The organism is Okeania sp. SIO1H4 (genome assembly GCF_010672695.1).
GTDB lineage: Bacteria > Cyanobacteriota > Cyanobacteriia > Cyanobacteriales > Microcoleaceae > Okeania > Okeania hirsuta.
Genome location: NZ_JAAHGB010000052.1, coordinates 1 through 51,890, shown reverse-complemented (window position 1 = coordinate 51,890; position 51,890 = coordinate 1). Strand labels below are relative to the sequence as shown.

Annotated in this window: 47 protein-coding genes, 6 tRNA genes and 3 pseudogenes; 37 read left to right on the top strand and 19 right to left on the bottom strand. The window is 35.6% G+C overall.

The genetic code is table 11. The features are described 5' to 3' along the window. On the bottom strand, window positions 1-207 hold a 207-nt coding region (locus F6K06_RS25075; protein ID WP_287243388.1), incomplete at its 3' end, for a transposase. A gap of 1,252 nt (window positions 208-1,459) precedes the next feature. Between F6K06_RS25075 and F6K06_RS25070 the strand changes: the two genes are divergently transcribed. From F6K06_RS25070 to F6K06_RS25060, 3 genes are all read left to right on the top strand, one after another. Then, a complete protein-coding gene (locus F6K06_RS25070; RefSeq protein ID WP_124147275.1) occupies window positions 1,460-1,687 on the top strand; it encodes a Calvin cycle protein CP12 in 228 nt (75 codons plus the stop codon). 199 nt (window positions 1,688-1,886) lie between these two features. Beyond that, the gene (locus tag F6K06_RS25065; protein WP_192901212.1) at window positions 1,887-2,507 is read left to right on the top strand and encodes a DUF3177 family protein; all 621 of its coding nucleotides are present in this window, start codon (window positions 1,887-1,889) and stop codon (window positions 2,505-2,507) included. A 339-nt stretch (window positions 2,508-2,846) separates the two neighbouring features. Then, window positions 2,847-3,143: a hypothetical protein gene (locus F6K06_RS25060; RefSeq protein ID WP_338043259.1), complete on the top strand. Its 297-nt coding sequence runs from the start codon at window positions 2,847-2,849 to the stop codon at window positions 3,141-3,143. Window positions 3,144-3,147: 4 nt separating this feature from the next. Here the strand turns inward: F6K06_RS25060 and atpC are convergent, their stop codons facing one another. Together atpC and atpD are read right to left on the bottom strand one after the other, a co-directional pair. Then, on the bottom strand, window positions 3,148-3,561 hold the full coding sequence (atpC, locus tag F6K06_RS25055) for an ATP synthase F1 subunit epsilon (RefSeq protein ID WP_124147276.1): 414 nt from the start codon (window positions 3,559-3,561) through the stop codon (window positions 3,148-3,150). A gap of 137 nt (window positions 3,562-3,698) precedes the next feature. Continuing rightward, window positions 3,699-5,153, bottom strand: coding sequence for a F0F1 ATP synthase subunit beta (gene atpD, locus F6K06_RS25050; protein WP_124147277.1), 1,455 nt, complete (start codon window positions 5,151-5,153; stop codon window positions 3,699-3,701). A gap of 1,410 nt (window positions 5,154-6,563) precedes the next feature. Here atpD and F6K06_RS25045 point away from each other — a divergent pair. Further along, entirely contained in the window at window positions 6,564-6,713 is a 150-nt protein-coding gene (locus tag F6K06_RS25045; RefSeq protein WP_161564712.1) for a hypothetical protein, read from the top strand. Between the two features lie 422 nt (window positions 6,714-7,135). Here the strand turns inward: F6K06_RS25045 and minE are convergent, their stop codons facing one another. From minE to minC, 3 genes are all read right to left on the bottom strand, one after another. Beyond that, window positions 7,136-7,420: a cell division topological specificity factor MinE gene (minE, locus tag F6K06_RS25040; protein WP_124147278.1), complete on the bottom strand. Its 285-nt coding sequence runs from the start codon at window positions 7,418-7,420 to the stop codon at window positions 7,136-7,138. 56 nt (window positions 7,421-7,476) lie between these two features. Continuing rightward, on the bottom strand, window positions 7,477-8,283 hold the full coding sequence (gene minD / locus F6K06_RS25035) for a septum site-determining protein MinD (RefSeq protein ID WP_124147279.1): 807 nt from the start codon (window positions 8,281-8,283) through the stop codon (window positions 7,477-7,479). A gap of 478 nt (window positions 8,284-8,761) precedes the next feature. Next, a complete protein-coding gene (gene minC, locus F6K06_RS25030; protein ID WP_124147280.1) occupies window positions 8,762-9,544 on the bottom strand; it encodes a septum site-determining protein MinC in 783 nt (260 codons plus the stop codon). Between the two features lie 333 nt (window positions 9,545-9,877). Between minC and F6K06_RS25025 the strand changes: the two genes are divergently transcribed. From F6K06_RS25025 to F6K06_RS25000, 6 genes are all read left to right on the top strand, one after another. Further along, window positions 9,878-10,843, top strand: coding sequence for a GNAT family N-acetyltransferase (locus F6K06_RS25025; RefSeq protein WP_240039173.1), 966 nt, complete (start codon window positions 9,878-9,880; stop codon window positions 10,841-10,843). 415 nt (window positions 10,844-11,258) lie between these two features. After that, entirely contained in the window at window positions 11,259-11,546 is a 288-nt protein-coding gene (locus F6K06_RS25020; RefSeq protein ID WP_124147281.1) for an HNH endonuclease, read from the top strand. A gap of 138 nt (window positions 11,547-11,684) precedes the next feature. Next, window positions 11,685-11,760: transfer RNA gene (locus F6K06_RS25015), tRNA-Met, on the top strand. 484 nt (window positions 11,761-12,244) lie between these two features. Further along, a complete protein-coding gene (locus F6K06_RS25010) occupies window positions 12,245-12,700 on the top strand; it encodes an NADAR family protein (RefSeq protein ID WP_287243384.1) in 456 nt (151 codons plus the stop codon). Window positions 12,701-12,722: 22 nt separating this feature from the next. After that, window positions 12,723-12,793: transfer RNA gene (locus tag F6K06_RS25005), tRNA-Ala, on the top strand. A gap of 4 nt (window positions 12,794-12,797) precedes the next feature. Beyond that, window positions 12,798-12,893, top strand: a tRNA-His gene (locus tag F6K06_RS25000). A 40-nt stretch (window positions 12,894-12,933) separates the two neighbouring features. Here the strand turns inward: F6K06_RS25000 and F6K06_RS24995 are convergent. Together F6K06_RS24995 and F6K06_RS24990 are read right to left on the bottom strand one after the other, a co-directional pair. After that, window positions 12,934-13,416 (bottom strand): AAA family ATPase, encoded by a 483-nt coding sequence (locus F6K06_RS24995; protein ID WP_287243383.1) that lies wholly within the window; start codon window positions 13,414-13,416, stop codon window positions 12,934-12,936. Window positions 13,417-13,699: 283 nt separating this feature from the next. Further along, a complete protein-coding gene (locus F6K06_RS24990; RefSeq protein ID WP_124147284.1) occupies window positions 13,700-14,434 on the bottom strand; it encodes an SDR family NAD(P)-dependent oxidoreductase in 735 nt (244 codons plus the stop codon). A gap of 603 nt (window positions 14,435-15,037) precedes the next feature. Here F6K06_RS24990 and F6K06_RS24985 point away from each other — a divergent pair. The 10 genes from F6K06_RS24985 to F6K06_RS24940 all read left to right on the top strand — a co-directional run bounded on the left by F6K06_RS24985 (window position 15,038) and on the right by F6K06_RS24940 (window position 22,258). Then, window positions 15,038-15,238, top strand: coding sequence for a hypothetical protein (locus F6K06_RS24985; RefSeq protein WP_124147285.1), 201 nt, complete (start codon window positions 15,038-15,040; stop codon window positions 15,236-15,238). Between the two features lie 333 nt (window positions 15,239-15,571). Then, window positions 15,572-15,640: transfer RNA gene (locus F6K06_RS24980), tRNA-Leu, on the top strand. 373 nt (window positions 15,641-16,013) lie between these two features. After that, window positions 16,014-16,991 (top strand): GNAT family N-acetyltransferase, encoded by a 978-nt coding sequence (locus F6K06_RS24975; RefSeq protein WP_287243381.1) that lies wholly within the window; start codon window positions 16,014-16,016, stop codon window positions 16,989-16,991. A 283-nt stretch (window positions 16,992-17,274) separates the two neighbouring features. Then, window positions 17,275-17,332, top strand: a tRNA-Asn gene (locus F6K06_RS24970). A 136-nt stretch (window positions 17,333-17,468) separates the two neighbouring features. Then, window positions 17,469-17,544 (top strand) — tRNA-Met (locus tag F6K06_RS24965). Window positions 17,545-17,808: 264 nt separating this feature from the next. Further along, window positions 17,809-18,129 carry a ribosomal protein L7/L12 gene (locus tag F6K06_RS24960; protein WP_161564713.1) on the top strand — a complete coding sequence of 107 codons (321 nt, stop codon included), beginning with the start codon at window positions 17,809-17,811 and terminating at the stop codon, window positions 18,127-18,129. 133 nt (window positions 18,130-18,262) lie between these two features. Next, complete coding sequence (locus tag F6K06_RS24955) at window positions 18,263-18,571, top strand: hypothetical protein (RefSeq protein ID WP_240039174.1); 309 nt, start codon at window positions 18,263-18,265, stop codon at window positions 18,569-18,571. A gap of 835 nt (window positions 18,572-19,406) precedes the next feature. Next, window positions 19,407-20,882: a hypothetical protein gene (locus F6K06_RS24950; RefSeq protein WP_338043260.1), complete on the top strand. Its 1,476-nt coding sequence runs from the start codon at window positions 19,407-19,409 to the stop codon at window positions 20,880-20,882. A gap of 918 nt (window positions 20,883-21,800) precedes the next feature. Continuing rightward, a complete protein-coding gene (locus tag F6K06_RS24945) occupies window positions 21,801-21,935 on the top strand; it encodes a hypothetical protein (RefSeq protein WP_275670455.1) in 135 nt (44 codons plus the stop codon). An 11-nt stretch (window positions 21,936-21,946) separates the two neighbouring features. Further along, complete coding sequence (locus F6K06_RS24940) at window positions 21,947-22,258, top strand: hypothetical protein (RefSeq protein ID WP_124147289.1); 312 nt, start codon at window positions 21,947-21,949, stop codon at window positions 22,256-22,258. 365 nt (window positions 22,259-22,623) lie between these two features. On the opposite strand, the gene F6K06_RS24935 is transcribed toward F6K06_RS24940, so the two are convergent. Further along, the gene (locus F6K06_RS24935; RefSeq protein ID WP_124147290.1) at window positions 22,624-24,153 is read right to left on the bottom strand and encodes an AAA-like domain-containing protein; all 1,530 of its coding nucleotides are present in this window, start codon (window positions 24,151-24,153) and stop codon (window positions 22,624-22,626) included. Window positions 24,154-25,146: 993 nt separating this feature from the next. On the opposite strand from F6K06_RS24935, the gene F6K06_RS24930 reads away from it, so the two are divergent. Then, window positions 25,147-26,973, top strand: coding sequence for a serine/threonine-protein kinase (locus F6K06_RS24930; protein ID WP_124147291.1), 1,827 nt, complete (start codon window positions 25,147-25,149; stop codon window positions 26,971-26,973). A 231-nt stretch (window positions 26,974-27,204) separates the two neighbouring features. Here the strand turns inward: F6K06_RS24930 and F6K06_RS24925 are convergent, their stop codons facing one another. After that, a complete protein-coding gene (locus tag F6K06_RS24925) occupies window positions 27,205-29,241 on the bottom strand; it encodes a serine/threonine-protein kinase (RefSeq protein ID WP_287243379.1) in 2,037 nt (678 codons plus the stop codon). 1,497 nt (window positions 29,242-30,738) lie between these two features. Beyond that, complete coding sequence (locus tag F6K06_RS24920) at window positions 30,739-32,034, bottom strand: serine/threonine-protein kinase (protein ID WP_287243378.1); 1,296 nt, start codon at window positions 32,032-32,034, stop codon at window positions 30,739-30,741. A 1,108-nt stretch (window positions 32,035-33,142) separates the two neighbouring features. On the opposite strand from F6K06_RS24920, the gene F6K06_RS24915 reads away from it, so the two are divergent. After that, on the top strand, window positions 33,143-34,102 hold the full coding sequence (locus F6K06_RS24915; protein WP_124147294.1) for an alcohol dehydrogenase catalytic domain-containing protein: 960 nt from the start codon (window positions 33,143-33,145) through the stop codon (window positions 34,100-34,102). Between the two features lie 240 nt (window positions 34,103-34,342). Here the strand turns inward: F6K06_RS24915 and F6K06_RS24910 are convergent, their stop codons facing one another. Beyond that, a complete protein-coding gene (locus F6K06_RS24910; RefSeq protein ID WP_124147295.1) occupies window positions 34,343-34,645 on the bottom strand; it encodes a hypothetical protein in 303 nt (100 codons plus the stop codon). A 156-nt stretch (window positions 34,646-34,801) separates the two neighbouring features. Between F6K06_RS24910 and F6K06_RS24905 the strand changes: the two genes are divergently transcribed. The 5 genes and pseudogenes from F6K06_RS24905 (at window position 34,802) to F6K06_RS24885 (ending at window position 38,363) form a co-directional block, all read left to right on the top strand. Then, window positions 34,802-35,440, top strand: coding sequence for a peroxiredoxin (locus F6K06_RS24905; RefSeq protein WP_124147296.1), 639 nt, complete (start codon window positions 34,802-34,804; stop codon window positions 35,438-35,440). A gap of 347 nt (window positions 35,441-35,787) precedes the next feature. Further along, window positions 35,788-36,372 (top strand): Uma2 family endonuclease, encoded by a 585-nt coding sequence (locus F6K06_RS24900; RefSeq protein ID WP_287243376.1) that lies wholly within the window; start codon window positions 35,788-35,790, stop codon window positions 36,370-36,372. A 93-nt stretch (window positions 36,373-36,465) separates the two neighbouring features. Then, window positions 36,466-36,973, top strand: a pseudogene (locus tag F6K06_RS24895) (Uma2 family endonuclease). 34 nt (window positions 36,974-37,007) lie between these two features. Continuing rightward, window positions 37,008-37,988 carry a cysteine synthase A gene (locus F6K06_RS24890; RefSeq protein ID WP_124145848.1) on the top strand — a complete coding sequence of 327 codons (981 nt, stop codon included), beginning with the start codon at window positions 37,008-37,010 and terminating at the stop codon, window positions 37,986-37,988. Window positions 37,989-38,000: 12 nt separating this feature from the next. Beyond that, window positions 38,001-38,363: a ferredoxin gene (locus F6K06_RS24885; protein WP_124145847.1), complete on the top strand. Its 363-nt coding sequence runs from the start codon at window positions 38,001-38,003 to the stop codon at window positions 38,361-38,363. Window positions 38,364-38,675: 312 nt separating this feature from the next. Here the strand turns inward: F6K06_RS24885 and F6K06_RS24880 are convergent, their stop codons facing one another. Next, on the bottom strand, window positions 38,676-38,801 hold the full coding sequence (locus tag F6K06_RS24880; protein WP_287287900.1) for a hypothetical protein: 126 nt from the start codon (window positions 38,799-38,801) through the stop codon (window positions 38,676-38,678). A 692-nt stretch (window positions 38,802-39,493) separates the two neighbouring features. Between F6K06_RS24880 and F6K06_RS24875 the strand changes: the two genes are divergently transcribed. From F6K06_RS24875 to F6K06_RS24855, 5 genes are all read left to right on the top strand, one after another. Beyond that, window positions 39,494-40,024, top strand: a complete 531-nt coding sequence (locus tag F6K06_RS24875; protein WP_124145846.1) for a class I SAM-dependent methyltransferase — start codon at window positions 39,494-39,496, stop codon at window positions 40,022-40,024. Then, on the top strand, window positions 40,005-41,054 hold the full coding sequence (locus F6K06_RS24870) for a class I SAM-dependent methyltransferase (RefSeq protein ID WP_124145845.1): 1,050 nt from the start codon (window positions 40,005-40,007) through the stop codon (window positions 41,052-41,054). Before F6K06_RS24875 ends, F6K06_RS24870 begins: the two co-directional genes overlap by 20 nt. Window positions 41,055-41,131: 77 nt before the next feature. Then, a complete protein-coding gene (locus F6K06_RS24865) occupies window positions 41,132-42,094 on the top strand; it encodes a class I SAM-dependent methyltransferase (protein ID WP_287243374.1) in 963 nt (320 codons plus the stop codon). 695 nt (window positions 42,095-42,789) lie between these two features. Next, complete coding sequence (gor, locus tag F6K06_RS24860; protein ID WP_124145842.1) at window positions 42,790-44,133, top strand: glutathione-disulfide reductase; 1,344 nt, start codon at window positions 42,790-42,792, stop codon at window positions 44,131-44,133. A 217-nt stretch (window positions 44,134-44,350) separates the two neighbouring features. Then, window positions 44,351-44,587 carry a hypothetical protein gene (locus F6K06_RS24855; RefSeq protein ID WP_124145841.1) on the top strand — a complete coding sequence of 79 codons (237 nt, stop codon included), beginning with the start codon at window positions 44,351-44,353 and terminating at the stop codon, window positions 44,585-44,587. Window positions 44,588-44,648: 61 nt separating this feature from the next. On the opposite strand, the gene F6K06_RS24850 is transcribed toward F6K06_RS24855, so the two are convergent. After that, window positions 44,649-44,792, bottom strand: a complete 144-nt coding sequence (locus tag F6K06_RS24850) for a hypothetical protein (RefSeq protein ID WP_161564606.1) — start codon at window positions 44,790-44,792, stop codon at window positions 44,649-44,651. Between the two features lie 115 nt (window positions 44,793-44,907). Here F6K06_RS24850 and F6K06_RS24845 point away from each other — a divergent pair, with 115 nt between their 5' ends. From F6K06_RS24845 to F6K06_RS24835, 3 genes and pseudogenes are all read left to right on the top strand, one after another. After that, window positions 44,908-45,372, top strand: a complete 465-nt coding sequence (locus F6K06_RS24845) for a Spy/CpxP family protein refolding chaperone (RefSeq protein WP_124145840.1) — start codon at window positions 44,908-44,910, stop codon at window positions 45,370-45,372. A gap of 373 nt (window positions 45,373-45,745) precedes the next feature. After that, a pseudogene (locus tag F6K06_RS24840) lies at window positions 45,746-46,399 on the top strand (YqiA/YcfP family alpha/beta fold hydrolase). A gap of 89 nt (window positions 46,400-46,488) precedes the next feature. After that, on the top strand, window positions 46,489-47,193 hold the full coding sequence (locus F6K06_RS24835) for an ROK family protein (protein ID WP_124145838.1): 705 nt from the start codon (window positions 46,489-46,491) through the stop codon (window positions 47,191-47,193). Window positions 47,194-47,515: 322 nt separating this feature from the next. Here the strand turns inward: F6K06_RS24835 and F6K06_RS34250 are convergent, their stop codons facing one another. From F6K06_RS34250 to F6K06_RS24820, 3 genes are all read right to left on the bottom strand, one after another. Beyond that, entirely contained in the window at window positions 47,516-47,944 is a 429-nt protein-coding gene (locus F6K06_RS34250; RefSeq protein ID WP_338043212.1) for a hypothetical protein, read from the bottom strand. Further along, window positions 47,907-48,281 (bottom strand): hypothetical protein, encoded by a 375-nt coding sequence (locus tag F6K06_RS34245; RefSeq protein ID WP_338043211.1) that lies wholly within the window; start codon window positions 48,279-48,281, stop codon window positions 47,907-47,909. The genes F6K06_RS34250 and F6K06_RS34245 overlap by 38 nt, the downstream gene beginning before the upstream one ends. Window positions 48,282-49,079: 798 nt before the next feature. Further along, window positions 49,080-49,406, bottom strand: coding sequence for a DUF760 domain-containing protein (locus F6K06_RS24820; RefSeq protein ID WP_124145837.1), 327 nt, complete (start codon window positions 49,404-49,406; stop codon window positions 49,080-49,082). Window positions 49,407-49,900: 494 nt separating this feature from the next. Here F6K06_RS24820 and F6K06_RS24815 point away from each other — a divergent pair, with 494 nt between their 5' ends. Beyond that, entirely contained in the window at window positions 49,901-50,266 is a 366-nt protein-coding gene (locus F6K06_RS24815) for a translation initiation factor (RefSeq protein ID WP_124145836.1), read from the top strand. A 195-nt stretch (window positions 50,267-50,461) separates the two neighbouring features. Here F6K06_RS24815 and F6K06_RS24810 read toward each other — a convergent pair whose 3' ends face one another. Continuing rightward, the gene (locus F6K06_RS24810; protein WP_124154843.1) at window positions 50,462-50,641 is read right to left on the bottom strand and encodes a hypothetical protein; all 180 of its coding nucleotides are present in this window, start codon (window positions 50,639-50,641) and stop codon (window positions 50,462-50,464) included. A gap of 514 nt (window positions 50,642-51,155) precedes the next feature. Between F6K06_RS24810 and F6K06_RS24805 the strand changes: the two genes are divergently transcribed. Continuing rightward, window positions 51,156-51,347 (top strand): hypothetical protein, encoded by a 192-nt coding sequence (locus F6K06_RS24805; protein ID WP_124145835.1) that lies wholly within the window; start codon window positions 51,156-51,158, stop codon window positions 51,345-51,347. Window positions 51,348-51,705: 358 nt separating this feature from the next. Here the strand turns inward: F6K06_RS24805 and F6K06_RS24800 are convergent. After that, window positions 51,706-51,890 (bottom strand): annotated as a pseudogene (locus F6K06_RS24800) (hypothetical protein); the annotation flags it as partial.

The following is a 51,890-nucleotide window of genomic DNA, read 5'->3' as shown; positions in this document are numbered from 1 at the left end:
AGCTATTCTATTCTGCGCCTTTTTCCAGTTATTTGACCCCATTTCTTTTCTAGATACAATTCTATGCTTTCTGGCTAAATTAGATTGAGATTTTCTATAAAAATTCGGCACAGAAATAGTCTCACCAATATTAGTAGTAAAAAATTCTTTTAAGCCTAAATCAATACCTACAGCAGTCTTAATATTATCTGTAGGAATTAAACCCACCCCTTCAGTTCCCCTCCCTGGAGGGGTTAGGGGAGAGTGATCTTCTCAGCTTAAACTTATATAATAACTATCAGCTTTTTTGGTTATAGTTGCAGTTTTAATCACAAACCCATATGGTATAGGTCTATGAACTATCACAGGAATAGCACAAAACCTCGTAGTAATTATTTGCTTACTATCAAATTTAATTACTGATAAGCGGATGATTAACTCTACTGAAACAAAATGACCTTAACTTACCTGATTTTTTAAATCTTGGTCGTCCTCCATGTTTACCAGTTTTATCAGGTATTAACCAACGCTTCCAAGCTTGATCTAGTCTTTGTAAGTTAATTTGTTGAACTTCCTATGGAGATTTCCTTGTAGTCGGGAAATAAGTTTTTTGTCTGTAAGAGTGATGATTGCTCAAAAGAATAATCTGGCAACTCTTGAATCTCACCCATAGGACATGACACTATCGAACAACGGTTATTTGACACCTGGTTTGGTTCAACCAGTCCAAGGGTTGACCAAGAGCATAATTCCAATGCCTTTGTAATAGTTATAGCCAATAACCAATGTTGACTGACTGTTCACAAGTGGGCTTAATTTTGTAGCAATGAGTAATTATTATAATTTTATATTCAACTTATTGCTATATTGTGTTAACCACTTATCACAAAGGTTTTAGGTCTGTTTACTCTCTTAACTGTTCAGATCCTATTTGTCACTAAATACCGAAAAAAAGTGATTAACTCTGAAATACTCCAGTAGTTAAACAAAATATTCGACGAAACGTGCCAAAAGTAGGAATGTAAATTAGCAGAATTTAATGGTGAAGTTGACCTTGTACATCTGTTAATCGACTTTTTTCTACCTTATTTCCCCTATTTCTAACAATCAAAGTTTTGTAATATTGCTCAGTCTAATAATTGGTATAAAACTACTTAAATTATGATCATAATATTTTTAATTTAATTTCATAAATGTTGCTTATCAAACAGGTTATCGTTTCAGTTATGTTAGTATTAAGTATTGTTGAGCAAGCTGGACATTTAGACAGTTTGAAAGATTGATTTTTTTGTCAATGAATCTTAAAATATCAAGATCATTTGGTTGGGAATCTCTCGTAGCATATATAAATGATAAAGAGGTAAAATTTTAATTTGTCTCTTTACCTGACCTGTTTTTCAATTTCTAACCCTTGATTTTATATTTAGGAATTGTGTCCCAAAAATCGTAGGTAGTAAGTTAAGTTAAGAATAAAAAAACTATGACTAATAACAACATTGAGGAAAAAATTGAGCAAGAGCGCGAAGAAGCTCGTGCTATTTGTGATGCTTCTGGTGCTAATTCCAAGGAATGTGCAGTAGCTTGGGATTCGGTAGAAGAGCTTCAAGCTGAGTCTGCTCATCAAAAGGAAAAGAAGTCTCCAAGTTCCTTGGAAAATTATTGCGATGATAATCCTGAGGCTGTTGAGTGTCGAGTATACGACAACTAGGGCCAGTTTATTGATTTAATAAGCTATTCGACCGTAGTTTATTAAATTAAATATATTAATGCTTGGCTGGTAAGCAACTGAAATATTTAACTTATTAATTCAGTTGCTTATCAAAAAAATATACCATAAATAACTTTTTAAAGTTAATTACGATTATAGTTAAATTTTTATAAGTTACTATTTTTATAAGTTACTAATTATGTTAAACTTTTTACCCATAGCCATCACATCTGGATTAGAGATTTGGGTCTGGATGGACTATAGGCTAGCGGTATTATTCACTGTGGTACTACCCCTACTTATTTTGATTTGGGCTTTTGTCAAAAAGTCTGAAGCTATTCAACGTTTGTTGATTACTTATTGGCGAGTTTCTAGTTTATTGGCAATCACTGTTTACTTAATGATTGCAGCAGTACCTATAAGTTTTTTAACATCATTAATAGCTCGAATTTTAATTCCGGTAGCTTTGTGGTTTTGGGTAGATTTGAATGAGGAAATTCGAGAATTACGAAATTCTCCTCTGAAGGCTAGTTTGACTTCTTGGCGTTGGGCTGCTACATTTTATAATTTAATCGGAGCATTATTCGAAATTCCTTTTTTGGCCTGTGCTTTTAAATCCCGCAATGATTTACTTGAAGATCCATTTTGTAATGTTTGGCTAGACCCTCCATGGTTATTTAAACAAATTTTTCATGCAGATTGGCCTCAAGAATTTATCGGCTTCTTGGGGTTTACTGGATTAATCATCTATACAATTTTTCTCTGTTATTTTGTTTTGGTTAAGTTACAGAAGCAAGGGCGATCGGCAACAGGAAATTAGAAGGAAGAAGGAAAAAGAAGACTGCGTTGTTTGCATTTTAGGCTTTTGAGATGTCCTAGTCTTTCTTTTTAGTGCTATATGATTAAATCTCAGTCTAGTTTTATTGCCTAAACACCAAGATTCTATTTAGGCGAAAACTGATATCTTTTTTTGAAAATTATTTTAGTAAAAGTGAATTTGCTATGAGAATATAGAATCAAGCAAATTTTACCGAATAATTAAGGTTTAAAGGCTCTTATTTAAAGAACAAACAAAGAAAAAAATACTGACCAATATTATCCTTTTTAAGGAGAGTGAATAATTAATAATTAATTGTTTAACTATCTACTGAAAGTTATTATGAATAGCATTTCTCATCGTTTGGAACAATACACAATTAAAAAACCTAATGAAGTATTAATAGTTAAGGTTGAAGTTGATGGAGAACTAGATGAAATAGCTATTTTTAAAGGTTTTTCTAGTTCCCTAATGAAACCTACAGCTTTCGACCCAGATATACCTGTATTACCTGAAACATCTAAAATTCTTAGTATCGATTTGGTTACTAGTCCCTACAACCCAGAATCACCTACTTATATTAAACAGGGACTGACTAGAGAACAAATGCAGTCCCTGCTTGCAGAAATGGGAATTTAGTAGTTTAGTTAACTCCACCAGCAGCTTGCAGACGTGCTCTAGCTCGCTTCAAGGCTTTTTGGGCTTTGATTTTTGCTTGAAGGTCGCCGTTTTCAGCTTTTTCCAGACTAGATTCAGCCTCATTGTAAGCTATACGAGCTGCTTCTTTGTCAATAGTATCTCCTTTTTCAGCGCCATTAATGAGTATAGTTACTTCATTTGCTTCTACTTCAGCAAAACCACCCATCAGAGCGATCGCTACCCAATCTTTACTTTTTTCAGCACGAACTCGCATTACACCTATATCGAGAGCGGTCAGCATAGAAGCGTGTCCACTTAAAATTCCTAATTGACCTGTTGTACTAGGTATAATTACTTCTTCAGCTTCTGAGTCCCAAACTGTCTTGTCGGGAGATATTACACGCACAGTTAATGTCATTTGTCAATCATTTTTTGTTTATTTTTATTTGTGTTAGTTACTTAAGTTGTCAGTTGACTGTCGATCTCAGCATCGATAACCAACAAGCCAACTGTCAAGATTTTTTCGCTAACTAACTACCAACATAGCCAGTAAGACTATGCTTCTGCCTTCATTTTTTCAGCTTTGGCAATTACTTGGTCAATACCTCCCACCATGTAGAAAGCTTGTTCTGGTAACTCATCAAGTTCACCAGATAAAATCATTTTGAAGCCTTTCATGGTATCTTCGAGCTTCACATATTGACCAGGAGAACCTGTAAATACTTCAGCTACAAAGAAAGGTTGTGATAGGAAACGCTCTATCTTACGAGCGCGAGCTACTGTTAGACGGTCATCTTCAGATAATTCGTCCAAACCTAAGATAGCGATAATATCCTGAAGTTCTTTGTACCTTTGTAGGGTGGATTGTACTGAACGAGCTACAGCATAATGCTCGTCACCTACTACACTTGGTTGCAACATAGTAGATGTAGAGTTTAAGGGGTCAACTGCTGGGTAAATACCTTTAGAAGCAAGTCCCCTTGACAATACTGTAGTTGCGTCTAGGTGAGCGAAGGTAGTAGCAGGTGCAGGGTCTGTCAAGTCATCCGCAGGTACATATACTGCTTGAATAGAAGTAATAGAACCTTCTTTTGTGGATGTAATTCTTTCTTGCAATTCACCCATCTCTGTACCCAAGGTAGGTTGATATCCTACCGCAGATGGCATTCTTCCCAGAAGTGCAGATACTTCAGAACCTGCTTGTACAAACCGGAAGATATTGTCAATGAAAAGTAGTACATCTTGCTTACTAACATCCCGGAAATATTCCGCCATTGTTAGAGCAGATAGACCGACACGCATTCTTGCTCCTGGTGGTTCGTTCATCTGACCATAAACCAAGGCCACCTTAGAGTCAGGGAGGTTCTTTGGATTAATTACTCCGGACTCAATCATTTCATTGTAAAGGTCATTACCTTCACGAGTCCGCTCTCCCACGCCACCAAACACGGATACTCCACCGTGAGCTTTAGCGATGTTATTAATCAACTCCATGATGATAACGGTTTTACCTACACCCGCACCACCAAATAATCCAATTTTTCCACCACGACGATAGGGAGCTAGTAGGTCTACAACTTTAATACCTGTTTCAAAAACGGAAGGCTTAGTTTCTAGCTCTACAAATTTAGGAGATTCACGGTGAATTGCAGATTTCTCCTCAGTTCCCACTGGGCCAAGTTCGTCTACTGGTTCGCCGATCACGTTAAATATTCTACCTAGAGTAGCAGTGCCTACAGGTACACTAATTGCAGCCCCAGTGTCTACTACTTCCATACCACGTACAAGGCCATCTGTGCCACTCATCGCCACAGCTCTAACTTGGTTGTCGCCTAGAAGTTGTTGCACTTCACAGGTGACTGAAACATCTTGTCCAGCTTCGTTTTGAGCTGTAATTGTTAGGGCATTGTAGATTTCAGGAAGACTTCCACTAGGGAATTTAGCATCTACAACTGGACCGATAATTTGAGTGATTTGTCCTACGTTTGTTTTTTCTGCGGTGCTTACCATTCTATCTATTCTATATGCTTATTTAGCTATCCAAATTAATATACCCGACACTGACACTGCTATGGCATGAAAGCTTGCTGTTGCTTTTAGTGTGGGCTTTTTGTTCGATTAATCTTCCTCTATAATCTGCAATTTTCAGAATATAGGTCTGACCAAATATCTGAAGGTTTTGCTTAAGTGTGAAAAATAATATATCGCACTTACTTCCAGTAGTAGTCACTGATTGACATACTCCACTCACTTCAGGAAGTGGATTTTCCCAGACTTATGCCAGTGGGATTACTGGTTCTTCCAGACTGCTTAACTAGCTAAGCTCTGGCAACAGTTAGTCTTATGGGGGGCTCTCCCCAGTTGTTCAGGTAATTGGCCTTAGTTTTTGGATGCCCGACCATACTATCGATGGACTATTTATTTTTTAGTAACTGACCCTCTGCTACTCAGATATATATCTTCGATAAAAAGGATAATTCTGTTGTAGTTTCATGGGTAAGGTTTGAGAAGGGATTGGTGACCATTCTCCTGTGTTTCTCCATTTGTATCTAGGGAAGGCATTTTAGCCCACAGAGATTCTTGAATATATGAGGTTGGCCTCAAGCCCATGCTCTAAATCAATCATCCGGGCTTTTTACTTTGGCCTTTAGACTGAACAAATTGCACTGTCATTTTTTAGAGTATCACTGAAGGGTTCATCAAAGGAGATATTAATTATTTTGCTGAGGACTTTTTTGTATCCGACATTCCGCAGCTCTAGCTTGTAGTGTCAGGTATTTATTGCTCAGATTTTTACATGATAGGCATTACGAGCTTTATTAAGTATAAATACATACTACATTAACTATTGACTATAATTCTTAATATTAGAATCTGTGTTCCACCATCTTCGTGGAAAAAGGTACTGTAGTATGTTTGTCGTGCGGAATATGGTTTGTATAATTACTGATTATATCATTTTGTGTGATTATTGTCAAGTTTGAAAAACGAATGAAATGATATGTGTTTTGATCGGAAAATATTTGTCAAATTGATTTAAGAAATTAGCGATCGCTCGAAATTTTTGCCGAAAACCTCGGTGTAAAGCTTCCCCCTTCTAGGGCTCGATCTATAATATTTGGATATCTCATAGTTTTATCTGCAAAAATATGTGATCAAATCATACTAGAGAAATCAAAGAAATAGTAATCTTAGTAACTAGACAGTGCGAAGTTCTTGGAATAACTATTAATAGCTAAGGCTTTCAGCGATCTAAAGGTTAAAAACTCTTTATTCACAGTTGTAGGTACTGTCTCAATCAAATAATTACCACAAAGCAATAATTAGACTAGAAAAATGTCATTTGAAGGTAAGTAGACAGCTTAAAGACTGGGCTATTACAGCGGTTTTCATTTCGATATACCACAGTAGAGACGTTCCATGAAACTTCCCTACAGGGTGCGTGATTATGACGATGTGGTTCATCAATATGAAAAGCGCTGTAAACAAGCTCGGTGCGTAGTTCACTTGTTAGATATGATTGTCTATGTAGACAATGTGTTATATCATTTTGATAAATATTTGGTATAAATAGTTAAGTTATTGCTAGTAGTTCAGAAAGTTTAATTTTTAGTCAAAAGTACATTATTGGTAAAGTCTAGAAATCACTCAAATTATGCGCAACATTCTTTTTTCACCCAATGGTATTAGATCCATGATTTTTCTATAAGTAGTTAGACAAAATTATTTGTATATTTACCGTAATGAGAAAACAATAACCCAGGTAATTAGTGATTTCATTGATTCACTAAAACTTAAGTCTCAAAAGTCAGTTGAAAAATCTGAAAATTAAGCTTAAGAGGAAAATAGTTGATCTGCTAGCTGTTTTCCTCTAACCGTTGATAACGGGAGTCCCCAACAGCTATTTTCAGATGAGGTCTATTTTATTCTGCCTGTTTCCTACTTCAAGCAAATATTGAATTAATTTTTTACAGATACTTAACTGAGATTATTTAACTATTGTGAATATCTGAGCTGGCTTTAATACGTCTAATAGGCAAATTTGCCACTAATGCTGTAGCTCTTTGATTATTTTCTAACAAAAATTCTGAATCGTTGTCATCTATTTCAACATAGCGAGATACTACTTCCATAATTTCTTTTCTCATAGCCTCTATTATTTCTGGATTGATATCGGCACGGTCATGAGCGATAACCAGCTTCAAACGACGCTTAACTTCATTACGACTACTAGGAGTATTTCTAGAAAAAAGTTTTTCTATAATTTCATTTAACATTAGCTTATTGTTAATTCAATAGTTGATTTATTCAGTAAATTGTAATTTTTTCCATATTAAACAATTTTAGATGATAATAATTTACGCAACCAAGTAAAGAAATTTTCTTGTGGGGGGTCTAGGTCAATAAAATCTACTTTTTCTCCATCTAAACGACGAGCAATATTAACAAATTCTGAGCCTGCGAGAGAAATATTTTCTGCTAATACTAAAGGTTCGCCTCGGTTAGTAGATACAATTACTTTCTCATCATCTGGAATAATTCCCATCAGTGGGATAGCAAGAATTTCTTCTACGTCTTGTACTGACATCATTTCATCAGCTTGGACCATCTGAGGTCTAATCCGATTAACTATCAGATGGATATTCTTAACATTATTGGCTTCTAAAAGGCCAATTACTCTGTCCGCGTCACGGACGGCAGATATTTCTGGGGTTGTAACAATTATAGCTTCTTGGGCCGGGGCGATCGCGTTCTGGAAACCTTGTTCAATTCCAGCAGGAGAGTCAATCAGAATATAGTCATATTTTGGTATTAACATATTGACTAACTCTTGCATTTGTTGGGGAGTAACTACTTCTTTCATTCGATTTTGAGCAGCAGGTAAAAGTGCCAACCGAGGTTGTCTTTTATCCCTAACTACTGCTTGTTCGAGGCGGCATTCTCCTGCTAAAACCTCTACTGCCGTATAAACAATTCTGTTTTCTAAACCTAGTAGTAAGTCCAAATTTCTTAATCCGAAATCTGCATCAACTACGGCTACTCGGCGACCCTTTTGAGCTAAAGCCATGCCCAAGTTTGCTGTGCAAGTAGTTTTTCCCACTCCACCTTTACCAGAAGTAATAACAATAATTTTGCTCATAAGCTATTAGAAATTAAGAAATAAAGAATTGTATATAGTCAAAACTTAGAGATTATTTTGGTATTTTAGATTAAGTTTAAAGTTTCTAACAGGATAATAATTATTTCATTACCCAATTTTTTAGATATGTAAACTGCAAAAAATCTGCTACTTCAAAGTTAACTTCAGAAATATCAGCTTATTCTTGTTACATTAAAACTGTGATTTTGTCAAGGAAGATTGATTTTGTAAAGACACTAGAGAATGAGGTTGGGGTGAAAAATTGTCGTTATGATTTGCTAGGTGCCAAAGGAGAATAAGTTTTTGAGTGAATTTACTTTTCGTTACATACTTATTTTGTTTGCGCCCTCTTAATATATTGCACGTTAATTTAAAGACATAGTGTTGTCTAGTTCCTAATTCCTAATTCCAATAAATTTTCTACAGGAGCATTTTCTCGGTTCTACCAACTACCAACTACTGACTACTGACTACTTCTTCAACGCCGTATCTTAACAAAGTCTACCATCCTACTAATACGAATCCCTTGATCTGTCACATAAGCAACTTCAGGATAAAATTGATTTGGTAGTTTTTCTGGCCCTCTAGCTACTTGCCCTGCAATTCTGATAATAGTTGGTTCCATCTGTAAAGTCATAATTACACTTTGAGAATTTCCTTTAGCACCAGCGTGGACTATTCCTCGTAAACGACCCCACACTAGAATATCTCCATCAGCAATGACAGAACCACCAGGATTAACATCTCCTACAATTACTACCGTACCGGGGTGCCGAATTTCTACTCCGGAACGAATGGTCATCTGTAAATATAAAGGTTCAAACATAGGTTGAACTTTTTCTGTAGGAGCTTGGTTGAGAGTAATAATGTCAAATTTTTGTTCTACAGAATAGCCAACTGTGACTGCTGCTACAGCAGTTTGGCGACGTGAAGTTTGAACTGTTGTTAATTCTAGTTCTACTTCTAAAAGAGCTTCAGCTATTTCTTGCAGTTGACGAGTATCTAATAAGCGGTCAAAAGCAATGAGCTGTACCTCTGTTTTTGGCTGCCAAAATCTTTCTCCTGCTTTGAGGCGTTGCTTAAACTGTTGCCAAATTTCTGTCCAGGTCATAGCAGTTGGACTTTCTATCTCACCATTATTAAATTCTGGTGGCAAGAGTAATAACAGTTTTCCTTCCTCTGTTTTGAATCTGACTTGTAAGTTGGTACTTACTTCTGGTGTAGAGGTGGAAGTAGTTGAGATAGAATCATCAGAAGACATAGAGTATGGAACTTTATTTTTAATTTTTTCTTTTGGCCAGACTATCTTATCATATCAGTTATTAATTAAGATTTGTGTGTTAGTACACCATTTATACGAGAAGGAAGAAGGAAAAAGGGCGATTAGTTTTTTAGGAGAGAAAGAAGGAGCGAAAAATCTGGTGTTGTCTGATGAGATGTCCGCACCCTTTCCCTCAAAATAAATAAGGGACAACAGAGAGATTTGCTTTTGAAGCGAGAAGATAGTTTTCTAATCTTGTCAATTTCCCTTTTATCCTATTGAAGAATGAATTGGTTAAAAAACTATAGTGCTATATAAATAAATGAGGTAATTATGAGCATCAAAACATTAACATCTCGCCCCTATAAAGGTGAGATAGATTTAGAGGCGATCGCTCAATTGCTAAATAGTAGTGAATTAGTTCATCAATTCCATGAATGGCCGTCTCCGGCAGAAATGCTCATGCAATTGGAAACTCCGTCTGTAGACAAGCAGCGCGATATTTGTTTATGGGAAGATAGCAACAGTCAAGTTATGGCTATTGCGGGATTGATAATTCCAGAAATAGGAGCAGATATTGCAGGTATTTTGTGGTTTCGAGTTGACCCCAATGCTCAAGGCAATAATTTAGAAGTTCAAATTCTGGAGTGGGGAGAGAAACGGATGCGGGAAGTGGGTAGGGAAAGGAATGTCAAGGTTAAAGTGCTGTCTGGAGGACATAGTGATAATGTTGAACGTATAGCTTTATTAGAAAGTTGTGGTTTTGCAATTGAGCGATATTTTCTGACAATGGAGCGATCGCTTACTGACCCTATTCCAGAAGCTGAGTTTCCAGAAGGTTTCACCCTAAAACATATAGAAAATGAAGCAGATGCAGCAGCTTGGACGAAAATGTTTAATCAAACTTTTATCGATCATTGGAATCATCAAGATATTACTGTTGAGTCTGTGAAGAATAAACTCAATGACCCTAAATATCGGTCAGAATTAAGTTTAGTTGCAGTTGCGCCTGATGGTATTTTTGCTGCTTTTTGTGATTGTCAGATTCACCCAGAAAATAATGAGTTGAATAAACGCAAAGATGGTTTAGTTAGTCTCCTTGGCACCCGAAGTGGTTTCAGGAAACGGGGGTTAGGGCGTGGTATTTTGTTGTCAGCACTGAAATTGTTGAAAACAGAGGGTATGGAAACAGCGATGTTGTATGTTGATGCGGATAATCTTTCGGGTGCGACGAGACTTTATGAGTCGGTTGGTTTCCGGAGGGTTAATACTCAAATAGCTTATATTAAGGCAGTTTAGGTAATTTCAGTTATCAGTTATCAGTTATCAGTACCCCTACAATCAGGAGGTTTGAAATATAGAATATTCTATTTTCTCTTGGTCTGATGGATATGGCGAGGAGACCTCGCGTTAAAGTTGAATTAAACGAGTCTATAGTCTATATTTCAGCCGTTATTCACCATTATGATACAGGACTACCAAAAATTTTTCTCTACCCCCTTGACAATATTGTAATATATTGTGTAGTATTAATTTATGCCAGTTATGGGAATGTCTCTAAATCTGGAAAATCAAACCTTGTGTTGTAGTATAAGGTGGTGATGATTTTGGGAAGATTGGCGATCGCATAATCCCATATTACAAATTTTCCGTAGATAAAGGAAGAGTAAATGTTAGAGAAAAAGAGAAATTTAAGATATTAAAACACACCTCTATGCAATGCGAACTGTGTGAAAGGGAGATGGAAAAATTAACTGTCCATCACCTAATTCCCAAACAAAACACCAAACGCCAAAAAATTAACCCAGGTCCCACTATTAATATTTGTTCGGCCTGTCATCGGCAAATTCATGCCTTCTTTGATAACAAGCGTTTAGCAAAAGAGTTAAACACTGTTGAAAAACTGAAAAATGAACCACAAATGGAAAAATTTTTGTTGTGGGTAAGCAAGCAAAACTCAAGTAAAAGGATACAAGTACACCGCCAAAATTCAAGAATTTAGAATGCGCGAATTTAGAATTACCTCTCCTTGAAAGGAAGACTATTGAGCAAGAAAAAACTTAAATTGCCTGTGCATATTCACCCTTGGGTTCACACAAACGATAAAGTGCGGACATGATATCAGGAGTATTGGTGACACGCGGAGATGAAGCAAGAGTGGCTTATTAGGTTCATACCCTAAAAATCAGTGAGTGCAACTCTCACCTCCGCCACCAAATGCAGGTGTGATTTGACATCCTCTCCATAGCTCAATGGATAGAGCAACACTCTTCTAAAGGAAGGTTCCAGGTTCAAGTCCTGGTGGAGGCGTTGAACACATTAATGTTCAAAATGTACCACTAAAAAAGGAGGTTGTTTTCATTGACTTTATTTAAAACTAACCCATGCAATAGTTCCTAGCGTGACCCAACATTTAGAGCTTACATACTTAGTACGAGAGGAATAGTAACACTATTAAACACAGTGGGCGCGTGAGAACGGGGAGTGCGAAGAACCCGATAGGTTGGCTTCAAAGTAGCAATCCTTTAAAGAGTGTGTGGTAACTCATCGGCGGAGTTCCCCTAGTAACTGAGAAAGCGCATAAAACGCTCTCATAACTTGCACGCTGGGCAATTTGCAATTGGTCATCCCCCCCTACCCCCCTTTCAAAGGGGGGAGCCAGAAAGAAAAATTGCTGATTCAAACCCCAAATAATTAATTATGCCTATTTATTTTTACGGTGTTCGTACAAAAATTTATGGTTGCTTTTCTAATTTTTCCCGACATGGTTTTGAACTTGATGGGTTTTGGTGGCCGACGAATGAACATTATTTTCAAGGCCAGAAGTTTGCTACTACAGACCGTCTATGGTTTGATAAAATTCGGGAAGTCAAAACCCCAAAAGAGGCAGCAAAGATGGGGCGCAGTAGAAAATACCCTCTACGACCAGATTGGGAAAAGGTCAAGGATGAAATTATGGAAGGGGGTGTATTAAAAAAATTTGAAACTCATGCTGACATTCGGGAAATTCTGATGTCTACAGGCGATGAGTTGATTGTGGAGAATTCACCTAGTGATTATTATTGGGGTTGTGGTAAAGATGGGACGGGCAAAAATAAGTTAGGACTGATTTTAATGGCGGTTCGGGAAAAATTGCGCGATCGCGACTCAAATTAAAAAATTATCAACTTAATCAAAGGGGGACTTGGTGTAATGGGAGCATACGATTCTTGCACAGTCGTGGCAGGGGTTCAAATCCCCTAGTTTCCATTTGGTGTCTGAGGTTGAAGTGGTCGAAACGTCGGTTTGTGACACCGGAGAAAGCGGGTACTCTTCGAGAACGCTTCGCGAACGAGTCCCGTCAGACACCCTAATGAATATAATTTCTAATCTAATTGTAATCTTCGCAGTTAATTACAAGCATGATGTAGAGAAGCAGGAGCATTTTCATCAAGTCCTTGAGGACAGATATCTGATGCTAATTTTTCTGCTGAAGCTTTAGCTAATGTAATTCTGTCTGTGATATTTAGAGTTTTATCTTTGTAATCATCTTCTTCATTAACATCTTTACCATTAATATAAGAAAACCAAGTCTCTATATTTCTGGCAGGCACAAAAATAGCTATTTTTTCATTAGGTAAATGCATATCTTTTTTCTGGATAGGTGAGTTTTGCCATCTAGTTAAATCTTGCTGATGAAAAATTTCTGAGACTTGATAATATTTTCCGGTAGTTTCAAATTCTCCTAATATAAATTTTTGGAGTTTATGCAAAACTTCAAAAACTGTTATTTTGCCAGAACCATTTGCTCCTAGTAGTAAATTTATATTTGAGAATTCAATTTCAAAGTTAAACAGACATTTAAAGTTGTTGACATAAAGTTTTTTTAGCATTGACAGAATTAATAACTTGGAAAAAAGTTTCTATTCCCTGTTTCCTAAATAGACATTTCTATAAAAGTTTCTAAAACTGTTATAGCACGGTTCAAATTTTTGAAGAGGTCTAATTACAAATTGACAATTGACAATTAATCTATTCGGTTTAAAGCCTCTCCTTTTAAGGAGAAAAAAAGAAATAAAATTTCCTTATATTCAATTCCGTTATGGTTTTAACCAAAGGAAATTATTAATTATTAATTATCCATTATTAATTATTAATTAATGAATACTCCCTAAATTAAAAAGACTCTTTAAATGGTCTTAAATCAAGTTCGTGAGTCCATGCGCTGGAATGTTGTTGATGAATTGCCCAATACGTTTCCGCAATAGCTTCAAGTTGTAATAAACCTTCCTCACCTTTTTGAGAAACAAAATTTGGGAACTTTGTGCGAGACTTTTCCCCATCAATGACACCATCAATAATGACATGAGCAACATGAATACCTTGGGAACCAAATTCTCGCGCCATCCCTTGAGCTAATGTTCTTAAACCTGCTTTTGCGACTCCGAATGCTGTAAAAGGTGGTTTTCCTCTTAATGAAGCAGTCGCTCCTGTAAAAATAAGAGTACCTTGTTGTCGCTTTTTCATAGTAGCGATCGCTTGTTTTCCAAATAAAAATCCACCAAAACAATTTTGTTGCCAAAGGTTGATAAAGGTTTCGCTGTCTGTTTCTAATAAGGGTGCCGGAATATTGTTACCAGCGTTGTAGACAGCAAGATCGAGAGGATAACCTGCTTTTTCCACAACTGCAAACAGTTGTTCGACATCCTGTTCGACTGTTGCATCAGTAACAACAGCAGTTGCGGTACTCCCTTGTTGTGTGATTTTTTCCACAATTAACTGTAGTTTATCTCCGCTACGACCAGCAACAAAAACGTGCAAACCTTTTTGAGCAAAATATTTAGCAAGTGTCGCACCTAAACCTGCTTCTGAACCAACACCTATGACAACTGCTGCAAATTTTTCGCTCATCTTAGTTCTTCCTAAAACTATTAGATATCTCCAATAAAATTATTATCCCACAGAAATCATCCATTCTTTTTCCCTACTCCCTCTTTTATGATAAATTTAGATTTTAGATTTTATGACAATTTTTTGGACGAATATCTCCATTTTACTAACTAAAATATGCCTGTATCTATTGATATAGCTAGCTTTCAAAATCCTGAAAAAAAATTCTCCCACCCCCTTGACACTTTATGTATTATTTATGTAGTATATAAATGTGGCAGTCAAAGGAAAAGTAAATAACCTCCAGATAAAAAAGCCATATCTGCACCTAGAAAATTAAATAATTAATCGGAATTTCAACTAACATCCATCAGGTATTACACAAAACCTGAATTGCATAAGCTATTACTTTACACTCATAGAATTTTAGGTTGGTTTAAATCTGGTAAATTTCAATATTATCGGCGTTTTATCAACCCAAAAGAAGCAGAAAATTAACCAGAAAAATATTCTGCTTTCTCAAATAAAATAACAAAAAAAATCAATAACGTTCAACAACTCTATTATCTAGAAAGACGATTCATATTGTAACAGATAATATCAAAAAAATTAGGAGGTGGTGATATGGTTCATATTAGATTTGAAGGACGTTCTTATGATGTTACAGAAAATCAATTAGGCATCAGAGAAAATATGACTGAAAATACTATTAAAGAACGCCTAGCTCAATATTTTGATGTGGGTAAAGAACGCTTTAATTCCTACGTTTTAGACCATCGTCCCAGTGGAGATTTAATTGTTCGCCCCGAAGCAGTTTACGGTTAAATAAAACCTCCTTATTAATAGGAATATCTTATTATCAAAATAATTGGGTCTAAAACCCCGCCTTGATCGGCCGTTTTTGGAGCGTTTCTCTAATCCCCGTTACAAAAACAACTTCTGACTTCTGACTTCGTTATGTTCCGCACCCTAACTGGTAAAGCGTACATACATTTTGGTCTACTAAACCAAAGGTTATAGGTTCGACTCCTATCATTCCCACTATTTTTAGGGAATGTAGCTCAATGGATAGAGCGTTAGTGTCAAACGCTTTATTGACTTGTGCGGAACATATTAATAGTAGTTAAAATTTCACTTCGTGCCCTAACTGAGAAAGCTTACATACTAGCTCATTGGTAGAGCATTTGTCTCAAGAACAAAGTGTAGTAGGTTCAATTCCTGTGTATGAACAAACAGCTTTTTTGACTTGCACGAGGTGATTTTTAACTATTTTAATAAAAATAAAAAATACAAAATTAAACTTTTACTGATAACTGATAACTGAAATTACTTCGCACCCCAACTGATAAAGTATACATACATTTCCTAACTATAGGGTCCTAAGGTAGCGATGTTCGGGCGACCGAAATAGCGAAGCTTTTTAAGTCTCTATGAGATAAAATTAGCGAGTCCACTGTCAAATTAAAAACTGATAAGAACGACTGTAAACGTATTCATGACTTTTTCGACTTGTGCGAAGTAATTTTCAACTATTTGATTTAACTATTTGAAAAAATAAATAAGTAAAAAAAAATCTTAATTTTCACCATTTTAAGTATTTATGAAAACGTTAGTAACTCGCTCCTATCAAGGGGAAACGGATCTAGAAGCGATCGCTGAATTTTTCCAAATTTGTGAAACAGTCGATCGCTTAGATGAATGGGTATCTGTTTCGGATCTGCGACAAGAATTTAACGATCCAGATATAGATAAAGACCGTGATATTCGTCTTTGGGAAAATGGAGAGGGTAAACTCATTGGTTTTGGGAAGCTATTAATACAAAAGTCAATTGATGCTTTTCTCTTTTTTAGAGTCCATCCCACTGTTAGAGGTGAAGGTATAGAGCAAGAAATCATTAGGTGGGGTGAAGCACGAATGAAAGAAGTCGCTAGAGATAAGGGTGTATATGCCAATTTTCGATCGCCTGTTCGCGATACTCAAACCGAACGCATTGCATTATTAGAAAGTTGTGGTTTCACTCCCAAGCGTTACTTTTTTGGGATGGAGCGATCACTCACCGAACCTCTTCCCAAACCGGAGTTACCTGTAGGTTTTACGTTGCAGTCTCACTCCTCTGCGCAGTTTTCTGGTAAGCAGGAGCAGCGAAGATTTTTAGAAGCATGGGTAGAAGCGTATAATCAAACATTTATTGACCATTGGAACTTCCATGAGGTGAAAGTTGAGCAGGTGGAATATATAGTAAGCGACCCTAACTATCGACCAGACTTGACCTGGGTTGCAATAGCTCCTGATGGTACATTTGCAGCTTTTTGTTACTGTTGTTTTTATCCAGAAGAGAATAAGCACAAGGGAAGAAAAGAAGGTTGGATAAATACTTTGGGTACTCGTCGTGGTTTTCGTCAGCGTGGTTTAGGAAAAGCGATGTTACTTTCAGGAATGGAGGGTTTACGAGCTGTTGGTATGGATAAGGCGTTACTTGGTGTTGATGCTGAGAACCCGTCGGGAGCAACTCGACTTTATGAGTCTGTGGGTTTTCGTAAAGTTCATACTAATATTGTTTATGGCAAAAATTTGTAAATACTAATATTCCCAGTCTTTAACATCTTGATTTTTTTTCTTATTCCCTGGAAAATTATGTATTGCTGATGTATAAAATATTATATACGGTAAATACATAGGCAGATCACTCCAAAATTTGAACCTGGAAAACTAAATATTTAATCTGTTATTTTCTAGAGATTTTAAAATGAGTAAAATTCCATCAGTTAATATGCCATTTGTATCTTGAATAATGAAGTTAGAATAGTTTAATTAAAGAGTTTAATAAAATCACTTCGCGCCCCAACTGAAAAAGCTTACATACTCAATTTGGTAGAGCATTCGACTATTAATCGATTGTAGCAGGTTCAATTCCTGTGTATAAACAAACAGCTTTTTTTACTTGCGCGAGGTGATATTAATTTAGATTTTAAAAACAGGTAAATAACAGATATAAAAATAGATTTATTAACATGAAAAAAAATCATCTCGCGCCCAAACTAAGAAAGCTTACATACTAGCCAAATGGTAAAGGCACTTGACTCATAATCAAGCTAGCGAAAGCTAATACAGGTTCAATTCCTGTGTATAAACAAACAGCTTTCTTGAATTGCGCGAGATGATTTTATAATTCTATTAACGAAGGCAGAAGGCAGAGGGCAGAAGTAAGAATTGGATGGGGTTTTATATAATAATCAATAATAAATGAGTAAACCAAATGTTTGTTTGAGCAGTTTTATCGATAAATTTTTAGTAGATAAAAATTTTATTATATGGAGAAAGCATCATGTCTATAAAAACTGATGAAATATTGGAAAAACTCAAATATATTACAATGTTATAAGCTACAGAATTGGTGAAACAAATAGAAGATTTTTTTCAAGTAAGTGCAGATCGAATTATTGTAGTAAAACCTAATGAAAAATTCGACAATAATGATCAAGATGACCATGAATCAAAAACTATTTTTGATATTGTATTAGAGGAATTTCCTGCTAATAAAAAAATATATTTTATTAAGGATATACGCAGTTTAAATCTCTTTGGAAGTTTACAGGAAACTAAAAAAGTTGTTGATAATTTACCCCAAATTATTAAATCTAATGTCAATATTCAGGAGGCCGAACAGATTAAGCAAAAATTAGAGGAATTAGGAGCAACAGTTTCTTTGAAATAATTTTTGTATATGCAATAAAACTTTTGATTTCACCAGTAATGAGTTAGAAAATCTTGTCAGAGAATTCAATAATTGTACTCTACCAAAAAATAATTGGACTCATGCTGCACATTTGATTGTTGCGCTTTGGTATTTGACTAACTATTCCGAGTTAGAAGCAATAAATAATATTCGCGATCGCATCAAAAAATATAATGTTGCAGTAGGTACTAAAAATACTAAAGATAGTGGTTATAACGAAACAATTACGCTGTTTTGGGTAAAAATGATTCAGAAATATTTGACTACAAATTCAGCGAATAACTCTTTTGCAGAAAATGCCAATAATTTAGTCAACTTTTACGAAAATTCAGCTTTACCTTTTGAATATTACAGTAGAGAATTTCTGATGTCTGAGTCAGCTCAAAAAAATTGGGTAGAACCAGATTTAAAACCTTTGTAAAAAAGTTTGGTGGTGGTGCATTTTCAAGAATTTAGAATTTAGAATTACCTCTCTTTGAAAAGAAGAGGATAGACTCAAAGGAAAATTTTTATTTATTATCCCCTTAAAAGGAGAGGCTTTAAACCCAATTTTTTGGTAATTATTTTTGTTAGGATAACAGTGGGAGCATCTTGCTCCCGTATTCGCGGGCAGGATGCCCGCACTAGATATTGTTTGTTCCTATCTAGCATTACGCCATCGGGACTACCAAAACTTTTAAAGCTGAAAGCTATAACAATTAGCAATTATCGTCACGCCCTAAACTAGAGAGGTTACTGAATAATGAATAATGAATAATTAAGAGTTGATAGTTAATAATTATTCATTCAAAAATTCACGCCTTGAAGCCTCCTCTTTTAAGGGGATACAAAAAAAATATTTTAGTCAATCTTCTTCTTTTAAGAATAGGTAATTATTAATTATTAATTGCTGAAATACACAATTTATTAGGGAACTTGGAAGTACAATTATCTCTGAAATTGCACGGTTTATTTCATTATAAATATTAATATTAATACTCCGAAAAATACCAAAAATAATTGCATTTTTAAAGTAGATTTTTTATGCTCAAATTAGTTAATAACGAATAATCATAGGTTATCAAATGTTTGACAATACTTTATATTTAACATTAAAAACATGACAGATTTTTTTATCTTTTTGAGGCACTATATGGCAAGATAACCACACTACAAAAATTCAGTAGTTAATATTTGTACTTCATATATTTAGAATTTGCTGTAACTGATAACTGTTAACTGATAACTGAAATAAGGAGGTAGAAAAAATGTCTAAAATTCAAATGAATAACGATGAGCGCGACTTACGTTTAGAAATGCTCAATAGTCTGCTCACTACACCACATCGTCAATTAGAAAAAGTAGCAGAAATTCATCAATTAATTGTTGAGTTAGACCCAATTTTTTACGGTCATTTAGCAGTATGGTATCAAAATAACGGTGATGTGCGCGACCATCAAGAAGTATTCCTGGGAAACTTGTTAACAAGCAACCTCACAGAACACCGAGATGCGGGTTTCATCATGCTACAAAATTTCCCACCATACCAGGTGTCACGCATTGTAGACTTTATGAAACAGCAACGAAATAAAATGCCACGTTCCGCACGCACTGCTGTGACTCGTTATCTACGGAAGCGCGAACAAAAACCAGATTTTTTTGACCGGGCAGCTCTCCGTAACCGCAAGGCAATGAAGCACCTATATGCAACTTTGCACATTAAACCTAACTCTCGCGCTGATGCTATCTTGTTTAAGGAAAGACCTCCAGAGGATAGTTTAGCTTTCATGCTGAAGCAGTTGGCAAAAGTAGAAACTCCAGCAGAGCAAGCAGCATTAATAGTGGAACATAAAATTCCCTATACTGTGGCAGTGGGAGCTGTGAAACAATTGACACCTACTGTGTTAGTGGCACTGATCAACTCTATGTCTCCCCAGGAAATTATCAATAACCTGAAGTCTCTGACTGCTCGTGGTGCGATGGAACACCCAGAGGTAAAAGCATTAGTTGATGAGAAACTGACTGAGGCGCAAAAGAGCGATCGCGTGTCTGCTTATAAAGCTAAGGTTGCTGCTGATGCTGCTCAGGTAGATGCGGAAACTGTTGCGAAACTGGAGCAGGTGACTAACGAACAAGTGAAAAAGCGCGGTAAAATTTCTTTGCCAACTGCTTTACTTGTGGATAAGTCTGGTTCTATGCAACAGGCGATCGAAGTAGGTAAGCGTTTAGCTGCTTTGGTTTCTGGTATTACTGAAGCGGAACTATTTGTCTACGCTTTTGATACTATTCCTTATCCTGTGACTGCTCAAGGTACAGAATTGAGTGACTGGGAACGTGGTTTCCAACATATCCGCGCAGGTGGAGGTACAAGTTGTGGTTGTGCTGTAGAAGCAATGCGACGCAAAAAGCAAGTTGTCGAACAGTTTATTCTGGTGACAGATGAAGGGGAAAATACTGCACCCTATTTTGCTGATGCTTATACTGCTTATTGTCGTGAGTTGGCGGTTATGCCAAATGTGGTTATCGTGCGTGTGGGTCACTATGCTTCTAATTATGTGGAAAGTCAACTGAAGCAGAAGCAAGCACCAGTGGAAACTTTTACTTTCAAAGGTGACTACTATTCTTTGCCTAACTTGGTGCCAATGTTGTCTCATAAATCACGACTGGAGTTGTTGATGGAAATAATGGAGACTTCACTGCCAGTGCGTGATGATCAGGAAAGTCAAAAGTTAAAAGTCAAAAGTCAAAACTAAGGAAAAATACAACTTATATCATGTCCGGATAAGAGCGTGATCAAAAAAACTTTCTCCTTTTCCTCCTTTTATTTCTTGCTTCTTGCTTTTTCTTCCCTCCTGAGGACTGAGGACTGACTCCTCCGTCATTGTGCTGCTACTGCAACTGAGTTGGTAGTCCAGTTGTGCGTTGGTGCTATTAAAAGCACTAAACTGCAACGTTATAGTTATGGAGAATAATTGTTACCAGAAGATACAAGTCAAAAAAGCCTAATCTTCTTTATCAAAGATTAACAGAAGCATTAGAAAATGGTAGTAAAGTCCGCATTGAAGCTGAGGAAACTTATTATGGTCTCCCTGCTACTGTAACTAAAGATTTTGTAGAAATTATAGACCTCTCCGGAAAAGAGGGAGTAGGTCGTAGGGACCTTGCATGCAACCTCCCTACAGAGTAGGGGGAAATAATTGATAATTTCTACAGGATAATTAATTTTATTTTTGATTATTGGAGATGTCTTTTAATCAATGGTATTAAGAGGATATTTGAAAAGTACAGCGTGCATTTCCTAAGACACTACTCTAGACTCAAGAATTAAAAATTAATTATATCATTGTCTGTAGAAACTTTTGCAGATAGTTTGTGGTCAAATATTCTTGTAATATTGAGAGCCAAATCCCTAATAGTCGTTATGAGGAAATTACAATATAGAAGTACTAAACTCGGATAAAGTCTATATTGATACTGCTAGTCATAATTTGCTTTTTCAGCATCAAGTCCCGGCAGTAACAGTACGTTTTGATTTGGGAAAAGGACAGATTTTTTATGTCATTAGTCACTTTTGAGCTAAACATTACCAAAGACCCACATCTGGTCATTGACAACTATGTACGGATTTCCTGACAACTGGGATGCGGTTAAGCGACAAGGGAGTTCAAAACTTGCCTAGTCAAGTTAAAATTCAACCAGATACAATTAACTTTAGTAAGTTGCAAAATGCGGCGACTGCTAACGAGTTAATGGCGAAGTTGTACATGGGTGCTGTTAAAAGCGCTAAACTGCAACATCAGACTTAGGGAGAATAATTGTGGCCAAAAAAGAAAAGTCAAAAAAATCTAATCTTCTTTATCAAAGATTAACAGAAGCATTAGAAAATGGTAGTAAAGTCCGCATTGAAGCTGAGGAAACTTATTATGGTCTCCCCGTTACTGTAACTAAAGATTTTGTAGAAATTATGGTCTTAGTTCCACCGGATGAATTTGATGAGGAAGATGATGCTTTTAAGCAGGTGACATGGTTGGTTCGACTTTCGTCTATTTTTGCGATCGCCTATCCCACGGAATACTGGTCAACGGCAAGATTGGAAAAATTACTGGAAGTAGGTTCAAATCAAGTCTAAGTTTTTTTTAGTTATTTTTTAGTTAAAACAATTTAAAAAAGTAGTCAGTAGGACTGAGAATGCGGTAAATGAGGATTTTCGCCCCACCAACCGCATTACCACCCCTAGTGAGGTCATAGTTAACGAATTTGATATCAGGACTCCTGATACTGTAATAGCGACTGCTATAGTGGGAATTAGACAAAATAGAAGTATAAAATAGGCTCAAATCTAGACAGGGACTGGCTTTTAGTCAAAAAGGTATAATTCCTTAATTACCAAGGGTTCTAGGCATTTTGAGCGCATTGAAGTAATTCCCTGATCTAGACTGACACGAGCGCCATTTTTCAACCATAAAATGTTTAAGTCCTAATAGTTGTTTGAATTTAAAGACGATTTCTAAAATATAAATGATATAAATCATAACGTGGTGTTGCTTGGTTTTCTTGGAAATTGACTAATCCTATACTGTGTAATTTTAACCCTTGCATTGTTTCTAATTGTACTGGTTGATTAGAATTCATTACTGTTTTAGCTGCTTGTGCTAACTCTGGAGATTGTTGTAAATGCCACCAATGTCGCTGTAAATGATCTGCATAACATCCTACATCTGTTGCTGCTGTTTTTAATAGATCATCAATGCTAATATTGTGTTGATAAATTTCATATAGAGCTAATTTGATTAAGTAAGGATTTCCACCAACAATTGCCATTAATTTTTCTATTTCAGAGATATTTAATTGCAATTGATAATAGCTAGCTAAATTTTTGATTTGGGCTGCATTCAACTCTGGTAAATCAATTGGTAAGCCAACATTAAAAGGTGATTGATTAATATCTATAGGCACATAACTTTCTGTTGAATGTACAACTACTAACCGCATATTTTTCCAAAGATCGCGATTTTTTGCATCTTCATGCCAAGCTCGTAACAAACTAAAAAAATCCACAGTAATTTCTGGATATTGAAAAATATTATCTACTTCATCTAATACTAATACTATAGGAGTATCAATACTTTTCAAAATATGTCTTTCAAAATAAGATTTACAAGATATTTTACTACCAAAAATTTCGTTCCAATAATTATCTAAATTAGCAGCTAAATTTAATTCTGAAGCTACCTCGGCACTAAACCATCGCAAGAATCCATCTAAATTGTCAAAAATTTGACGCTCAACTAATTGAAAGTTTAATACTGCTGTTTGATATCCTAATTTTTCAACATCATGTAAAACTCTTGCCATTAAAGATGTTTTTCCCATCTGTCTCGGTGCCTTAATTCTGATCAAAGCACCAGGTTTAGTAATTTCTTGATAACAATTTTCTTCAAGAGGAGAGCGCTTAATATAAAAATTATGATGGTAATCATCTTGATTTTTGGGTAACTTTGGTAGTGAGGATGGCAAAGGTTTTTTATTATACTCATTTATATTCAGAGAATTATTTAATATTAATCTTGATTTTGTTTCAGGAATTGAGGGAGATAATTCATTTCCGATTAAGAGCATAATTTCAGCAACTAAGTCTTGAATATTTTCTTCACTTTTTAATTCCCATTGTGGCATTTTATTCAAGTAAGCATAGAGATTATAATCCCAAGTTAGATCGACAGAAGTATCAATTAAAACAGGTAGAATCCAAGGTTTATTATTTGGATGAATGTTTTGAAATTCTCTTGCTCGTCTCACCGTTTCTGTTACCATTTCACAGGTTATTGATTGAGGATTCAATAACAAAATCAAGTAATCAGATTGGTTGAGTTTTCTTTCTAAATCTGGCAAATATTCTGCTTTTTTGTCGTTATTTTTTGCTATAAAATATTCATATTTATTTGCTTCTATTTGTTCAACAAAAAGAGTAGTAAGTAAATTTATTTTATAGCTTTTGTTTGAAAATATAAGTATTTTTTGCATGGTAAAACTAGGTGATTTAGCAACTGTTTGAAGCAGGTGATAGGTTGTATGTTTTAGGTTCAATAGCGTAGCAACTATAAAATTAAACAATATTATATCTAGTATAGTTGAGTAATTCCAAATATAGCAGTCGAAGCAAAGGCTAGGACAGATCAAAAGCTTAAAACTTAGACAGCGACATATTTTTCCTTCTTTCTTCTGCTATATCTCAAGGTGAGTTGAATAAAAAGATTAATCTCTTCACTAATAATCTTACCTATACTATTTTTAACATTATTTGCCCTCAAAAGTATTAATTATGACAAAAAAAATCAGGTCTCAAGCCTCCCATTGTAGGAGGTACTGATAACTGATAATTGAATTGACATGAGCTAAATATTCTGTTGATATACAAGGCATGATTCCTGACTATAATAATCTCTAAGTTTAAAAGTTAACGGTATTATTTAATTGGCTATAAATAAAAATCCACAGCATAAAATCAATTACTTAAATAAATATTACACATCAAATAGAATTCCCTGATTAGACATCTCCATAAAAGAGGCAGTAGGTAGTAGGCAGTAGGCAGTAGGAAGAAATAATTGAGAATTTATGGATAAAAATTGATTTTATTTTGGATTTTTGGAGATGTCTATTAGTTATATTTATTCCTAAATTTACTTCTTGCCTACAGCTACCTACTTAATTATAGGTGTTTTTCCCTGAATGATGACAGAAATTTATCTAGTATACATGATTGTGACAGTGGAAACCATGACGAATTTTTGGTATAATGTAGTAATGCTCTTTCAATTGTATAAAAAATATTCTGGGAAAAAGCAACAGAGTGTAAGAGTTTAAAACTGTTTATCAATTTTGGAATTTTTTACAAATTATGTACGGATTACTATAAAAATTAAATGAAAAAAATAATTGATCTGCAAAACAAGAAAAAAATAAAAAAATCAATATATTTTAAAATAATCAACTAAGTTATTACCCGTACAAAATATGAGTTATTGCTACAATCCTACTTGTCAAAAACCTCAAAACCCAGACAAAAATATATTTTGCCAAAGTTGCGGTGCAAAACTAATCCTTAGAGAACATTACCGCCTCCTAAAACCAATCGGAATAGGTACATTTAGCCGGACATTCTTGGCAGTTGATCAAGACATCCCTTCAAAACCAATATGTGTAATTAAACAATTTTTACCTGTAGGCATTCCTGGCAAAAATGCAGCACAAAATATTAGTGAAATAGAAAAAGCATCAGCCTCATTTAGCCGAGAAGCATTACAACTAGACAAACTAGGAAAACATCCACAAATTCCTAGTTTATTAGCCTATTTTGTTGTCTCATCTTATAGATATTTAGTACAAGAATATATAGAAGGTAAAAATTTAGCTCAAGAATTAAAAGAACAAGGAACATTTAACGAACAAAAAATTAGAAAATTTCTGAGAGAAATACTGCCAGTTTTGCAGTTTATCCACAAAAATCAAGTAATTCATCGGGATATTAAACCAGAAAATATTATCCGTCGTGGTACTAATGAGAATGAATATGACTGGGGAAGAAATTTATATTTAGTAGGTTTCGGCGCTGCCAAAGCTATTTCTACTAATCCCGCAGTCAAAAGTGGTACGGTTATCGGTTCTCCAGAATATACTGCACCAGAACAGTTAATTGGTCAAGCTGTATTTGCTAGCGATATCTATAGTTTAGGTGTTGTCTGCATTCAGTTAATGACTCTACTCGACCCCTTCGACCTGCGTCATGGTGAAGAATGGTTATGGCAGGAACATTTACCCAGACCTGTAAGCACATCTTTGAATAATATTATTGATCGGATGTTAGAACCAGCGCTTCAACAACGCTATCATTCAGTAGAAGAAGTACTGAATGATTTAATGCAGACTACAAAGAGTTCTTGGGAAGGGTATGAAAGTTTAGAAAGTTACGGCGATCAAGTCAGAACAGTAGCATTTAGTATTGACGGTCAGACTGTGGTGAGTGGGGGTGAAGATAATAGCATTAAAGTCTGGACTCTGAAGACTGGTAGCGAACCCCGTACTTTGGGGGGATGGATGTTTAGTCATTCGGGATGGGTGCAGGAGGTCGCTTTTAGTTCAGATGGTCAGACTTTGGTCAGTGGTAGTAATGACGGCACTGTAAAAGTTTGGAATTTGGGTACTGGTAAGTTAGTGCGAACTCTAGGTGGTTGGTTGGGTCAAGACTGGGGTGCTGTGCAGGCGATCGCTATTAGTCAAGACGGTCAGATATTGGCAAGCGGTCATGGTGACAAGACGGTGAAGGTTTGGTATCTCAACAGTGGGAAAATGCGAGGATATTTGAAAGGTCATACTGCATGGGTGGAGTCAGTTGCTATTAGTCCTGATGGCAAAGTATTAGCGAGTGGGAGTGGAGATAAGACGATTAAGTTGTGGGATGTAGGGACAGGGAGGTTATTGTTGACTTTGACTGGTCATAGTGATGTGGTGCGGAGTGTGGCGATCGCTCCTGACGGTCAGATATTAGCGAGTGGGAGTAGTGACAATACTATTAGGTTGTGGCAGTTAGCGACCGGAGATTTATTAGGAATATTGCAGCATCCTGATGGAGTGAATGCGGTTGCTATTAGTCCCGATGGTTTGATTTTAGCAAGTGGATGTCGAGATGGGAATATGTATTTATGGAACCCTTATACGATGGAGGAGTTAGGAGTATTGAGTCAGGAAGCAGTAGTTAATGCAGTAACGTTTAGTGTAGATGGTCAAATGTTGGCAGCAGGTTGTGGTGATGGAAGTGTGGGTATTTGGCGGAGGTTGAGTTAGAGTGGGGGAGTTGGGGAGTGGGGGAGTGGGGGAGTTGGGGAGTGGGGGAGTGAAGTAATTATAGAATTATCAAATATTTTCTTGCATCCTGCTTAAGTCGGAAATACTGATAATATCATGTTCCCCTTGCAGGGGAGCTGCGCTAACGGATAATTAATTATAAAAAACCTTCTCCCTTTAAACCAATATTCCCTTCTGCCTTCTGCCTTCTGCCTTCTGCCTTCCTACCTACTAACGCGCTGACCAGACTTTAATAGTTTTGTCATCGCTACCACTAACAATAGTTTGGCCGTCAGAACTGATGGCAATAGAAGTCACTACCCACGTATGACCAGTGAGAGTATTTTTGAGACTACCCGTTGCTAAATCCCAAATTTTGATAGTTTTGTCCTCGCTACCACTAACAATAGTCTGACCATCGGGACTAATAGCTACAGACCAAACTTCGTTGCTATGACCAGTGAGAGTATTTTTGAGATTGCTGATTAATATGATGTCGTTTTCAACTTTAGAAAAAAATCTTAAATCCCAGACTTGAATAGTCTCGTCCGCACTACCACTGACAACATTCTGTCCGTCGGAGCTAATAGCAACAGAAAGAACCCGATCGCTATGACCAGTGAGAGTATTTATCAGACTACCCGTTACCAAATCCCAGATTTTGATAGTCCCGTCCGCACTACCACTGACAATAATCTGTTTCTCAGAGCTGATAGCTACAGAATAAACTGCTTTGCTATGACCAGTGAGAGTAGCTTTCAGACTTTCTGTAGCCAAATCCCAAATTTTGATAGTGCCATCCGCGCTACCACTAATAACAGTTTGTCCGTCGCGACTGATGGCAATAGAATAAACTGCTTTACTATGACCAGTGAGAGTATTTTTGAGACTACCCGTTGCCAAATCCCAGATGTTGATAGTGCCGTCAGCACCACCACTAATAATAGTCTGTCCATCAGGGGTAATAGCGACAGCAAAAATCTTGTCACTCTGAGTAGCAAAAGTTCCTTGGAGGTTACCATTTACCCAATCCCAAACTTTTATAGTATTGTCCCAGCTACCACTAACAACAGTCTGCCCATCGGGACTAATGGCAATGGAACGAATCCAGTCATTATGACCGCTGAGGGTACGAACTTCAGAAATATTAGTAGCGTAGGAAATGAGGTTGGGGGTTGAAGTCTTAACTGATGCTCTCTCTTTTTGACTATTTTTAGTAGATGAGGATGTTTCCTGTTCACTAGGAATATTATTAATAATAATAGAAGCAATAATAATGCTGAAAGCAATACCAATACCTAGACCTATTTTAACTAAAGTTTGAGCAGAATTTGATGAGGAGGAAGTGGAAGGAATAGTAGTTTTTGGCTGACTATTATGCTGATTACTATTTATTACAACTGTATGTTGTTGTGATATTTCTTGTGGCGATTGATTATTGAAGTTATTATTAATATCAGACAATTCAACTATTACTTCATCAATACTTTGATAACGATATTTCCAATAATCTGACACCATTTTATCTAGAATTAAAACTAATTTATCGCTAACATTAACTTGATTTTTCCAGACAATTTCACCTGTTGAGTTGTCTTTAACTAATTTATTTGCTTGTATACCAGTTAATGCTTCAATGCCAATCATTCCCACAGCATAAATATCACTACAAAATCTAGGCTGACCCGCTGCTTGTTCGCTAGGCATATATCCAGGAGTTCCCACTGCTATTGTCATAGTTGTATGACCCCCAGTTGTAATTGCTAACCCTTTAATTTCTTTCACTGCCCCAAAATCGATTAATACAATTTTTCTATCAGATTTTCTCCGCATAATATTTTGCAGTTTTAAGTCACGATGAATCACATTTTGCTGATGTACATACTGTAAAACTGACAATATTTCAGTTAAGAGTTGAATAGTCCGATCTTCACCAAAATTTTTCCCTGGATAAATTTCTTTTGTTAAATCATTTCCTTCAATAAATTCCTGAACTAAATAAAATTGCCCACCCTCTTCAAAGTAGGCAAATAATCTGGGAATTTGATTGTGTTCTCCGAGACGTTGTAATGTTATTGCTTCTTTTTCAAATAAAGTTTTAGCAACTTGAAAAACTTCTGGTCGTGGGTCATATGGGGCTAGTTGTTTTACCACACATTGAGGATGATTGGGAAGGTCTAAATCTAGTGCTAAATAAGTAGTCCCGAAACCACCTTTACCTAACTCTGATATAATTTTATAGCGATGTCTAAGTATTTTGTTAATCATTATTTTTTTTGATAAATTTATAGCTTTTTTTAGGAGTCAGGAATTATAAAATAGTTAGAGTAGTTTAATCTTTTAAATATTTTTAAGCCGATTTATTAATCAAAGTAATCTTTTAGCTATAATATTTATTTTAGGGGTCAATTTAATCTTTGAACTTTTTTTTACTAGGCAATATAGCTACGCTAGGCTGCACCGATATAATCTTGGGCATTTAATTTTATAGTTAGTAATTGGGATTGACTCATAATTGCTTTTTCGATTCTGGCTATAAGTTGGGGAACTAATTTGCGTTTTTCTGACTAAGTGGTATCTATATTTTGAGAAGTTAGCAATTTTGGTTTTTCATCTTGCAAAAGTTATTTTCAAATTACAATAACTTGTTGAATTAAATTGCGATTATTTTTATTAGCTAATTTTTTAATTTTTGCCATTAATTCATCAGGTAAGTCATTAATTGTGAGATTTGCCATAATTATTTCTTGATTTTTTTTGAATTGGATTTATATTTTAATATTTTAACCAATTTGTAGGTTGGGTTGAGGAACGTAGCTTGCTTCTCCGCAGGAGTAACCCAACAAATACTTACAGCAAATTTCAGGTTTATGAAGTACAGTAGGAGTATATTTTCAAACAGTTTTTGAACTGTTGAATTAAGGTTTGATTATTGTTGGTCTGAAGTACTGGAATTACTGTGCTACATTTATATGGAATAGGCTGCATAATTGTTCGGTTGCGCTATCGCTTAACCCAACCTACTGTAACTAACCCCTCGCAATGACAATTAAGTAAATATTGTGATGGCAAGTGGAACGGAGTGGGGTTCAATCATGGATAATTGATAATTGATAATTGATAATTTATAATTACCTTTCCCTAAAAGGAAGAGGATTGAATAAAAGGAAAATTTTTTCTCTCTTGGTCGATTGGATATGGCGAGAAGACCCGTTCTTACAGACCCGCTCCGCTAACGCCATCCCTCAACCGCTTGTTTCTCCTTGCTCATGAGAGGCTTTAAACCTTTATTTTTCGGTGAAAATTCTCAGTGCTAGCTATGGAAATGTTGAAATAAAGAAAACTCCCTACAAATTACTTGCTAAAACTTTTTTCTGTTGATGAATCAAAGGCTTATATTTTATCATGCTCATCAAGCTTCTTTGAGATAGTACAAATAAGATAATGAGACTGCGACAAACTAAACTGTAAAAGGTATTTAAATAGAAATACAAGATAACAAATAAACACAGATTTTATAATCAAATCAATAAACCTATATTGCTCCCAGTAAAAGTAAAAGTAAAAGCAAAATAAAAGAAGGCTGCCTAAAGCAAGTATTAGCAAATATTCTACTTTTTTTAAACTAATAGGAGCCAATACAGGGAGATGTCCCCTAGGAGCATTTCTTTCAAAGATTATATTATGGTAGAACAACCATCCACCAAAAAATCCCCAATTTCGCTTCAGTTTCCATCCAATTTTCTCTCCAAATCGTTGATAAATTTATTTTCTATATCGTTGATAAATTTCTTTTCTATCTTTTAAAAGTAGATTTCCGGTATCCAAGTAAATTTGCTTTTGAATCCTAAACCCAAAGTGCCCATTACTGTATTTTTCCCAGAGTTTGTTAATAGTTTGCAAGTCGGTACAAGGAATTTTCTTGATACTTTTGGAATTTAATCCTGACAATAATTGTAGCTTAACTAGCCATCTTGCTTTGACAGCTTTTTGCATAACTATATTTGTTTCCCGATTTGCCTCTTTCCACTTTCCTGCCGCTAATAAGTCACGCAACTTACGATAGTCAACCCCACTATCTGAAACCAGACGCATATCATTAGAGAGTGCAGGTTGTAGAGAATTCCCAACATTAAGAACAGTAGAACCTGCAACAGTTGCGAAATAATCGTTAACTAGTTTCCTAGAAAAGAAAGTACGTTGATATGTAGTAGCATTAGCAGAATAACTACCAACTCTGAGTTCAGCCATCACCTGATCAATACTGTGATAACGATGTCTCCAATCATACAACATCATTTTACTAAGAACCCGACCTAAATTATCACTTACATTAACTCGATCTTTCCAGATAATTTTACCAGTTGAGATATCTTTAGGAAGTAGATTTACATTAACTCCAGTTAATGCTTCAATAGCCATGATTCCCACAGCATAAATATCACTACAAAACTTAGGTCGACCTGCTGCTTGTTCCATAGGCATATATCCAGGAGTTCCTACTGCTATTGTTACAGTTGTTTTACCTCCTCTCATCACAGTTAATCCTTTAATTTCTTTCACCGACCCAAAATCTATTAAGACAATTTTCCCGTCAGATTTTCTCCGCATAATATTCTCAGGTTTCAAGTCACGATGAATTACATTTTGCTGATGCACATATTTTAAAACTGACAAAATTTCAGTTAATAATTGAACAGTCTCATCTTCTCTCAATCTACTCCTTAAAAATTTATTCCAAGAATAAATCTCTTTTGTTAAGTCATATCCCTCAATAAATTCTTGAACCAAATAAAATTGCCCATCTTCTTCAAAGTAGGCAAATAACTGAGGAATTTGCTCGTGTTTTCCCAGACGATGTAATATTTTTGCTTCCTTATCAAATAAATTTTTAGCAATGTTAAAAACTTGTGGACGCGGGTCTAAAGGAGTTAGTTGTTTAACCACACATTGAGGACAATTAGGAAGGTCTAAATCAACTGCTAAATAAGTAGTTCCAAAACCACCCTTTCCTAACTCAGAGATAATTTGATAACGACGCCTAAGTATTTCGTTAATCATTATTTTTTTGATTTTTTTTGAGAAATTTATAGCTGGTTTTAAGTAGAGCAAACTAAAAAAAAGACGTTGCATCTTTAATCAAAAAACAACCTAAATTCAATCAAGATAAACTTTTGAGCTAATTGACAATTTGATACATAGCGTCCAAAATTTACCATGTTCTACTTAGAAGTCAGGAATTATAAAAATTATAAAAATTATAAAATAGTTAGAGTAGTTTAATCTTTTAAATATTTCCCAGCCGATTTATTAATCAAATCTAAAGGAGAGGCTTTAAACCTTAATTATTCGGTAAAGTCCAGCCCCATCCTAGAGATGAGAACCTCAGACCTATTGGCATCTGTGGGCGAAAGAAATGGAAGGGTGAAAGTGGCTACCACGGACGCTCCTGATCCCAGGCCACAATGTTGAGGCTGAAAGTGATGTTTGGAGGCAAGTTGCAACGACGAAAATTTGATAGTCAGCCAGTGGAATTATTCATACAATGTGCTATGGTCAACAGTATGATTCAAAGTTGTCAGCCGGAAAGTGACAAAGTACTATTCTCATTTATTCCTCTACAGGGGTGATTTTGCGATTCTGGAACGGATCGCGGAGCGAATCGCAACTTTCATGCAACAAAGCCACTATTTGTAGCAAACATTGATCAAATTGGTATTAACTCTTAAGTTAAGAAGGCACAAAAAAATTTAGGTTAACCAAAAGTAAGCAAATATCACAAAATTTACGACTGGCAGGAATAACACTAGATTTATCCCACCTACTTTTTTATCATTTTCTTTGTGGGTTTAATACCCCACCGTCAACGGTCGTGTTCACGCATTACTTGGGGGAGCGAATCCCCATGTAATTTTCCTCCTGTCTCCTGTCTCCTGTCTCCTGTCTCCTGTCTCCTTAAATTTACGACTGGCAGGAATAACACTAGATTTATCCCACCTACTTTTTTATCATTTTCTTTGTGGGTTTAATACCCCACCGTCAACGGTCGTGTTCACGCATTACTTGGGGGAGCGAATCCCCATGTAATTTTCCTCCTGTCTCCTGTCTCCTGTCTCCTTCTTCAAGGCCTAAAATCAAATTAACTAAACCTACTCAAAAAATAGAAATAATGAAAGGAATCTGGCTAGAAAATCAACAACTCCAACTCCGCAGCGACCTCCCTACACCCGAACCCCCAGCAGGAGAAGCACTTGTCCGCGTCTTGCGTGCCGGTATCTGCAATACAGACCTAGAACTTCTCAGAGGTTACTACCCTTACAAAGGAATCTTAGGCCATGAATTTGTTGGTGTGGTCGAACAAGGGCCCGAAAATTTACTCAATCGACGAGTGGTAGGAGAAATTAATGCTGCTTGTGGTTATTGTCGCTTTTGCTTAAGCAACCAACCTACCCACTGTGAAAATCGGACAGTCTTGGGAATAGTTAACCGCAATGGAGCTTTTGCCGAATATCTCACCTTGCCAGTAAAAAATCTCCATCCGGTACCTGAAAATGTCTCAACCGATGAAGCTACATTTACCGAACCAGTAGCAGCAGCACTAGAAATTCAGCAACAGATACAAATTTGCCCAGTAGATAAAGTTTTAGTAGTGGGGGATGGTAAACTCGGACAATTGGTGGCACAAACTTTAGCTTTGACTGATTGTCAGTTATTGGTTATTGGTCGTCATCGGGAAAAACTGGCAAATTTAGAGGAGCGGGGAATTAAAACTGGGTTTGCTGATGCGGTTACTACAGGAGCTTTTGATGTGGCAGTGGAATGTACTGGCAACCCAGAAGGATTTGCGATCGCTCGTCGTGCTCTTCGCCCTTGTGGTATTTTGGTCCTCAAAAGTACTTATGCTGGGAATCTGAGTTTGGATATTTCATCGTTGGTGGTGGATGAAATTACTTTAGTTGGTTCTCGTTGCGGACCTTTTAAACCAGCATTGGAACTACTATCACAACAGAAGGTTAATGTCAAGCCATTAATCCAAGCTCATTATCCTCTAGAAGCAGGAATTGATGCTTTTGTTCATGCTCAGAAGAAGGGAATATTAAAAGTATTAGTGGATATTGGGCAGGAATAGGCTGTTGATTTTTTTTGAAATTAAGTTTATACACCTCAAATCAAAAAGCAGCAAGCATCAAAACTATTTCTAACTATTGCCTAATATCAGTTTCAAAAAAGAATGCTATAAAAAGTGCATCTCGATTAGATATGCTTAAAAATAGCAGTTATAATTGATTTGAGATAGTTATCTCTATCGTTTTTCCCTTTCTTTCAATATTTACCCCTTCTTGCTTCTTACTTCTTACTTCTTACTTCTTCAATAGGAATTAATCCGGTCGTACCAACTCACAGATTTAGGTCTATAGTCAATACAATTAATTGCTTTTTCTGAAAGAGCAACTTTAGGTTGTACAGGACATTTAAGATGATAATCTCCAGTAAAAAATAGACAATTAGCACAGGGAATTTTGTGCATCTGTTTCGCTCTACGCACTGAATCAAGTAGGGCACCGATTATACTCCAGAACGTTAAAATTATCAATCCCCAAGCAAAGACAAAACACAGAGGAACCAAAAATGGTTGTATGGCATGAATTACAAAATAAATAAATTGAAACATGGTTAATAATTCATCACAATGGTTACTAATTCATAACATATGACATAACTTTAAATTTAATCTAATTTTTAAGATTATATAAAGTTAAAAGCTTAAATGATTATAGGATGAAAACATAGAGAATTGTTCACTATAAACAATATAGGAAGTTAAGCTATGGCCCTTAGATTAGGTGACACGGTACCCAACTTTACCCAAAATTCTTCTGAAGGGGAAATCAACTTTTATGAGTGGGCTGGAGATAGCTGGGTAGTGCTATTTTCCCATCCTGCTGATTACACGCCAGTTTGCACAACAGAGCTAGGTACAGTTGCCAAACTCAAACCAGAATTTGACAAAAGAGGTGCTAAGGTTTTAGCCCTAAGTGTGGATGATGCAGAATCTCATAAGGGTTGGATTGGAGATATTAATGAAACCCAGAGTACAACTGTTAATTATCCTATTCTGGCAGATGTGGATAAAAAGGTTTCTGATTTGTACGATATGATTCATCCTAACTCCTTAAATAATCTCACAATTCGTACTGTTTTTATTATCGACCCCGAAAAGAAACTCCGTCTTTCTATTACTTATCCCGCTAGTACAGGTCGTAATTTTGAGGAAATTCTCAGAGTAATTGATTCTTTGCAACTAACAGATAATTATCAAGTTGCTACTCCTGTAAACTGGAAAGATGGTGATGATTGTGTAATTGTTCCTTCTTTAAAAGACCCTGAAGAATTAAAACAAAAATTCCCCAAAGGTTACACAGAAGTTAAGTCATATTTGCGGATGACCCCTCAACCAAATAAGTAAAGTTATCATGTAAGCATTCAGCATTCAGCAGTCAGGTATCAACTCTTGAGAAACATATACATTTCCCGCCATAGAATTGTATGAATTGAACTAAAACTTATCCTTCTTGTGGTTCATTATCGGATTAAAAATGTAATAGAAGTTAAACGAATGCTTGCTTTATTCATTAAAAAACTAAGAGCTGAATACTGACAATAATAGCCTATTTGATTTTTATTGCTGACCGCTGAAGCGCTAATAGCTGTTTGCGCAGCAGTCCGCAGGAAATGCTTACGTTGTAATTTAATTGAGGATTAAGATTTTAACCAGGATTCTTAATCCTTAATTATTTTTAGGAGGGAAAAATTATGCTTGATGATCCGATTATTTTACAAATGCCTCCAAATTTACAAATGACAGATGAACAGTTTTTTGAATTCTGTCAAATTAATCGAGATTTACGGATAGAAACTAATAAATTTGGAGAGTTATTAATTATGTCTCCTACTGGTTCAGAAACAGGAAATCGTAACCTTGGTATAGCAGCAAAATTATATTTTTGGGCAGAAAAAGAAGGTACGGGTATTGCTTTTGATTCCAGTACAGGATTTACTCTTTCCACAGGAGCGAAAAAATCCCCCGATGTTTCCTGGATAAAATTAGAAAGATGGAATAGTTTATCCCAAGAACAAAAAGAAAAGTTTGCTCCGATTTGCCCAGATTTTGTGGTGGAGTTAATGTCACCTTCAGATAATCTGAAAACTCTCCAAGCAAAAATGGCAGAATATATGGAAGAACCAGGGGTAAAACTGGGTTGGTTAATTGATAGGAAAGAGAGAAAAGTTTATATCTATCGCCCAGGAATGCTTACAGAATGTTTAGAAAATCCTCATAGTGTAAGTGGGGAACCAGTATTACCGGGATTTGTTTTAAATATGCAGAAAGTTTGGTAAATAGGAGGGAAAATTATGCTCGAAGAAACAATGATTTTACAAATGCCTCCAAGTTTAAAAATGACAGAGGAACAATTTTTTTAATTCTGTCAAATTAATCAAGATTTACGCATAGAAACTAATAAATTTGGAGAGTTATTAATTATGTCTCCTGCTGGTTGCTGAAACAGGAAATAGAGAATTCAATATATGTCTGCAACTAGGGTTATGGTCAGAGGAAGATGGTACGGGTTTAGCTTTTAGTTCTAGTACGGGATTTGCTCTTTCCACAGGAGCGAAAAAATCCCCCGATGTTTCCTGGATAAAATTAGAAAGATGGAATAGTTTATCCCAAGAACAAAAAGAAAAGTTTGCTCCGATTTGCCCAGATTTTGTGGTGGAGTTAATGTCACCTTCAGATAATCTGAAAACTCTCCAAGCAAAAATGGCAGAATATATGGAAGAACCAGGGGTAAAACTGGGTTGGTTAATTGATAGGAAAGAGAGAAAAGTTTATATCTATCGCCCAGGAATGCCTACCGAATGTTTAGAAAATCCTGATACTGTAAGTGGGGACTCAGTATTGCCTGGATTTGTTTTAAAGATGAGCAAAGTTTGGTAAAATAATATTTTGTAAATAAAATATTGGTCAAAAAATGGATATTAAACAAGGTTTTATCGGTACAGTTGGCAATACTCCATTAATTAGATTAAATAGCTTCAGTGAAGAAACTGGATGTGAAATTTTAGGCAAAGCAGAATTTCTTAATCCAGGGGGTTCGGTGAAGGACCGAGCTGCTCTTTATATTATTAAAGATGCAGAAGAAAAAGGTTTACTGAAACCTGGGGGAACAGTTGTGGAAGGAACTGCTGGTAATACAGGAATTGGTTTAGCACATATTTGTAATGCTAAAGGTTATAAGTGTTTAATTATTATTCCCGAAACTCAATCTATTGAAAAAATGGATGCTTTGAGAACTTTAGGTGCGGAAGTTAGACCTGTTCCAGCAGTTCCCTATAAAGACCCAAATAACTATGTAAAAATGTCAGGTAGATTAGCATCGGAAATGGAAAATGCTATCTGGGCAAATCAGTTTGATAATTTGGCAAATAGAATTGCTCATTATGAAACAACCGGACCGGAAATTTGGGAACAAACTGATGGAAAAGTAGATGGTTGGGTAGCTGCTACTGGTACGGGTGGAACTTTTGCTGGTGTGTCATTATTTTTAAAAGAAAAAAATCCGCAAATTAAAACTGTTTTAGCAGACCCTATGGGAAGCGGTCTTTATAGTTATGTGAAAACTGGGGAAATTTCTAGCGAGGGTAATTCTATTACTGAGGGTATTGGTAATAGTCGGGTAACGAAAAATATGGAAAATGTGCCGATAGATGATGCGATTCGAGTTGATGATCAAGAAGCGGTAAAAGTGGTTTATCAACTGTTAAGAAAAGACGGTTTATTTATGGGTGGTTCTGTCGGAATTAATGTTGGTGCAGCAATAGCTTTAGCAAAAGAAATGGGTTCTGGTCATACTATTGTGACTGTATTATGTGATAGTGGCGCTCGTTATCAATCAAAATTATTTAATAGTGAATGGTTAGCTGCTAAAAATTTATTGCCGGATGAAGTATAACCGGGAGAAATTATGGTGGAAAATAGTCAAGTTGATAGACGTTTATTAGTCTGTCAAAATCGTACTTGTCGGAAACAAGGTTCGGCAAAAGTATTAGCTGCTTTTGAGTCGTCTGAAGTTCCTAATATTCAAGTAGAAAAAAGTGGATGTTTAGGGCAATGTGGCAATGGTCCGATGGTTTTAGTTTTGCCGGAGGAAGTTTGGTATAGTCATGTTCATATTGATGAGGTTTCGGCAGTGGTGGAAAGACATTTACTAGGTGGAGTATCTGTGAAAAAAATGCTTTATTCTAAGTTTCATTGTCTGAGAAGAAGGAGTCAGGAGTCAGGAGTCAGGAGACAGAATTTAGGAGAAAATCATAGCTGCCGTGATTGAGTAATCAATCAACCAAGTATTTATGCGTAAATTTTTTACTCGGAATTTGATCAACGAAAAAAGTAATTAGACTTCTTGCAGAAGTCAGGGAATAGGGAATAGGGAATAGAGAGATGAAATTGTTTATTTCATAGTCTTGAATTGATTTAATTAATACTTGCTGATTAAATCTAAAAGTCTTTAAATATAAAGTTTTTAGCCTTTTTAAGTATCAAAAAGTGCGAGGTTTTAGGTGGTAATGGTTCAAAAATTTAGGATTTTGGTCAAGAGTTGGACAGAAAAATCAAGGAACGATTCTTCCTACTATCTCCTCTATAATTCCCATTTATCCCATTTATCCTGACTCCTGACTCCTGAGTTCCCCTCCTGGGAGGGGTTAGGGGTGGGTTGACTCCTCCCCTGACTAAAAGACTTCCATAAGCAAACCCTAATTAACACTTTTGCAAGAGGTCTATTGAGATGATTTGCATAGTATAAATACCTACCAAGCTACGGATTTATATACTACTTTTAATATTACAAACTGAAGTGCGGAATGTAGGTTATAAATAAAGACGGACGGGTTAGGAGTCAAGATAGAAGAAGAAAGTTTTTGATCATTAATTAGGGTTTGTTGAAAAAGTCTTTTAGTAGGGGTAGGAGACAGGAGAAATGGGAATGAGCGAGGAGGTAGGAGCTAAGTTTTGTCCCAAGATTGTTCTGCCCAACTTTTGCCTAAAATGTGCTCCTTTTTGAGCATGAAGAGCTGAAAACCAGGCACTTTTTTTGACCTAAAAAAACCACTTGTCTTTATTTGTCAATGCTTTTAGATTTAATCAGCAAGCTCTAATTAAACGGACATGGTATTAAAAGCAATACTAAAAATATTAACTGTTAACTGATGAGTGATAATTACCTCTTGTCTTCCAGAAAAAGATTGACTAAAAGGCAAATTTAGGAATTTTTTATACTGAAAAATAAAGAAGTTTAAGCAAAAATTATTCATTATCAATTATTCGGTAATTTATTTTATGGAACAATCAAAATCCAATCAAAGACAGTGGTTTTCAGAGTATACAACTAATTCCCAAGAGGTAGAAAAAACAGGTCAATATCAACCGTTAATAGAATAGTATGACCAAAACCATGAAATTTTTGAGGGTGGTACTTATGCTGCCAAAAAATGCTGCCAACTTTTACATCAATATATTGGTAACTCTTCTAACTTAGCTATTCTAGATTTAGGGTGTGGTACTGGAGACCAAGGTCGTATTTTGAGAGAAATGGGGGTAAAAGGTTTCTTTTATGGAATAGATATGTCACCAGGAATGTTAGAATCTGCTAAAAGTAAGGGATTATATAAAGAACTTAAACAGTCTATTCTTCCGGAAATTCCCTATGCTGATAATACCTTTGATATTGTAATTAGCGCAGGAACTTTATGTTCTCCTGGAAATGCGCCATCGGAGAGTTTGCCGGAAATAATTCGGGTGACAAAATCAGCAGGATTACTTTGTTTTTCCTACCGCCAACATTGGTTTGAAAATCAGGAGAGTGGATGGAAAAAAATCCATGAAGAAATGTTAGAAGCAGGGTTAATGAAACAACTGTGTTGTGAGGTTGATAATTATATTCCTACTCAAAATATTAGTGGGTTATATTTTGTCTGTCATAAGTGTTGAAAATATTAATTTTGGGGAGGCGATCGCTTCCCCGAAAAAAGTTATAGTTAAACAGCATAATTTAATGAAAGATAAGTCAATAACTAAACAATCTCAAGAATTTAATGAACAACGTATCCTCTCTCATGGAAATGAAAATGAAAGTATTGAAGAAACCATAGAAAGGGTTAAACAAAGAATTATCAAAACTGGAGATAAACCCCATGTTACTGTTGCCAGACAATTAGAATTTCTTAATGAATTAGCAGGTTTTCCTTTAGGACAATTTTTATTACAAAATGGAGGTCTGAATGGCTATTGGACAGATTATGTAGTGGAACACCAATTTCAAGGAAGAATTACTGGTATTGATGCTGAAGGTCGTAGTTTAACAGAATTAGAAAAATTTTTGCTAGATAAAAACTCCTTTCCTACACAACAAAGATATGTCAATTTTGGTAAAGCTATTCAGAATTGTGTGCAAGAGGATATAGTTTTTGCTTCCTTGCCTTGTGGAGTAATGAGGGATTTGTTGAAGTTGGATTTTACCGGAGTAGAAAATTTTCGTTTAGTGGGAATTGATATTGACTATGAAAGTTTAGAATTAGCAAAAAAATTAGCTGAAGAATATGATTTATCAGAAAAAGTAGAATTTCATCAGGAAGATGCTTGGAATTTGCCTTTTGAAGATGAATTTACACTATTGACTAGCAATGGTTTAAATGTTTATGAACCTGATGATGAAAAAGTAACGGAGTTATATCGACAGTTTTTCAAAGCATTAATGCCAGGAGGTATATTAGTAACTAGCTTTTTAACCCCATCCCCAAATATTGACCCCAATTCAGAATGGGATATGAGTCAGATTAATTCAGAAGATTTATTGCTTTCAAAAATTATATTTTTTGATATATTGAATGTTAAATTTACAGCCTTTAGGAGTTCATCAACAACAAAATTACAATTACAAACTGTTGGGTTTGATGAAATAGAATTTATTTGGGATAACGCAAGAATATATCCCACAGTAACAGCGCGTAAACCTAAATAGGGTATGGAGAAGCTTTTAACTTGACAAATATTTAGTAATTAATAAAATCAATATTGTAATTCAATCAAAATAAGCTAATGACTCAACAATCTCAAGAATTTAATGAACAACGTATTCTCTCTCATGGAAGTAAAAATGAAACTCTTGAAGAAACCATAGAAAGGGTTAAACAAAGAATTATTCAGACTGGAGATAAACCCCATGTTACTGTTGCTAGACAATTAGAACTTCTTAATGGATTAGCAGGTTTTCCTTTAGGGCAATTTTATTTACAAAATGGAGGTCTGAATGGCTATTGGACAGACTATGTTCTGGAACATCAGTATCAAGGAAGGGTGACAGGTATTGATAAAGAAGGTCGTAGTTTAACAAAATTAGAAAAGTATTTATTGGATCAAGACCCTACTTTCCTGGCGACACAACAAAGATATGTCAATTTCAGTAAAGTTATTCAGAATTATGTGAGAGATGGTTTAGTTTTTGCCTCCTTACCTTGTGGGGTAATGAGGGATTTGTTGAAGTTGGATTTTTCAGGTGTAGATAATTTCCGTTTAGTGGGAATTGATATTGATTATGAAAGTTTAAAATTGGCAAAAAAATTAGCTGAAGAATATGGGTTATCTGAAAAAGTAGAATTTCATCAGGAAGATGGTTGGAATTTGCCTTTTGAAGATGAATTTACGCTATTGACTAGCAATGGTTTAAATATTTATGAATCTGATGATCAAAAAGTTATGGAGCTATATCGAAAGTTTTTCAAAGCATTAATGCCAGGAGGTATATTGGTAACTAGCTTTTTAACCCCATCCCCGAATATCGACCCCAATTCAGAATGGGATATGAATCAACTAAATCTAGACGATATGTTACTTACAAAAATCATATTTGGCGATATTATGTTGAATCTGAAAATTACAGGATTTAGAAGTTCATCAACGACAAAATTACAACTACAAAATGTTGGTTTTGATGATATAGAATTTATTTGGGATAATGCCAGGATATTTCCTACGGTAGTAGCAAGGAAACCTAAAAAATAATGTGGAGATTTTTTTGATTTGAGGTAGAATAAATGATTTCAGGACTTACGCATGAGGTACGAAAAACTAGAATGTGAAATTGCTTTCCGTTCCGGACTGCTGCGCAAACCCTGTGGGTCGCTTCGGACGAAAATACCTTGTACTGCGTAAGTCCTATGATTTGTAAAAAATCAAGAATTATAGATAAAAAATGAAAAGTATTACCCCTTCTCCCTAATTTCAATGAAATTCATACAAAACTACCATCAAACTACTACAGTAATTGAGAAAATCAACTAAATTAACGACTGTTATTATAGAAAAATAGAAGTAAAAAAGGCGTTGCTGAATAAATGTATGATTTCACAGTCCTCATGAGTCAGGAGTTAGTAGATAGAAAGGAGTTTTTCGGTGACTAAATAGAAAGAAATAGGTATAATTTGCACTACTGTTTTGGCTGAAAATTTATCCAAAGTTGAATTTCATACCTCAAATCAGTAACGCCGTAAAAAAATAGTAAAAATATCAACCCAAGAATATCAAATTATCGTATAAAATTACATTCTGTTTGTAAAGTAGTAATTGGATGTCTCTAAATTATTGTCCTAATTTAACCGATCTGCCTAATGACAGAATTACATGAGAAGCAACAACAGGTATAATTTAAAAAGACAAACAACAAAATAATTAAAATATCAATCAAAGGATATCAAATTATGGCATACGATTACGATCTATTTGTGATAGGTGCAGGATCGGGTGGGTTAGCATCTTCAAAAAGGGCAGCATCTTATGGAGCAAAAGTAGCGATCGCTGAAAATGATTTAGTAGGAGGTACTTGCGTCATTAGAGGATGTGTCCCAAAAAAACTCATGGTTTACGGTTCCAGATTTTCCCACTTGTATCAAGATGCAGTAGGTTATGGTTGGAGTGAAGTAGAACCTAGTTTTGATTGGCATAAATTAATAGATGCTGTAAATACAGAAGTTCTACGTTTAAATAAACTACATATCAGTTTCCTGGAAAAAGCAGGAGTGGAACTAATAGAAGGATATGCCAAATTTATCGACCCCCATACCGTAGAAGTAGGCGATCGTAAAATCACAGCAGATAAAATCTTAATCGCTGTCGGTGGGAAAGCAGAAAAAATCAACATTCCTGGAATTGAACATAGTATTACTTCCCGCGAAATGTTCCACCTCAAAGAACAACCAAAAAGAATGGCAGTTTGGGGAGGCGGTTATATCGGTGTAGAATTTGCCGGAATTTTAAATGGTGTCGGTACTGAAGTTACTCAAATTATTCGTCGGGATTTAATTTTGCGAGGTTTTGACCAAGACATCCGCAGCAACATTCAAGAAGGAATGACAAAACATGGAGTAGACTTCCGCATCAATACAAATGTAGAAAAAATTGAGAAAGTCGAAGAAGGGTTAAAAGTTCACCTAACAGGAGAAAATGCCGAACCTTTAATTGTCGATACATTCCTCTGTGCAACTGGTCGCAAACCAAACTTAGAAGGTTTGAACTTAGAAAACGCTGGAGTAGAAACAGTTAGTGGTGCAATTGCCGTTAGTGGAAACTGTCGTACCACTCAACCAAATATTTATGCAGTGGGAGACTGTATAGATAAAGCAAATTTAACTCCTGTTGCTATTGCTCAAGGTCGTGCTTTTGCTGATACAGAATTTGGTAATATCCCTAGAGCAATTTCTCTAGAAAATATTCCCACAGCAGTCTTCTCAGAACCAGAAGGATCTACCGTAGGTCTAACAGAAGCAGAAGCTAAAGAAAAATTTGGTGACTCTATCAAATGTTACCGCGCTAAGTTTCGCCCAATGTTCCACAGTTTTACAGGTGCAGATGAAAAAGTAATGGTGAAATTGGTAGTCGAGGGTAATACTGACCGTGTTTTAGGAGTACACATGGTCGGTAAAGATGCGGGTGAAATTATCCAAGGAATGGCGATCGCTGTTAATATGGGTGCAACCAAAGCAGACTTTGACCGCACTATTGGTATTCACCCCTCCACATCAGAAGAGTTAGTAACTTTACGTTGAAGAAGGTGGTAAGTTACAGCACTTTTGCCGATCTCTGACCTCACGTCACAAACAAAACCCTGTAGGGGCGAATGGCCATTCGCTCCTACTACTGTCTACTCCTGAAGACTGACTCCTAACAATGAGTTTAGTGGTCTACTCAACTGAAAAGCGCTGTAAAAGAAGTAAGAAGAAAAAAGTAAAACCGAAGTTGGAAGAAACAATTTAGGTAGAAAAAGTGGCGTTAGTGAAGCGCGTGTATGATATTAATCTTAATTCTTTAGGAGTCAACCCACCCCTCGCCCCTCCCCCTCCCAGGAGGGGGAAGACCGAGTCAGGAGAGAAGAAAGAAGAAGAAAGAGTAGTAGAAGGAGAAAGTTTTTTGTTCGCGCTCTTATCCGGACATGATATCATATCTCAAATCACCAACGCCAAAAAAGTTAGTCAACCTTCTTTACCGGTTAAACAGTTATAGATTGGTTAAGTAAGGAGTAGTCAGGAGTCAGGAGGAGAGAGAATCACAAAGATGAGCGTAGTTATGACGATTGAAGAATTTTTGATAGTCCTGCATGGTAATGGTAGGATACATATTTTTTAATTTCTCCCACACTCCTCATCTCCCCATTTCCCACACTCCCCATCTCCCCATCCCCCCAAACTCCTGGTGCTTCCTTTACCATTACTATGCACCACCACCGAATTTTTTTATTTCCAATTAAACGGATTTGATATAATTTGAAAAAAAAGGATTTGATATTAATTCATACCTAACCAAATATTGAGAGGTAAAATTTTATGTCCCCAGCTTTGATTTCTGCTGTATTAGGATTATTAGTTACACCCTTAACTATTAGTTCTGTTATTGCAACTCCTAACTATAATAATGATGCTCAAATAATTAGTCAAACAACAAAAGTACAGGAGTCACAATCAACAGAAGAAGGTGTATTTCAACAACTAAATCTTACACAAGAACAAACTGATAAAATTGTGGCAATTCGTCAGCAACATCAACAGCAAATTATTCAAAGTTTAGAAAATTTGCGGGATGCCCAGGAAGAATTAAATCAAATGATAATTGCTACTAATACTGATAATCAACTACGGCAAAAACATGGCGAAGTTTTACAGTTGAGAAAAGATTTAGCAGAATTACAATTTAATACTATTCTCAAAATTAGAGAAGTGCTAACTCCCGAACAATTACAACAGTGGTCAAAGTTAATGCAGCAACGCCGGGAATCTCTCAAAAATCGCTAGTTAAATTAACTTTAAAGACTAGAAGTAGTGGTGGTTGGTATGAGTATTTTATAGTAAGTAAATTCTGGAATAATTTATAGCCAGCCTGATTGATAAAATAATATGATATAAATATATAAAACTGATTCGATCGTCGGCAAAATTATCGAATAAAAAAAACAGTCATTACTAGTCATTACTAATAAACTTTACAAAATAATTATTACAAGTTTTGAAAAAAATACTTTAGCAAGATAAATTTCAAAGCGTTTCTGTACGGAAATGCTGTTTGCGGAGGATTCCGGTACGGAAAATGCTGATAGCTAGTTAATACCATTTGGACAAATATTAGCTACTAATTACCCTGGCCTATTCTTGACTTTAAACAAAAGAAATGCTGAATAATTACACTTATATTTATTTACATGGATTTGCCTCTAGTCCCAAATCTAATAAAGCTATATATTTGCGCGATCGCTTCGCATAAATCAACCTCAATCTTAATATTCTAGACTTAAATCAAAATGATTTTTACAACCTAACTTTAACAAGACAAATTCATCAAGTAGAGTCAGAAATCACAAAAAAATCTACACCAATAATATTAATTGGCTCTAGTTTTGGTGGTTTAACATCTACTTTTTTAGCAGAACAAAATTTCCATGTTAAAGCAATAATTTTACTGGCACCCGCCTTTAATTTTTTATCCCATTGGCAACAAAATTTAGGAGAAGAAAATTTACAAAAATGGCAAGAAAGGGGAGATTATTGGATATACCATTATGGAGAAAAAAAATATTCACTATTGAGCTATGATTTTATAGTTGATTTGATCGAGTATGAAGAGAAAAAATTAAAACGTACTTTACCAACTTTAATTTTTCATGGTTTAAATGACAACGTGATTCCCATTCAAGCTAGTCGAGAATTTGTTGCCAAACGCTCCTGGGTAGAATTAATAGAACTTGATACTGACCATACTTTGGGGAATGTGATGGCAAAAGTTTGGCAGGAAATTAATCAGTTTTTAAAGCAAGACTTTAGTTAGATAAATAATTAAGATAAGGTTATAAATATTGTCGGAGTAAAACAATATTAATTATGATGATAATATGTCATAAAAAAAAGGCGTAAGCAATGAATGAAGTTAAAACTATACAAACTTTAGCAGTTGATATTGGTGGCAGCGGGATTAAAGTAATAGTCTTAGATGAAACAGGAGAACCTATCACAAAACGTAGTCGTGTCGAAACACCAGACCCAGCAAAACCAGACCCAATATTAAAAGAGATTGTCTCTTTAGCAGCAGAACAAGGAGAATTTGACAGAATATCCGTAGGTTTCCCTGGTGTAGTTATGGATGGTGTGATTAAAACAGCAGCAAATTTAGATTCTGACTGGATAGGGTTGAATTTGGCAGCAGTGCTTTCAGAACGCTTGGGGAAACCGGTGCGAGTTGCTAATGATGCTGATATTCAAGGACTAGGAACAATTGAAGGCAAAGGAGTAGAGTTGGTAGTTACTTTAGGAACTGGTTTCGGTTCAGCATTGTTTCTAGAAGGAAAACTAGTGCCAAACTTGGAAATGGGTCATCATCCGTTTCGTAAAAAAGACACTTATGAGGAACACTTAGGAAGAGCAGCATTAGATGATATTGGTAAAAAGAAGTGGAATAAGCGCTTAGAAAAGGCGATCGCTACTCTACAACATTTATTTAATTGCGATCATATTTATCTTGGTGGTGGCAATACAAAAAAAATTGAATTTGAATTACCAACAAATGTAAAAATAGTGCCTAATGTAAATGGTTTATTAGGAGGAATTGCTTTATGGAAAGAATAATTGGCGTTGGTAAATTAAGGTATGATATTAATCTTAATTACTTAGGAGTCAGGAGTCAGGAGTCAGGAGTCAGGAGGAAAGAAAGAAGAAGAAACAAGGAATAGAAGGAGAAAGTTTTTTTGTTGGCGCTCTTATCCGGACAAAATATCATACCTCTTTTCACCAACGCCTAATAATTAAGTAGTCATAGTTTTAGTATTTCTCTATTAGACATAGGCGCGATCATCAAAAATCAAATCAATCCCATACGCATAAATCATCAATTATTTCCCCCTACTCCCTACTCCCTACTCCCTACTCTCTCTCTTTCGGAGATGCCTATTTAGTTAGGATTGACTAATTTTAAAAGCTTTTGCTTAACTTGAATATTAAAAACATCCCATTTTTTTTGAGCATATTCACTGTTAAAATTAAAACCAGAAAGAAAATCTATAGGAATTTCAAAACCTCCTGCTTGGCAACGCCCTCCACCGAAAAAATGTCCTTGGGTATCCATTCCAAAAGCTTCTTTAATAAACTCATCTGGATCTAGAGTAATTTTATTAGTTCGCAAAGATCCAGTGACTACTTCTAGTTCTTTTTCCTCATCTTGAACAATACCATAAACAACAGCAGTATGAACATTTTCTTCTGTGATTAAAAAGTCAGCAGCTTGAGGAATAGCATCTCGATCTAAACCACGAAGATAACCAACACCAGAAATAGAAACATTGTTATATATATATAGAGCGATGAGACAAAGCTCTTTCAATAATATCAATCACCCGTTGAGACCTAGAAGATTGTAGCACCGCATTTAATAACGTTGCATCATAAAAACGACTTAAATAAGCCGTCGCCAGAAAATCTTCATCTGTTGTTTGTAATAACTGATTTGTATCAGACCTGATGCCATGCATCAAAGCTGTAGCACATTTTATATGTTCGATAGTATTATTATCAAATTCTAGTAATCCTGCTTGAATATATTGGGTTAAGATAGTAGCTGTAGCTTTGATTGAAGGCCGAATATCTACAAACTCTGCCTTTAAGTTTTCTTGTAGACTATGGTGGTCAATAACAGCCACTACAGGAATAGTTTTTACCACCAGTGAAGTGAGCTGACTGGTAGTACCTTGGTTATCAATAAAAACACATCCTTGATAAACAGATAAATCCTTTTTTTTAGAAGTTTCTACTGTCTACTTTTGGACTGGCAAACCAGTCAATTTAACAAGTGTAATATTTTCTTGATGACTCATATCATGTCCGGTAGCATCGGTATTGTATAGCAAAGGTAGGGAACAGGGAACAGGGAACAGGGAACAGGGAACAGGGAACAGGCAGGAATACTTAAGGGCAATAAAAAAACTTAAATTCCCTGTAGATATTCACCCTTGAGTTTACACAAACGCGCCCCAGCGGATATGATATCAGAGTACCAGTATAAACAAGATCACACTGAATATTATATTGTTCGGCAATTAACTTATAAGCCAAAGCTCCTGAAAGTGCATCTAGGTCTGGAAAATCTTGGAGAATAATTAATTGACGAGTATGAGAATGCTTCTCTAAAGTTTCGATTAAAGCATCTATTTTTAAATTAGTAGGAATTGGGATAATTTTAGATAAAGTTTGAATAACATATTTTTTTAGTCAATTCCTGATTTTTAACTTGAGAATGATTGAGCATAATTATTTTTTTAGACAATTAATAACCTGTCATAAATTCAGTTGATTTCCATTGATTTTGTGGTTGAAAGAGGATATTAATTTTGTACAATGATTCTAATTTTGGGACAATTATCAGAAATACTTTTTGGATTAACCGTTTGATTTCAAACTATCCTCTTTCATTGATCCTATTGTTTGTAGAATTTATCACCTCAAGTAAATGTTTAGCTATCTCAACTAGAATGCAGGTCTTGGAGAGATGTGTCAAGTTCCATTCTTTGTTTAGCTTGATGTAAAAAGTAACCACTCATCATCGCAGAAGCCAACATTTGACCAAGATTTTCTCTGCTAGTAGTTATAGTCATGGCAAAATGCTCTGGTGGTAAATGTCCCAACATTCCTCTTAAATTTTGTTCCATAATTTGAGCAACTTCTGGTTCTGGTTTAGAAAGTTGAGCTACAGTTTCTGGATTCAAAGATTGAACATATTGCCATAATACGTTATCACTACTGGATTGATTGGCAGAATATTCAGAGGGATGACTTGGAAGATTATTCATAGTACTTATCTAGAATTAATAGAGTTTAGTATTTAGTTACATATTAGCAACTTTTTCCAACTCCAGTATTAAGAGTGACCGAACTTTTCGATCCGGTTTTTTCTACTCTAGCCAAACCGTATTTCACGTTTGACAGTTTGTGGATGGATTTTGTTAAAGAAGCACCTCAGCGGTCAGCACCTCAGCTATCAGCAGATTTTTTTTGAGACACCCTAGGAGAGCGGAGCATTCCGGAACGAAAAGGAGATTTCAACTCCGACTCAACCATCCAGCTTATAAGAACCGGGGATTTTGACCCCTAGCTCTAAAAGCTGAAGCACTGATAGCTAGTTAAATAGAGGAAATAAATCTTGAATGGCGATCGCTACTCAAATTTCCTAGTTAAATTTATATTCCTTCCTATTGTTGAACTAAGCTTTATAATACTTATCCTACTAAGCTTAATACATGATATACTTATGATTTAGTAATCTAAATAATATTCCTTAAAAGTTATGGGTCGTTCAAAAAATAATTCCTCTAATATGAATGCTAAAGGCGATCGCGTAGTTTACTCAGAGTTTGGTAATAATGCTACCTCCCCAGCAACAGAAAGAGCAGTACCAAACTTACCTCCAAATCAACAAAATTTAAAAGTACAAGCATCTCGCAAAGGTCGCAAAGGAAAAACAGTTACCATTATTAGTGGGTTTCAGTCGAACCAGGAAGTTTTGACAACTTTACTGAAACAGCTTAAAAATCAATGTGGTGCGGGTGGCACTGTGAAAGATAATGAAATTGAAATTCAGGGGGAACATAAACAAAAGTTACTGGAGATTTTAACTAAATTGGGCTACAAAGCTAAAATTAGCGGTGGTTAAAGAAGCTCCTCAGGAATCAGCAGATTCTTTTTGAGACACCCTAGGAGAGCGGAGCATTCCGGAACGGAAAAGAGATTTCACGGCCGTTCATAAGACGGGGTTTTTTACCGAATAATTAGGGCTTGCTGATTAAATCTAAAAGCATTGACATATAAAGACAAGTGCCTTTTTGAGGTCGAAAAAAGTGCCTGGTTTTCAGCTCTTCATGCTCAAAAAGGAGCGTATTTTAGGCAAAAGTTGGGCAGAGAAATCATTCTTATAATTCTTACTCCTACCTACTCTAAATTCCCCGTTCCTCCTGTCTCCTGTCTCCTGTCTCCTGTCTCCTGTCTCCTGTTTCCTGTCTCCTGTCTCCTGTCTCCTACCCTCACCCATAAGACTTTTTCAGCAAACCCTAATTAAGGTTTAAAGCCTCTCCTTTAAAGGAGAAACAAGCGGTCGTTAGCGCAGCTTCCCATAGGGTGGGATGGCGTACTTCGGAGCGGCTCTGTCAAGAGCGGGTCTTCTCGCCATATCCAATCGACCAAGAGAAGAAAAATTTTTCATTATTAGTCAATCCTATCCGTTTTCAAGGAGAGGTAATAATTAATAATTAATAATTAATTGTTGAATTCTAGCTCTAAAAGCTGAAGTGCTGATAGCTAAAAGCTGATAGCTAGTTAAATATTAGCAAAAAATGGGTTGGTTAGGAAATAGATTGATATAGCGTTTCTCAGCCTAATGAGTTACACCTATGTTTATTTGTCTTCTGTTGCCTGTTGCCTGTTATAAACTTGCCAATAATATTTATATAGCTAATATTAAGAACGATAATTGTTGCGGAATTTTGATTTTAGCTTTGTAGTTTTAAATAAGAAGTAATTAAACTTATATTAGTGGAGATATATAAATGTTTAGAACAGTTGCTTTAGTATTACTAGGAACTTCTGTTGGTTTTGGATTTTCTCTGGTAGGTGATGGTAATGGGTTTGCTATTAAAGTACCTCAAATAGAAGCAGGAAAATTAGAATGTCGTTGGTTACCTGAAGATACCTCTAATAACTCTTCTATTAACGGAGAATTCTTGGAGCCTAGATATTAGATTTGCTCTCAAGTCCTATTTTAATTACACATAATATCAAATCCGTTTAATTGGACATAAAAAAATTATTCAATGGTCATAACTACGCTTATCTTTGTAATTCTTTCTCCTCCTGACTCCTGACTCCTGACTCCTGACTCCTGCTAACTTAAGCATTCTATGGCTGTTTAACCGGATTTGATATAATTTCTCAATGTAGTGAGAAAAGCTATATTTTATCTTTCTTTTTGAATTCTAATAAGTAGCTCTACTTAATTATTGGACTTTGGACAAAAAAAGTTAGCGTAATATTTAAACTAACTACTGAAATTAAGATTTAAAGACCGAATTCATACTGGAATTATCTTTGTTTTTGAAATTATTTATCATCCTGAAAATCAGAGGATGGGTCTGGTTCAATTTCTCCACCGAAACAGATATCTAAATAACTTTCTTGAAGGGAATGAACAACTCTCTCCAACTCATCAATAAGATTCCTTCGAGTCATTTTTTCAACTGCATCAATATGAGCTTCACTTCCCCCTTTTCCTAAATACTTATATT

Excerpts from the sequence above, each read along its gene's own strand:
- F6K06_RS25070 (WP_124147275.1), top strand. The coding sequence starts at position 1,460 with ATGACTAATAACAACATTGAGGAAAAAATTGAGCAAGAGCGCGAAGAA.
- F6K06_RS25065 (WP_192901212.1), top strand. The coding sequence starts at position 1,887 with ATGTTAAACTTTTTACCCATAGCCATCACATCTGGATTAGAGATTTGG.
- F6K06_RS25060 (WP_338043259.1), top strand. The coding sequence starts at position 2,847 with ATGAATAGCATTTCTCATCGTTTGGAACAATACACAATTAAAAAACCT.
- atpC (WP_124147276.1), bottom strand. The coding sequence starts at position 3,561 with ATGACATTAACTGTGCGTGTAATATCTCCCGACAAGACAGTTTGGGAC.
- atpD (WP_124147277.1), bottom strand. The coding sequence starts at position 5,153 with ATGGTAAGCACCGCAGAAAAAACAAACGTAGGACAAATCACTCAAATT.
- F6K06_RS25045 (WP_161564712.1), top strand. The coding sequence starts at position 6,564 with ATGAAACTTCCCTACAGGGTGCGTGATTATGACGATGTGGTTCATCAA.
- minE (WP_124147278.1), bottom strand. The coding sequence starts at position 7,420 with ATGTTAAATGAAATTATAGAAAAACTTTTTTCTAGAAATACTCCTAGT.
- minD (WP_124147279.1), bottom strand. The coding sequence starts at position 8,283 with ATGAGCAAAATTATTGTTATTACTTCTGGTAAAGGTGGAGTGGGAAAA.
- minC (WP_124147280.1), bottom strand. The coding sequence starts at position 9,544 with ATGTCTTCTGATGATTCTATCTCAACTACTTCCACCTCTACACCAGAA.
- F6K06_RS25025 (WP_240039173.1), top strand. The coding sequence starts at position 9,878 with ATGAGCATCAAAACATTAACATCTCGCCCCTATAAAGGTGAGATAGAT.
- F6K06_RS25020 (WP_124147281.1), top strand. The coding sequence starts at position 11,259 with ATGCAATGCGAACTGTGTGAAAGGGAGATGGAAAAATTAACTGTCCAT.
- F6K06_RS25010 (WP_287243384.1), top strand. The coding sequence starts at position 12,245 with ATGCCTATTTATTTTTACGGTGTTCGTACAAAAATTTATGGTTGCTTT.
- F6K06_RS24995 (WP_287243383.1), bottom strand. The coding sequence starts at position 13,416 with ATGCTAAAAAAACTTTATGTCAACAACTTTAAATGTCTGTTTAACTTT.
- F6K06_RS24990 (WP_124147284.1), bottom strand. The coding sequence starts at position 14,434 with ATGAGCGAAAAATTTGCAGCAGTTGTCATAGGTGTTGGTTCAGAAGCA.
- F6K06_RS24985 (WP_124147285.1), top strand. The coding sequence starts at position 15,038 with ATGGTTCATATTAGATTTGAAGGACGTTCTTATGATGTTACAGAAAAT.
- F6K06_RS24975 (WP_287243381.1), top strand. The coding sequence starts at position 16,014 with ATGAAAACGTTAGTAACTCGCTCCTATCAAGGGGAAACGGATCTAGAA.
- F6K06_RS24935 (WP_124147290.1), bottom strand. The coding sequence starts at position 24,153 with ATGCAAAAAATACTTATATTTTCAAACAAAAGCTATAAAATAAATTTA.
- F6K06_RS24930 (WP_124147291.1), top strand. The coding sequence starts at position 25,147 with ATGAGTTATTGCTACAATCCTACTTGTCAAAAACCTCAAAACCCAGAC.
- F6K06_RS24925 (WP_287243379.1), bottom strand. The coding sequence starts at position 29,241 with ATGATTAACAAAATACTTAGACATCGCTATAAAATTATATCAGAGTTA.
- F6K06_RS24920 (WP_287243378.1), bottom strand. The coding sequence starts at position 32,034 with ATGATTAACGAAATACTTAGGCGTCGTTATCAAATTATCTCTGAGTTA.
- F6K06_RS24915 (WP_124147294.1), top strand. The coding sequence starts at position 33,143 with ATGAAAGGAATCTGGCTAGAAAATCAACAACTCCAACTCCGCAGCGAC.
- F6K06_RS24910 (WP_124147295.1), bottom strand. The coding sequence starts at position 34,645 with ATGTTTCAATTTATTTATTTTGTAATTCATGCCATACAACCATTTTTG.
- F6K06_RS24905 (WP_124147296.1), top strand. The coding sequence starts at position 34,802 with ATGGCCCTTAGATTAGGTGACACGGTACCCAACTTTACCCAAAATTCT.
- F6K06_RS24900 (WP_287243376.1), top strand. The coding sequence starts at position 35,788 with ATGCTTGATGATCCGATTATTTTACAAATGCCTCCAAATTTACAAATG.
- F6K06_RS24890 (WP_124145848.1), top strand. The coding sequence starts at position 37,008 with ATGGATATTAAACAAGGTTTTATCGGTACAGTTGGCAATACTCCATTA.
- F6K06_RS24885 (WP_124145847.1), top strand. The coding sequence starts at position 38,001 with ATGGTGGAAAATAGTCAAGTTGATAGACGTTTATTAGTCTGTCAAAAT.
- F6K06_RS24865 (WP_287243374.1), top strand. The coding sequence starts at position 41,132 with ATGACTCAACAATCTCAAGAATTTAATGAACAACGTATTCTCTCTCAT.
- gor (WP_124145842.1), top strand. The coding sequence starts at position 42,790 with ATGGCATACGATTACGATCTATTTGTGATAGGTGCAGGATCGGGTGGG.
- F6K06_RS24850 (WP_161564606.1), bottom strand. The coding sequence starts at position 44,792 with ATGGTAAAGGAAGCACCAGGAGTTTGGGGGGATGGGGAGATGGGGAGT.
- F6K06_RS24845 (WP_124145840.1), top strand. The coding sequence starts at position 44,908 with ATGTCCCCAGCTTTGATTTCTGCTGTATTAGGATTATTAGTTACACCC.
- F6K06_RS24835 (WP_124145838.1), top strand. The coding sequence starts at position 46,489 with ATGAATGAAGTTAAAACTATACAAACTTTAGCAGTTGATATTGGTGGC.
- F6K06_RS24820 (WP_124145837.1), bottom strand. The coding sequence starts at position 49,406 with ATGAATAATCTTCCAAGTCATCCCTCTGAATATTCTGCCAATCAATCC.
- F6K06_RS24815 (WP_124145836.1), top strand. The coding sequence starts at position 49,901 with ATGGGTCGTTCAAAAAATAATTCCTCTAATATGAATGCTAAAGGCGAT.
- F6K06_RS24810 (WP_124154843.1), bottom strand. The coding sequence starts at position 50,641 with ATGGGTGAGGGTAGGAGACAGGAGACAGGAGACAGGAAACAGGAGACA.
- F6K06_RS24805 (WP_124145835.1), top strand. The coding sequence starts at position 51,156 with ATGTTTAGAACAGTTGCTTTAGTATTACTAGGAACTTCTGTTGGTTTT.